Origin of the sequence: Curvibacter microcysteis, assembly GCF_028649455.1 — a bacterium.
GTDB classification, from domain to species: Bacteria; Pseudomonadota; Gammaproteobacteria; order Burkholderiales; family Burkholderiaceae_C; genus Curvibacter; species Curvibacter microcysteis.
The window spans coordinates 1,014,562-1,070,335 of record NZ_JAQSIO010000001.1 but is presented as its reverse complement, the minus strand read 5'-3'; the positions used below and the strand labels follow the sequence as shown (position 1 = coordinate 1,070,335).

50 protein-coding genes (2 of these 50 running past the window's edge) are annotated in these 55,774 nt (G+C 68.6%); 31 read left to right on the top strand and 19 right to left on the bottom strand.

Annotated features, from left to right (window positions below; genetic code table 11):
• The 3 genes in view from PSQ39_RS04815 to PSQ39_RS04805 are tightly spaced (at most 40 nt apart) and all read right to left on the bottom strand, a layout consistent with a single transcriptional unit that may run on beyond the window.
• Positions 1-2,763, bottom strand: partial view of an efflux RND transporter permease subunit gene (locus PSQ39_RS04815; RefSeq protein WP_273925535.1) — the 5' portion only. The gene continues 315 nt to the left of window position 1, outside the view; the window shows 2,763 of its 3,078 coding nt (coding positions 1-2,763); it begins with the start codon at positions 2,761-2,763; its stop codon lies beyond the left edge, outside the window.
• Positions 2,760-3,983, bottom strand: a complete 1,224-nt coding sequence (locus PSQ39_RS04810) for an efflux RND transporter periplasmic adaptor subunit (RefSeq protein WP_273925534.1) — start codon at positions 3,981-3,983, stop codon at positions 2,760-2,762. The genes PSQ39_RS04815 and PSQ39_RS04810 overlap by 4 nt, the downstream gene beginning before the upstream one ends.
• A 40-nt stretch (positions 3,984-4,023) precedes the next feature.
• Positions 4,024-5,292 carry a TolC family protein gene (locus PSQ39_RS04805; protein WP_273925533.1) on the bottom strand — a complete coding sequence of 423 codons (1,269 nt, stop codon included), beginning with the start codon at positions 5,290-5,292 and terminating at the stop codon, positions 4,024-4,026.
• 104 nt (positions 5,293-5,396) lie between these two features.
• Here PSQ39_RS04805 and PSQ39_RS04800 point away from each other — a divergent pair, with 104 nt between their 5' ends.
• The 3 genes from PSQ39_RS04800 (at position 5,397) to PSQ39_RS04790 (ending at position 8,174) form a co-directional block, all read left to right on the top strand.
• Entirely contained in the window at positions 5,397-6,089 is a 693-nt protein-coding gene (locus tag PSQ39_RS04800) for a response regulator transcription factor (RefSeq protein WP_273925532.1), read from the top strand.
• On the top strand, positions 6,079-7,524 hold the full coding sequence (locus tag PSQ39_RS04795) for a sensor histidine kinase (protein ID WP_273925531.1): 1,446 nt from the start codon (positions 6,079-6,081) through the stop codon (positions 7,522-7,524). Before PSQ39_RS04800 ends, PSQ39_RS04795 begins: the two co-directional genes overlap by 11 nt.
• A gap of 71 nt (positions 7,525-7,595) precedes the next feature.
• The gene (locus PSQ39_RS04790) at positions 7,596-8,174 is read left to right on the top strand and encodes a hemerythrin domain-containing protein (protein WP_273925530.1); all 579 of its coding nucleotides are present in this window, start codon (positions 7,596-7,598) and stop codon (positions 8,172-8,174) included.
• A 32-nt stretch (positions 8,175-8,206) separates the two neighbouring features.
• On the opposite strand, the gene PSQ39_RS04785 is transcribed toward PSQ39_RS04790, so the two are convergent.
• The 7 genes from PSQ39_RS04785 to PSQ39_RS04755 all read right to left on the bottom strand — a co-directional run bounded on the left by PSQ39_RS04785 (position 8,207) and on the right by PSQ39_RS04755 (position 17,574).
• Complete coding sequence (locus PSQ39_RS04785) at positions 8,207-9,574, bottom strand: TolC family protein (protein ID WP_273925529.1); 1,368 nt, start codon at positions 9,572-9,574, stop codon at positions 8,207-8,209.
• Entirely contained in the window at positions 9,571-9,912 is a 342-nt protein-coding gene (locus PSQ39_RS04780) for a DUF3240 family protein (RefSeq protein ID WP_273925528.1), read from the bottom strand. Before PSQ39_RS04780 ends, PSQ39_RS04785 begins: the two co-directional genes overlap by 4 nt.
• Positions 9,909-13,001, bottom strand: coding sequence for an efflux RND transporter permease subunit (locus PSQ39_RS04775; RefSeq protein ID WP_273925527.1), 3,093 nt, complete (start codon positions 12,999-13,001; stop codon positions 9,909-9,911). Before PSQ39_RS04775 ends, PSQ39_RS04780 begins: the two co-directional genes overlap by 4 nt.
• A complete protein-coding gene (locus PSQ39_RS04770) occupies positions 13,001-14,164 on the bottom strand; it encodes an efflux RND transporter periplasmic adaptor subunit (protein ID WP_273925526.1) in 1,164 nt (387 codons plus the stop codon). Before PSQ39_RS04770 ends, PSQ39_RS04775 begins: the two co-directional genes overlap by 1 nt.
• A 50-nt stretch (positions 14,165-14,214) precedes the next feature.
• Positions 14,215-15,666, bottom strand: coding sequence for a sensor histidine kinase (locus tag PSQ39_RS04765; protein ID WP_273925525.1), 1,452 nt, complete (start codon positions 15,664-15,666; stop codon positions 14,215-14,217).
• The gene (locus tag PSQ39_RS04760) at positions 15,663-16,334 is read right to left on the bottom strand and encodes a response regulator (RefSeq protein WP_273925524.1); all 672 of its coding nucleotides are present in this window, start codon (positions 16,332-16,334) and stop codon (positions 15,663-15,665) included. The genes PSQ39_RS04765 and PSQ39_RS04760 overlap by 4 nt, the downstream gene beginning before the upstream one ends.
• 142 nt (positions 16,335-16,476) lie before the next feature.
• Complete coding sequence (locus PSQ39_RS04755) at positions 16,477-17,574, bottom strand: alkene reductase (RefSeq protein ID WP_273925523.1); 1,098 nt, start codon at positions 17,572-17,574, stop codon at positions 16,477-16,479.
• Positions 17,575-17,814: 240 nt separating this feature from the next.
• Here PSQ39_RS04755 and PSQ39_RS04750 point away from each other — a divergent pair, with 240 nt between their 5' ends.
• The 4 genes from PSQ39_RS04750 to PSQ39_RS04735 all read left to right on the top strand — a co-directional run bounded on the left by PSQ39_RS04750 (position 17,815) and on the right by PSQ39_RS04735 (position 25,164).
• Positions 17,815-19,101 (top strand): YbfB/YjiJ family MFS transporter, encoded by a 1,287-nt coding sequence (locus PSQ39_RS04750; RefSeq protein WP_273925522.1) that lies wholly within the window; start codon positions 17,815-17,817, stop codon positions 19,099-19,101.
• 132 nt (positions 19,102-19,233) lie between these two features.
• Complete coding sequence (locus PSQ39_RS04745; protein WP_273925521.1) at positions 19,234-20,394, top strand: HD-GYP domain-containing protein; 1,161 nt, start codon at positions 19,234-19,236, stop codon at positions 20,392-20,394.
• Complete coding sequence (locus PSQ39_RS04740) at positions 20,391-21,320, top strand: transporter substrate-binding domain-containing protein (protein ID WP_273925520.1); 930 nt, start codon at positions 20,391-20,393, stop codon at positions 21,318-21,320. Before PSQ39_RS04745 ends, PSQ39_RS04740 begins: the two co-directional genes overlap by 4 nt.
• Before the next feature lie 4 nt (positions 21,321-21,324).
• On the top strand, positions 21,325-25,164 hold the full coding sequence (locus PSQ39_RS04735; protein ID WP_273925519.1) for a PAS domain-containing hybrid sensor histidine kinase/response regulator: 3,840 nt from the start codon (positions 21,325-21,327) through the stop codon (positions 25,162-25,164).
• Here PSQ39_RS04735 and PSQ39_RS04730 read toward each other — a convergent pair.
• The gene (locus PSQ39_RS04730) at positions 25,100-25,360 is read right to left on the bottom strand and encodes a YkgJ family cysteine cluster protein (protein WP_273925518.1); all 261 of its coding nucleotides are present in this window, start codon (positions 25,358-25,360) and stop codon (positions 25,100-25,102) included. The two genes, PSQ39_RS04735 and PSQ39_RS04730, sit on opposite strands and share 65 nt — an antisense overlap.
• Positions 25,361-25,668: 308 nt before the next feature.
• Between PSQ39_RS04730 and mnmG the strand changes: the two genes are divergently transcribed.
• From mnmG to PSQ39_RS04675, 11 genes are all read left to right on the top strand, one after another.
• Positions 25,669-27,675, top strand: a complete 2,007-nt coding sequence (mnmG, locus tag PSQ39_RS04725; protein WP_273925517.1) for a tRNA uridine-5-carboxymethylaminomethyl(34) synthesis enzyme MnmG — start codon at positions 25,669-25,671, stop codon at positions 27,673-27,675.
• Positions 27,672-28,325 carry a 16S rRNA (guanine(527)-N(7))-methyltransferase RsmG gene (rsmG, locus tag PSQ39_RS04720; protein ID WP_273925516.1) on the top strand — a complete coding sequence of 218 codons (654 nt, stop codon included), beginning with the start codon at positions 27,672-27,674 and terminating at the stop codon, positions 28,323-28,325. The genes mnmG and rsmG overlap by 4 nt, the downstream gene beginning before the upstream one ends.
• A 134-nt stretch (positions 28,326-28,459) precedes the next feature.
• Positions 28,460-29,074, top strand: a complete 615-nt coding sequence (locus tag PSQ39_RS04715) for a LysE family translocator (protein WP_273925515.1) — start codon at positions 28,460-28,462, stop codon at positions 29,072-29,074.
• A 23-nt stretch (positions 29,075-29,097) separates the two neighbouring features.
• Positions 29,098-29,868, top strand: coding sequence for a ParA family protein (locus PSQ39_RS04710; protein ID WP_273925514.1), 771 nt, complete (start codon positions 29,098-29,100; stop codon positions 29,866-29,868).
• A gap of 37 nt (positions 29,869-29,905) precedes the next feature.
• Entirely contained in the window at positions 29,906-30,445 is a 540-nt protein-coding gene (locus PSQ39_RS04705; RefSeq protein WP_273925513.1) for an RBBP9/YdeN family alpha/beta hydrolase, read from the top strand.
• A 52-nt stretch (positions 30,446-30,497) separates the two neighbouring features.
• On the top strand, positions 30,498-31,433 hold the full coding sequence (locus PSQ39_RS04700; protein ID WP_273925512.1) for a ParB/RepB/Spo0J family partition protein: 936 nt from the start codon (positions 30,498-30,500) through the stop codon (positions 31,431-31,433).
• Between the two features lie 199 nt (positions 31,434-31,632).
• Positions 31,633-32,349, top strand: a complete 717-nt coding sequence (locus PSQ39_RS04695; protein WP_273925638.1) for a class I SAM-dependent methyltransferase — start codon at positions 31,633-31,635, stop codon at positions 32,347-32,349.
• Positions 32,350-32,496: 147 nt separating this feature from the next.
• Entirely contained in the window at positions 32,497-33,606 is a 1,110-nt protein-coding gene (locus PSQ39_RS04690) for an alginate lyase family protein (protein ID WP_273925511.1), read from the top strand.
• 245 nt (positions 33,607-33,851) lie between these two features.
• Positions 33,852-34,151 carry a hypothetical protein gene (locus tag PSQ39_RS04685; RefSeq protein ID WP_273925510.1) on the top strand — a complete coding sequence of 100 codons (300 nt, stop codon included), beginning with the start codon at positions 33,852-33,854 and terminating at the stop codon, positions 34,149-34,151.
• 62 nt (positions 34,152-34,213) lie between these two features.
• Positions 34,214-34,513 carry a hypothetical protein gene (locus tag PSQ39_RS04680; protein ID WP_273925509.1) on the top strand — a complete coding sequence of 100 codons (300 nt, stop codon included), beginning with the start codon at positions 34,214-34,216 and terminating at the stop codon, positions 34,511-34,513.
• Positions 34,514-34,623: 110 nt separating this feature from the next.
• Entirely contained in the window at positions 34,624-34,887 is a 264-nt protein-coding gene (locus PSQ39_RS04675; RefSeq protein ID WP_273925508.1) for a hypothetical protein, read from the top strand.
• A gap of 125 nt (positions 34,888-35,012) precedes the next feature.
• On the opposite strand, the gene PSQ39_RS04670 is transcribed toward PSQ39_RS04675, so the two are convergent.
• Positions 35,013-36,437, bottom strand: a complete 1,425-nt coding sequence (locus PSQ39_RS04670; RefSeq protein WP_273925507.1) for an FAD-binding oxidoreductase — start codon at positions 36,435-36,437, stop codon at positions 35,013-35,015.
• Positions 36,438-36,673: 236 nt separating this feature from the next.
• Here PSQ39_RS04670 and PSQ39_RS04665 point away from each other — a divergent pair, with 236 nt between their 5' ends.
• Both PSQ39_RS04665 and PSQ39_RS04660 read left to right on the top strand, forming a co-directional pair.
• Positions 36,674-37,243, top strand: coding sequence for a cob(I)yrinic acid a,c-diamide adenosyltransferase (locus tag PSQ39_RS04665; RefSeq protein ID WP_273925506.1), 570 nt, complete (start codon positions 36,674-36,676; stop codon positions 37,241-37,243).
• A 15-nt stretch (positions 37,244-37,258) separates the two neighbouring features.
• Positions 37,259-38,173 (top strand): LysR family transcriptional regulator, encoded by a 915-nt coding sequence (locus PSQ39_RS04660; RefSeq protein WP_273925637.1) that lies wholly within the window; start codon positions 37,259-37,261, stop codon positions 38,171-38,173.
• Positions 38,174-38,205: 32 nt separating this feature from the next.
• Here the strand turns inward: PSQ39_RS04660 and PSQ39_RS04655 are convergent, their stop codons facing one another.
• Complete coding sequence (locus tag PSQ39_RS04655; RefSeq protein ID WP_273925505.1) at positions 38,206-39,423, bottom strand: D-amino acid dehydrogenase; 1,218 nt, start codon at positions 39,421-39,423, stop codon at positions 38,206-38,208.
• Positions 39,424-39,778: 355 nt separating this feature from the next.
• Between PSQ39_RS04655 and PSQ39_RS04650 the strand changes: the two genes are divergently transcribed.
• Together PSQ39_RS04650 and PSQ39_RS04645 are read left to right on the top strand one after the other, a co-directional pair.
• Complete coding sequence (locus PSQ39_RS04650) at positions 39,779-40,663, top strand: amino acid ABC transporter substrate-binding protein (protein WP_273925504.1); 885 nt, start codon at positions 39,779-39,781, stop codon at positions 40,661-40,663.
• 146 nt (positions 40,664-40,809) lie between these two features.
• Complete coding sequence (locus PSQ39_RS04645) at positions 40,810-41,562, top strand: aspartate/glutamate racemase family protein (RefSeq protein ID WP_273925503.1); 753 nt, start codon at positions 40,810-40,812, stop codon at positions 41,560-41,562.
• On the opposite strand, the gene PSQ39_RS04640 is transcribed toward PSQ39_RS04645, so the two are convergent.
• On the bottom strand, positions 41,550-42,494 hold the full coding sequence (locus tag PSQ39_RS04640; protein WP_273925502.1) for a CysB family HTH-type transcriptional regulator: 945 nt from the start codon (positions 42,492-42,494) through the stop codon (positions 41,550-41,552). The two genes, PSQ39_RS04645 and PSQ39_RS04640, sit on opposite strands and share 13 nt — an antisense overlap.
• Positions 42,495-42,683: 189 nt before the next feature.
• On the opposite strand from PSQ39_RS04640, the gene PSQ39_RS04635 reads away from it, so the two are divergent.
• The gene (locus PSQ39_RS04635) at positions 42,684-43,841 is read left to right on the top strand and encodes an ABC transporter substrate-binding protein (protein ID WP_273925501.1); all 1,158 of its coding nucleotides are present in this window, start codon (positions 42,684-42,686) and stop codon (positions 43,839-43,841) included.
• A 21-nt stretch (positions 43,842-43,862) separates the two neighbouring features.
• On the opposite strand, the gene PSQ39_RS04630 is transcribed toward PSQ39_RS04635, so the two are convergent.
• Positions 43,863-44,408 carry a superoxide dismutase family protein gene (locus tag PSQ39_RS04630; RefSeq protein ID WP_409241984.1) on the bottom strand — a complete coding sequence of 182 codons (546 nt, stop codon included), beginning with the start codon at positions 44,406-44,408 and terminating at the stop codon, positions 43,863-43,865.
• A 125-nt stretch (positions 44,409-44,533) separates the two neighbouring features.
• Positions 44,534-45,823 (bottom strand): solute carrier family 23 protein, encoded by a 1,290-nt coding sequence (locus PSQ39_RS04625; protein ID WP_273925500.1) that lies wholly within the window; start codon positions 45,821-45,823, stop codon positions 44,534-44,536.
• Between the two features lie 205 nt (positions 45,824-46,028).
• On the opposite strand from PSQ39_RS04625, the gene PSQ39_RS04620 reads away from it, so the two are divergent.
• Together PSQ39_RS04620 and PSQ39_RS04615 are read left to right on the top strand one after the other, a co-directional pair.
• A complete protein-coding gene (locus PSQ39_RS04620; RefSeq protein WP_273925499.1) occupies positions 46,029-46,895 on the top strand; it encodes an HDOD domain-containing protein in 867 nt (288 codons plus the stop codon).
• 113 nt (positions 46,896-47,008) lie between these two features.
• Positions 47,009-49,171, top strand: coding sequence for an acetoacetate--CoA ligase (locus tag PSQ39_RS04615; protein WP_273925498.1), 2,163 nt, complete (start codon positions 47,009-47,011; stop codon positions 49,169-49,171).
• Between the two features lie 31 nt (positions 49,172-49,202).
• On the opposite strand, the gene PSQ39_RS04610 is transcribed toward PSQ39_RS04615, so the two are convergent.
• On the bottom strand, positions 49,203-50,102 hold the full coding sequence (locus PSQ39_RS04610) for a DMT family transporter (RefSeq protein ID WP_273925497.1): 900 nt from the start codon (positions 50,100-50,102) through the stop codon (positions 49,203-49,205).
• A gap of 165 nt (positions 50,103-50,267) precedes the next feature.
• Between PSQ39_RS04610 and minC the strand changes: the two genes are divergently transcribed.
• From minC to minE, 3 genes are read left to right on the top strand one after another with little or no spacing between them, the layout of a single operon-like run.
• Positions 50,268-51,017 carry a septum site-determining protein MinC gene (gene minC, locus PSQ39_RS04605; protein ID WP_273925496.1) on the top strand — a complete coding sequence of 250 codons (750 nt, stop codon included), beginning with the start codon at positions 50,268-50,270 and terminating at the stop codon, positions 51,015-51,017.
• Positions 51,018-51,055: 38 nt separating this feature from the next.
• Entirely contained in the window at positions 51,056-51,871 is an 816-nt protein-coding gene (minD, locus tag PSQ39_RS04600; protein ID WP_273925495.1) for a septum site-determining protein MinD, read from the top strand.
• A 3-nt stretch (positions 51,872-51,874) separates the two neighbouring features.
• Entirely contained in the window at positions 51,875-52,138 is a 264-nt protein-coding gene (gene minE / locus PSQ39_RS04595) for a cell division topological specificity factor MinE (protein ID WP_273925494.1), read from the top strand.
• A 27-nt stretch (positions 52,139-52,165) separates the two neighbouring features.
• On the opposite strand, the gene PSQ39_RS04590 is transcribed toward minE, so the two are convergent.
• On the bottom strand, positions 52,166-52,687 hold the full coding sequence (locus PSQ39_RS04590) for a flavin reductase family protein (RefSeq protein ID WP_273925493.1): 522 nt from the start codon (positions 52,685-52,687) through the stop codon (positions 52,166-52,168).
• Positions 52,688-52,852: 165 nt separating this feature from the next.
• Here PSQ39_RS04590 and PSQ39_RS04585 point away from each other — a divergent pair, with 165 nt between their 5' ends.
• Positions 52,853-53,629 carry an alpha/beta fold hydrolase gene (locus PSQ39_RS04585; RefSeq protein ID WP_273925492.1) on the top strand — a complete coding sequence of 259 codons (777 nt, stop codon included), beginning with the start codon at positions 52,853-52,855 and terminating at the stop codon, positions 53,627-53,629.
• Positions 53,629-54,558 (top strand): M14 family zinc carboxypeptidase, encoded by a 930-nt coding sequence (locus PSQ39_RS04580; RefSeq protein WP_273925491.1) that lies wholly within the window; start codon positions 53,629-53,631, stop codon positions 54,556-54,558. The genes PSQ39_RS04585 and PSQ39_RS04580 overlap by 1 nt, the downstream gene beginning before the upstream one ends.
• A gap of 12 nt (positions 54,559-54,570) precedes the next feature.
• Here the strand turns inward: PSQ39_RS04580 and PSQ39_RS04575 are convergent, their stop codons facing one another.
• On the bottom strand, positions 54,571-55,416 hold the full coding sequence (locus PSQ39_RS04575; protein ID WP_273925490.1) for a phosphatase PAP2 family protein: 846 nt from the start codon (positions 55,414-55,416) through the stop codon (positions 54,571-54,573).
• Between the two features lie 104 nt (positions 55,417-55,520).
• On the opposite strand from PSQ39_RS04575, the gene PSQ39_RS04570 reads away from it, so the two are divergent.
• On the top strand, positions 55,521-55,774 hold the beginning of the coding sequence (locus PSQ39_RS04570; RefSeq protein WP_273925489.1) for a YdcF family protein. It continues 514 nt past the right edge of the window; 254 of the gene's 768 nt are visible here — the first part of the coding sequence; it begins with the start codon at positions 55,521-55,523; the stop codon falls past the right edge of the window.

Below are 55,774 nucleotides of genomic sequence, written 5' to 3'. Positions count from 1 at the left end.
GCTGAGCGCGATGAAGCCGATGGCCGCCGACACCGACAGCGGAATGGCGAACAGCCACAGCGCCACAAAGCCGCCGACCAGGGCCAGGGGCACGTTGAGCAGGATCAGCGAGGCCATCTTGAAGGACTTGAAGGCGTCGAACAGCAGCACAAAGATCAGCAGCAGCGAGATCGGCACCACCACGGACAGGCGCTTCATGGCGCGTTCCTGGTTCTCGAACTCGCCCGACCAGTTCACCACATAGCCGTCGGGGATCTTCACGTTGTTTTGCACGCGGGCCTTCATGTCGGCCACCACCGAACCCATGTCGCGGTCCTTGATGAAGATGCCGATGGCCGTGGTGCGCCGACCCGCCTCGCGGGCGATGTTCATGGCGCCGCTGGTTTCGGTGATGTGGGTCACTGCACCCAGCTGCACATAACCACCGTCCGGGGTGGAGATGGGCGTGCGCTCCAGGTTGGCAATCAGGCGTTCTTCGGGCGGCAGGCGCACCGCGACGGCGAACTTGCGCTCGCCTTCCCACAGGCTGGTGGCGGCCTTGCCGGCCAGGGCGGCTTCGATCACGTCCTGGATGTCGCTCACGTTGAGGCCGTAGCGCGCGGCGCGGTCGCGGTCGATGTCGATCAGCAACTGCGGCACCTGGCCGTCGCGGTCGATTTCAGCGCGCGACACCCCTTGCACCTGCTTGACCTCGCGGGCGATGGCTTCGGTGATCTGCTTCATTTCGGCCAGGTCGTCGCCCGCCAGCTTGATCACGATCTGCCCCTTGATCTGCGAGATCGACTCCAGCACGTTGTCGCGGATGGGCTGCGAAAAGGCCGGGTCGATGCTGGGGATGGCCGACAGGGCGCGGTCCATCTCGTCGACGATCTTGTCGCGCGTCATGCCAGGGCGCCATTCGTGCTCAGGCTTCACGTCGACAAAGATCTCCGCCATGCTGATGGTCTTGGGGTCGGTGCCGTCTTCGGGCTGGCCGGCCTTGGACACGGTGGTGCGCACCTCGGGCACCGACAGCAAGGCCTTGCGCGCCATGCGCAGGATGCGGGCCGCTTCGTCGGTGGACACATTGGGCGAGAGCGCGAAGTTGACCCAGGTCGTGCCTTCATTCAACTCCGGCAAAAACTCCGAGCCCAGGCGCGAGGCCACCACGCCCGACAGGGCGAAGGCGGCCACGGCGATGGCGGCCACCTTGCGGCGGTGGTTCAGGGCCCAGGTCAGCACGGGTTCATACACCTGCTTGGCGCTGCGCACCACGCGGTTGTCGTCGTGCGGCAGCTTGCGGCGCAGCATCCAGTAGGCCAGCAGCGGCACCAGGGTCAGCGAGAAGATCAGCGAACCCACCAGCGCGGTCGTCACCGACAGGGCCATGGGCTGGAAGATGCGGCCTTCGTGGCGTTGCAGCGCAAAGATGGGGATGTGCGCGGCAATGATGATCAGCATCGAGAACAGGGTCGGGCGGCCCACTTCATTGGCCGCATCGATGATGGTCTGCTTGCGCTCGGCCTCGGGCATGTCCTCGCGGTTCTCGGACAGGCGGTGCAGGATGTTCTCGATCACGATCACCGCGCCGTCCACGATGATGCCGAAGTCCATCGCGCCCAGGCTCAGCAGGTTGGCCGGCACGCCCATGATCTTCAGGCCCATGAAGGTGGCCAGCAAGGCCAGCGGAATCACCACCACCACGGCCAGGCTGGCGCGCAGGTTGGACAGGAAGATGTAGAGCACCAGCGACACCAGCAGGGCGCCTTCGACCAGGTTGCGGAACACCGTGGTCAGGGTCTTGTCCATCAGCCAGGTGCGGTCGTAGAAGGGCTCGATCTTCACGCCTGCGGGCAGGATGTGGTCGTTGAGTTCAGCGATCTTGTCCTTCACGCCCTTGAGCACGACGCTGGGGTTCTCGCCTTTGCGCATGATCACGATGCCGGTGACGATGTCGTCGTCCTCGTCCTGGCCCACCACGCCCAGGCGCGGCACAGCGCCGATCTTGATTTGGGCAATGTCACGGATCAGGATGGGCGTGCCATTGCGCGCCGCCACCACGATGCGGCCAATGTCCTCCGGCGACTTGAGCAAGCCCAGGCCGCGGATGGTGTACTGCTGTGCGCCTTGGGCCACATAGCTGCCGCCGGCGTTGGAGTTGCCTCGGCCCAGGGCGTCGAGCAGGTTCTGGAAGTTGAGCTTGTAGGCGCGCAGCTTGTCCAGGTCGGGCTGGACTTCGTACTGCTTGATGGCGCCGCCCATGGCCACCACATCGGCCACGCCAGGCACTTGGCGCAGGCCACGTTCGACCACCCAGTCTTCCAGCGAACGCAGCTCGGTGGTGTTCTTGCCGTCGCCACGCAGGCGGTAGCGCATGATTTCGCCGACCGGTGTGGCGTTGGGGGCGATCTCGGCCTCCACGCCGGCGGGCAGGTCCACGCCGCGCAGGCGCTCGCTGACTTGCTGGCGCACCAGGTTGACGTCGGCTTTGTCGTCGTAGGTGACGACCATGAAGCTCAGGCCGAACTGGGTGTGCGAAAACACCCGGATCGAATTGGGCAGGCCCGACAAGGCCACTTCGATGGGCAGGGTGACCTGCTTTTCAACTTCTTCGGCCGCCCGCCCGGGGTACAGGGTGATGACGGTGACCTGGGTGTCGGTGACGTCGGGAAAGGCTTCGACCGACAGGTTCTTGAAGGCAAACACCCCGGCCATGGCAAACAGCAGGGTGCCCAGCACGATGAACAGGGGCTGGTGCAGCGCGTATTGAATCAGGCGTTTCATGGGGCGTCCGCCTTCTTGTTGCCGGCCTTGTTGGCTGCGTCGCTGGCACGGCCCATGGAGTCTTCCTGGGCCACGTGGAACTGGCGGGCCAGCAGCAGGGCGTTTTCAGCCACCACCTGCTCGCCAGCTTGCAGGCCCTGGCTGATCACCACCTCTTTGGGGCCTTCGTAGGCCAGGGTGATGTCGCGCGGCTCGAACACGCCAGGTTGGGTTTGCACAAACACCGCGTGGCGGGTCCCGCGCAGGGTGACGGCGGTGGCGGGCACCACCACGCCCTTGGGGAAGCTTTGGCGGATGCGGGCCGTGGCCAGCATCTCGGCCTTCAGGCGGCGGTCGCTGTTGTTGACCAGGCCGCGCACCTTGATGGTCCGTGTGCCGGGGTCGATGAAATCGGACGCGGCCAGCACCTTGCCGGTGAACACCACGCCCGGGTAGGCCGCGACCTCCAGTTCGAAGGGGGCCCCCGTGCGCAGCAAGCCGGTGTCGATTTCACGCGCATCGATCTGCACCCACAGCGAGCCGGGGTCGCTGAGCACGAACAGCGGCGGTACGCCGGGGCCGGATTGGTCTGGGCGCAGTTCCTGGCCGGGGTTCAGGTTGCGTTCCACCACCACGCCTTGGATGCCACTGCTCAGGGCCAGCTGCTGGTTGACTTGGCCCGCCCCGCCGTACAGGGCGGTGCGGGCCTGGGCACGCGCCACCTCGGCTTGTGCGCGGGCGGCGTCGGCTTCGGATTGCTCCAGGTCTTTGCGGGCAATGATGCCGGCCCCAAACAGCTCGCGTTGGCGCTGCACGGCTTGCTGCATCAGGCGGGCGTCGACCTGGGCGCGGGCCGTGTCGGCCTGGGCCTGACCAAAGTCGGGCGAGGCCAGGCGCGCCAGCGGCGTGCCCACTTTGACGGGCTGACCGACGTCGGCGCTGATGGCGGTGACGCGGCCGGCAAAAGCCGGGTAGATGCGCTGGGTGCGTTCTTCGTTCCAGACCAGGCGCGAGGGCAGCTCGATGGGGATGTCACGCGCGGGCTGGGCCGCCTGCGTTACCAGCAGCGCCAGTTGCGGGTGGCCGCTGGGAAAGCGCAGTTGCTGGCCTTGCACGATGGGTTGCGCGGCTTGCGGCGCAGCGATGGGGGCTTGGCTTTCGCCACACCCCGCCAGCACCAGCACCGTGAGGGCGCACAGGCTGATTTGGGCGGAGCGTTGGAGTGTGAACAGGGAGCGCATGGAAAGGTCCGGGGTAAGTGAACGCATCAACGGAGGCGGATCAAGGAGCGGCCAGCAAGGTGTCGGCCTGGGTGCGCAGCAGCCAGCTGCCGCGGGCGCGGGCGTAATCGGCGCGGGCGTTGATGGCTTCGATCAGGGTGGCGCGCAGGGTGCGGCGCGCGTCCAGCAGGTCCACCAGGGGGATGGCGCCTTTGCTGTGGGCCAGCTCGGCGCCTTCGGCCACGCGGCGCGCGCGCGGCAGGATGTCGCTGTCATAGCGCTGGGCCCGGCCTTCGGCGGTGAGCAGGGCTTGTTGCAGGCCTTGCAGCTCCAGCTGGGCGGCCAGGCGGGTGCGGTCCAGCGCGTTGCGGGCCTGGTTCAGGTTGGCCAGGGCACGGGCGATTTCACCTTGGTAGCTGTAGTTGGCTTGCAGCGGCATTTGCAGGCGCAACTCCAGCAAGCGGGTGGAGGTGCCGGGGTAGTGGTCCATGGAGGCGCCCCAGGTGATGTCGCTGCGCGTCAGCGCCTGGGCGTTGTCCACCGCGGCCTGGGCTGACTGCACCCGCGCCAGCGCGGCCCGCACGTCGGCGCGGGCCTCGACCACCGCGCCCAGGTCGATTTGGGTGCTGACGGAGCCTGCGGCGGGCCAGTCGGTCGCGGCGCGCGGGGCTCCCGACAGGCCCAGCACCTGGTTCAGGGCGGCTGCGGCGCGTTGCCGGTCCAGCTCGGCCAGTTGCACATCGCTTTGGGCACGCTGGGCTTCGATCTCGATGCGGGCCGCGTCCTGGGCCGCCAGGTCACCGGCTTGCACACGGCGGGCCGCCGTGCTGGCCAACTGGCTCATGCTTTGGCCAATGGCGCCGATTTCACTGAGGCGCTCTTGCGCCGCCAGCAGGTCGTAAAAGCCATTCAGGCCGGCCTGCAGTTGCTGCAGCTGCATGTCCTCGACATCGGACTGGGCGGCGTCGGCAGCGCGCTGGGCGGACAGGGTGCGCAGCTCGCGCTTGTTGCCGCGTTCCCAGGTCCAGTCCAGGCCCAGGCTTTTGTCGACGCGTTTGCGGTTGACCCAGCTGCCACCGCCCAGACCGTTTTGCAGGTCCATCTGGCTGGCCTTGGCGGTCAACACAGGCAGGGGGGCGTGGTCGGCGCTTTGCACATCGGCCTTGGCGGCGGCCGCCACGTCACGGGCCAGGCGCACGTCCAGGTTGTTGCGGGCGCTTTGCAGCACCTGGCCCAGCCGCCAAGGGCTGTCACCGGGGGGGCTGCTTTGCGCAAAGGTGGTGCTGGTGCAGGCCATCAAGGCCACCAGACATAGCTGTCGTATGCTCATGGCTCGTTTATGCCTGGGGCTCACTGACCACGACCTGACCAGAGTGCGGAGGGGGTGGGGCAGCAGCATCAGGGTTTTCCTCAGAGGTAAGGGGCATCAGGCTCGTGCGAATTCTCGTGATCGAAGATGACAACGTGCTGCGCGACGTCATGGTTCGCAGCCTGACGGAAGCCGGCCACCGCGTGGACCCGGCCGCCAACCTGCGCCAGGCCGACCATTTCTGGCGCGTGCAGCCCTTCGATGCCGTGCTGCTGGACCTGAACCTGCCCACGGGCGAGCCCGGCGGCGGCATGGGCAGCGGCCTGAGCCTGCTGCGCGCCGCGCGCAGCCGGGGTGACCAGGTGCCCGTGCTGGTGTTGACCGCGCGCGACCGCACCGAAGAACGCATCGCCGGCCTGGACGCCGGCGCCGACGACTACCTGGGCAAGCCTTTTGACCTGGCCGAGGTCGAGGCCCGCCTGCGCGCGTTGGTGCGGCGCAGCCTGGGCACGCAAGACGTGTCGGTCGTGGGCGCGCTCATGTTGGACCGCAAGGCCCGCCGCCTGAGCCTGCGCGGCGAGCCCTTTGACCTGCCTGCGCGCGAATTCGAGGTGCTGTGGGAACTGATGACCCCGCCTGGGCGCGTGGTCAGCAAGCGTGCGCTGGCCGACAAGCTGTCGGGCTTTGACGAGGCCCTGGGCGACAACGCCCTGGAGGCCTTCATCTCGCGCCTGCGCAAAAAGCTCAGTGGCAGCGGTGCGGGCATCCGCACCTTGCGCGGATTGGGCTACTTGCTGGAAGCCGGCGATGCCCCATGAGCTGAGTGCCGAGCAGGCGGCCTACCCCTCGCTGCGCTCGCGCCTGCTGCGCCATGTGCTGCTGCCCTTGGGCCTGACCTGGCTGGCGGGCTCGGTGGTGGCCATCTCGGTGGCCAGCCATTTCACCCAGGCGGCCTACGACCGCTCCCTGCTCGACGACGCCTACTCCGTGGCCAACAACGTGCGCGCCAACGACGCAGGCCTGGAGCTGATGCTGTCCACGCGCGAGGTGCGCGCCGTGCTGTTCGACCAGGTGGAAAACATCTACTTCGCGGTGCGCCGGCCCGATGGCAGCCTGCTGGCCGGCCACGCCGGTCTGCACATGCCCGACGAGGACGTCAGCCCCGACGCCCCGCCGTTTCGCTTTGCCAACATCAGCTACCAAGGCAAGCCCTTGCGCGCCGTGCGCCTGCAGCGCAACGACCCCTTGGCCTTTGAAGTGGTGATGGCCCAGACCACGCAAAGCCGCAGTGCCCTGTTGCGCAGCCTGCTGTTGTATTCGGTGATCCCCGAGGTGCTCTTGCTGGTGGTGCTGGCCGCTTGGTTGAGCCGGGCCATCCGGCGCGACCTGCAGCCGCTGACGCGCTTGCAGCAAGCCATGGAACAGCGCGACGCCCAGGACCTGACCCCGCTGCCCGTGGTGGCCAACACCCGCGATGTGCACCGCCTGGCCGCCGCCCTCAATGGCCTGCTGGTGCGGGTGGCGCGCGGCGTGCAGGCGCAGCGCGAATTTGCCGGCAATGTGGCGCATGAACTGCGCACCCCGCTGGCGGGCATCCGCGCCCTGGCCGAGTACGGCCTGGCGCAAAAAGAGCCCGAGGCCTGGCGCGCGCAGCTGCTGCGCATTGTGGGCAGCGAGGCGCGGGCCAGCCACCTGGTGGACCAGTTGCTGGCCTTGGCCCTGGCCGACGAGGCGCGCACCCAGATGCAGGCCGTGCCAGTGGCGCTGGACGCGCTGGTGCGCGACACCGTGCTGCGCGTGTTGCCGCGCGCCGATGCGGCGGGGGTGGACCTGGGCGCGCAAGGCCTGGACGAGCCCGTCACCGTGCTGGCCCAGGCCACCTTGCTCGAAGGCATCTTGAACAACCTGATGGACAACGCCTTGCGCTACGGACTGCCGCCAGGCGAGCAGGCGCGCAGCATCACGGTGGAGCTGCGGCGCGAGCCCGAGGGGGTGCAGCTGTGGGTGATCGACAACGGCCCCGGCATTGCGCCGCTCGAGCGAGAACGCATCCTGCAACGCTGGGTGCGTGGCGAAGACCGCGAGTGGATGGGCGAGGGCGCGGGCCTGGGCATGGCCATCGTGTCGCGCTACGCGCAGTTGCTGGGTGCGCGTTTCGAGCTGGGCAGCGGCCCCGCTGGCGTGGGCTTGAAGGCGGGCATTGTGTTGCCGGCCGACCGCGTGGTGCTGGCGCCGGGCCCCACCGTGACTTGATCTGCGTCAGGGACGGCGCGGGCCAGCCATGGCACCCTGCGGGTTTCCATTTCAAACTCCGGGGCAGCCACATGGCACAGGAATGCATCAAGGTCATCCAGGAAGAACACACCGCGTTGGCGGCCATGCTGCGTTCCATGCTGATGATGCTGGACCGGGGGCCAGGCGATGAGCCCGAGGGCTTTTTCGATGTCATGCGCGCGATGCTGTTCTACATCGACGAGTTCCCTGAAAAACAGCACCACCCCAAGGAATCCGACCTGCTGTTCCCGCGCGTGGCCCGGCATTCGCCCCATGTGATGACGGTGGTCGAGCAACTGGAGCGCGAGCACATGAAGGGCGAAGCCGCGGTGCGCGAGCTGCAGCACCTGCTGCTGGCCTGGGAACTGATGGGCGAGGGGCGGCGCGCCCGCTTCGAGGAAGAGCTACGCCGTTACGTCGGCTTCTACCTGGACCACATGCGCCTGGAAGAGTCGGTGATCATTCCCGAGGCCCGCAAGGTGCTCAACGCCGATGACTGGAAGGCCCTGGACGAGGCCTTCCTGAGCCACGTCGACCCGCTGGCCAACCCGCAGCGGCGTGACCCGGCCTTTGACCGCCTGTTCACGCGCATCGTGATGCGCGCTCCCAGCCCGGTGGGCCTGGGCTGAGGCGCGGGCCCACGGGCCCGGCGCCGTTCACATCACTGTTCCTTGTCGTGGCTGGGCGGCGTCCACATTTGGTGCGCGTCCAGCAGCAGGCGGCTTTGGCTTTCCAACACGTCCAGCCGGGCGGCGTCGGCGCTGAGTTGCGCTTCCAGCGCCAGCCGGCGCGATTGCAAGGCCTCGCCCAGTGGCAATTCACCCAGGCTGTAGGCCCGTGCGGCCAAGGCGGCGGCCTGGGCCATGCGTTGGCCGGCCGTGTCCAGCGAGCGCCAGGCGACTTCGCCCTCGCTGGCCAGCCAGGCGATGCGCCAAGCCTCGCTGCTCACGCGCTGGCGCACCTCGGCGGCCTTGTCGCGCGCCACCTGGGCCTGGGCCAGGGCGATCTGCTCGTCGGCCTGGCGCGCCGCCCCGCCCAGCGGCAGGGACAGGTAGATGCCGAACACCTGCTCGGCGCCGCCGCGTTCTCGCGCGGCGCGCACGCCCACGGAGGGGTCGGCCTGCTTGTCCAGACCGGCGCGGCGGGCTTGCAGTTCGGCTTGTTGGACCTGGGCCTCGGCCAGTTCCAGTTCGTGGTTGTCGGCCAGCACGCGTTCCACCCAGGCCGCCGCCCCCTCGGGCAGGGCGCTGGGGGCGGGCAGGTTGGCAGGGGCCAGCGACTGCACGCTGGCTTGCAAGGCCGGGTAGCGGCGCAGCAAGTCGGCTTGCAGGCTGCGCTCGCGCGCGGCGGCTTGCTGCCAGGCGGCCTGGGCGCGGCTGGATTCAGCTTCGGCCTGCAGGCCTTCGAGGCGGGCGGCTTCACCGGCCTGGATGCGGCGCTGCACCACCTTCAATTGCTGCTCGGCCAACTGGGCTTGTTCGGCCAGGGTGCGGCTGCTGCGGGCTTCGCGCAGCCAGTCGAACCAGGCTTTGAGCAGGCTGCGTGCGGACTCGTGCCAGGTGTCTTCAAAGGCCAGGGTGCTGACCTCGATCTCGGCGCGGCCCATGGCCTGGTCAGTGATCTGTTTGCCGGGCAGGCGCAGGCCCCGCTCCAGCGCCAGTTCGCCTTCGGTGAAGCGCGGGCCCAGGCTTTCTCGGCGTTGTTGCAAGCCGCTTTTGACGGTCCATTCGTGCGGACCGGCGGCCAGGCGCGCCTGCCGGCCCTGGGCCACACCGACGCCGGCGTGGGCGGCTTGCACTTGGGGTTGGCGCAGCAGCATGGCGCGCACGGGCGCGTCGGGCGGCAGCACCTGGTGCAGGCTGGCCACCCAGGGCTGGGCCTCGGGGTTCAGGCGGGCCAGTGGGTTGGTGTGGGGCGGGTGTTCGCCAGCGGCCAGCGCACCGGCCGCGTGGCTGGGCAGTGTGCAGGCCAGCAGGCCGGCCAGGACCAGGGCGTGGAGGCGGGCTTGAAAAGCAGCGGTGGGTGTCATGCGAGGCTTCCGTGGGCCAGCACCGGGGTGCTCCACCAATGCACATCGGGGTGGCGCAGGGTGTCGCGCAAGGCCTGCACCACGGCGGGCACATCGGCGGGCGGCAGTGGCCACTGCACCAGGCAGCGTTTGGCGCGGCCCTGCACCTGTTCCATGGCGCTGACCAAGGCCACGCCCGGGCCCAGTAGCTGGCCCTGCCAGACCGTGAATGGGCCTGGCGTGGGCCCCAGGGCTGGCAGGGTTTGCAGGGCGTCGAGCAGGGACTCTTCCAGTGCTGGCGGCAGTGACAGGGTCAGCAGGCACAGCGCTGCGGTGGGGGCGGTGAACTCAGTCGTCATGCGAGGGGGTGGCGCGCAGGCCGGTGAAAGTGGCGGTACAGCAGCGGCAGCAGGAACAAGGTCAGCACGGTGGCGCTGAGCAAGCCCCCCATGACCACGGTGGCCAGTGGGCGCTGGATTTCGGAACCCGGCCCGGTGGCCAGCAGCAGCGGCACCAGGCCCAGGGCGGTGATGCTGGCCGTCATGAGCACAGGGCGCAGGCGGCGCAGGCAGCCTTGGCGCACCACCTCGTCCAGGGGCAGGCCGCGCTCGGCAAGCTGGTTGAAGCAGGTGACCAGCACCAGGCCGTTGAGCACGGCGATGCCCATCAGCGCGATGAAGCCCACCGAGGCGGGCACCGACAAGTAGGTGCCGGTGGCCCCCAGGGCGAACAGCCCGCCGATCAGCGCGAACGGGATGTTGACGAACACCAGCAGCGCCTGGCGCCATTGGCCCAGGGTGGCGAACAGCACCAGCAGGATCAGCGCCAGCGCCACCGGCACCACCACGCTCAGGCGGGCGGCAGCGCGCTGTTGGTTTTCGAACTGCCCGCCCCAGGCCAGCAGGTAGCCGGGCGGCAGCTTGACCTCGCGGGCCACGGCGGCCTTGGCCTCGTCGACAAAGCCCACCAGGTCGCGGTCGCGCACATTGGCGCGCACCACCGACATGCGCATGGATTTTTCGCGCTCGATCTTCACCGGGCCGTCCACCATCTGCAGTTCGGCCACATGGCTCAGCGGCACCGAGGCGCCGTCGGGCAGGGGCAGGCGCAGCTGGGCAAATTGCTCAGGGGCCAGGCGCAGGCTGTCGCTGCCGCGGATCATCAGCGGCACGCGGCGGATGCCTTGCACCACGGTGCCGCTGCGCTGGCCTTCGAGCAGGGCGCGCAGGTCGTTTTGCACCTGCTCCACCGTGAGCCCCAGGCGGCCGATGGCGGCGCGCTTGAGCGAGATGCTGAGGTACTGCACGCCTTCGTTTTGGGCGGTGATCACGTCTTCGTTGCCGGGCACGGTCTGCACCACCTGCACGATCTGCTGGGCCAGCTGCGCCAGGGTCTGCGGGTCGGGGCCGAAGACCTTGATGGCCAGGTCGCCGCGCACGCCCGAGAGCATCTCCGAGGTGCGCATCTCGATCGGCTGGGTGAAGCCGATGTTGATGCCTGGCAGGTCTTGCACCGCCTCGCGGATCTTGTCGATCAGCGCCTCCTTGTGGGGCACGCCCCAGGTCTCGCGTGGCTTGAGCACCAGGAAGGTGTCGGTGTCATTGAGGCCCATCGGGTCCAGGCCCAGCTCGTCAGTGCCGACGCGCGCGATGATGCTGTCCACTTCGGGCACGGCTTGCAGGATGCGGCGTTGCAGCGCCAGGTCGGTGGCGACGGAGGCCTCCAGCGACACCGAGGGCAGCTTTTCAACCTGCAGCAGCACATCGCCCTCGTCCAGCGAGGGCATGAAGGACTTGCCCAGCAGGGGGAAGATGGCCAGCGCCGCCACCAGCGCCAGCAGCGAGCCCACGACCACGGTGCGCGTGTGGCCCAGGGCCCAGTCCAGCAGTGGGCTGTAGCGCGCCTCCAGCCAGCGCACCAGCCAGGGCGCCCGGTGCGCGTGGCCGGGCGCGGGCGGGCGCAACAGCCAGGAGGCCAGGGCCGGGATCACGGTGAGCGAGAGCAGCAGCGAAGCGCCCAGCGCAAACACGATGGTCAGTGCCACCGGGCTGAACAGCTTGCCCTCCAGGCCTTGCAGGGTGAGCAGGGGCAGGAAGACGATCATGATGATGGCCACGCCCGCGCCCACTGGCGTCGCCACCTCGGCCGTGGCCCGGTACACATGGTGCTGGTTGGGCAGGGCCAGGGCGGGGCCGCTCAGGCTGGCCTGGCGGGCTTCGATGTTCTCCACCACCACCACCGCCGCGTCGACCAGCATGCCGATGGCAATGGCCAGGCCGCCCAGCGACATCAGGTTGGCCGACAAGCCCCACTGCTGCATCAGCACAAAAGTGCCCAGGGCCGACAGCGGCAGGATCAGCGCCACCACCAGGGCGGCCCGTAAATTGCCCAGGAACAGCAGCAGCAAGACCAGCACCAGCACGGTGGCCTCGGCCAGGGCCTTGGCGACGGTGCCGATGGCGCGACCGACCAGTTCACCGCGGTCGTAAAAAGGCACGATGCGCATGCCCGGGGGCAGGCTGGCCCCCAGTGCGTCCAGGGTGCTGCGCACCTCGCGCACCAGTTGGCGGGCGTTGGCGCCGCGCAGGCCCAGCACCAGGCCTTCGACGGTTTCGCCCTCGCCGTTGCGGGTGACGGCGCCGTAGCGCGCCAGTTCACCCAGGCGCACCAGGGCCACGTCGCCCACGCGCACCGACTGACCGCCGTGCTGGCTGACGCTGATGTCGCGCACATCGTCCAGGTGGCGGATGCTGCCGTCGCTGCGCACCAGCAGGGACTCCTCGCCGCTGACCAGGCGGCCCGCACCGTCGTTGCGGTTGTTGCCTTCCAGGGCGGCCTGCAACTGGCTGATGGGCAGCTGGCGTGCGCTCAGCGCGGCCAGGTCCGGCACCACCTCGAAGGTCTGCACCACGCCGCCCAGGGAGTTGACGTCGGCCACGCCGGGGATGCCGCGCAGGCGCGGGCGGATCAAGGTGTCGAGCACGATGCGGCGCTCGGCCAGGCTGGCCTCGCCTTCGACCGTGAACATGAACATCTCGCCCAGCGGTGTGGTGATGGGGGCCAGGCCACCGCCGAGGCCGGGCGGCAGGTCGGCCATGACGCCGTTCAGGCGTTCGCTGACCTGCTGGCGGGCCCAGTAGATGTCGGTGCCGTCGGCAAAGTCCAGCGTGATGTCGGCGATCGCGTACTTGCTGCTGGAGCGCAGCATGACCTGCTTGGGGATGCCCAGCAGCTCTTGCTCGATGGGCGCGACGATGCGCGATTCGACCTCGGCCGGCGTCATGCCCGGGGCTTTGAGGATGAGCTTGACCTGGGTGGTGGACACATCGGGGAAGGCGTCGATGGGCAGCTCGCGCCCGGCCAGCACGCCGGCGCCGATCAGCGCCAAGGTCAGCACCAGGGTGAACAGGCGCTGCGACAACGCCAGGGCGATCAGGCGGTTCAGCATCACGGGGCCTTCGCGGGCGAGGCCGGGGCCTTGGGTGGCGCGGCTTCTTCCTGGCCCAGGCCTTGCCACACCCCCTTGAGCGCGGCCGTGCCCTTGACCACCACCGCGTCGCCCGCGCGCAGGCCGCTGAGCACGGTGACGCGCGCGCCGCCCCCGGGCGCCAGGGTCACGGCCACCGGCTCATAGCCCTTGGCGCGCTGCACAAACACGTGGGGCTGGCCGCTGTGCTGCACCACGGCCTCGGCCGGGATGCTGAGCGCGCTCGCGCCCTTGGGCGCACCGGCCGCGGCACCGCGCAGTTGCACAAACTGGTTCAGGCGCAGGCAGTTTTCGCTGCCCGAGAAGTCAGCCCGCAAGAGCGCGGACTGGCTGCTGCTGCTGACCTGGGGCGTGATGGCGGCCAGGCGCGCGGGCGTCTTGCAGCCGTCCACTTGCAGGCTTTGGCCGACCAGCAGCCAAGGCAGTTGCTGTTGGCTGGCCTGCACCTCGATGCTGAGCCGGCCGGCCCGCGCCAGGCGGGCCACGGGCATGCCGGCTTCCAGGCGCTGGCCTGGGCTGGCGTCCAGGCCCAGCACGGTGCCGGCGGCGGGCGCCAGCAGGGTCAGGTGCGGGTCGAGCTGGCGCTGCTGCAGCTGGCGCGCCGACAGGCCGGCCAGTTGCAGGGCCTGGGTTTTTTCGTCCAGTGAGACCTGGGCCATGCGGGCCTGGCTGCGGGCTTCGCGCAGGCGCTGCTCGGCGATGATGCCTTCGGCAAACAGCTGCTCGTCGCGCTGCAGGCGCTCGCGCGCCAGCTGGGACTGGGCCTCGGCGTGCAGCCAGTCGCGTTGCCACTCGATGAGCTGGGGGCTGAGCAGGCGCGCCACCGGCGTGCCGGCGGCCACGCTCTGGCCAGGGTTGACCAGCACGGCCTGCACCACACCGGCCAGCGGGGTGCTGACCATGTCGCTGGCCTGGCTGGGCAGCACCACCGTGCCTTGCAGCACCAGGTTGCGCTGGGCCTCGTCGGCGCCGGCAGGGGTGGCGGCCTGGGTGCGCAGGCCGGCGGCTTCGGCTTGGGCGGCACTCAAAGCCAGCAGCTCGGCCGCGCGCAAGGGCTGGGCGGGCAGCAGGGCCAGCAGGCAGGCGCCGAGCAAGGCGCTGGCAGAAAGGGCTGGGAGGTTCATGGCGTGGTTGTTATTTGTTACAGGTAGCCTAAGGCCCCGACCTGAATGTTTCATGAATGGCTTGGTCGTGGGTCCGGCGGGGCCGGCGGCAGATCCAGGCGCACTTCCAGGCCCGGGCCGAGGCTGCCTGGCGACCCGGGGGCGGGCGAGCACAGCGTCACTTGGCCGCCCTGGCGCTCGACGATGGTGCTGACGATGGACAGGCCCAGGCCATAGCCGGGCTGAGGAGGGCGGCGCGCACCGGCCGCCGCCAGCGCGTCGGCGTTGGGTTGGCCTTGTTGGTGGCGGCGCAGCAGTTCGGCCTGGTGCTCGGGCGCGATGCCGGGGCCGTGGTCGCGCACGCTCAAGCGCGCGGGCAGGCCCACACGGAGCACGATCGGACCTTGCGGGGCATAGCGCACGGCGTTTTCCAGCAGGTTGCGCAGCACGATGGCCAGCGCGTCGGCGTCGCCCAGGGCGATGGCCTCGCCGTCCTCGGGCACTTCCAGTTGCAGCCGGTCCATCAGGGTGGGGTCGAGCCAGAACTCTTGCGCCACGGCAGCGGCCAGCGGGCTCAGGGGCACGGGCTCGCGCGCCAGCGCGGCGCCTGATTCGGCGCGCGACAGCTGCAGCAGCTTCTCGGTGCGCCGGCTCAGCTGGGCCAGGGCGTCCTGGGCTTTTTGCAGTTCCTGGCGCAGCACGGCGTCGGGTTGTTGGCCGATCAGGTCTTGCAGGCCTTGCAGGCGCAGCCGCGCGGTGGCCAGTGGGGTGCGCAGCTCGTGGGCGGCGTTGGCGGCCAGGGCGCGCTCGGTGTCCAGGGCGCCGGCCAGGCGCTGCAGCAGGTGGTTGCTGCGCTCGGTGATCTGCAGCAGTTCGGCGGGCAGGCCGGCACTGGACAGGGGGCTGAGGTTGCGGTCGCTGCGCTCGTGGATCTGGTCGGCCAGCGTCGCCACGCTGGCCAGCTCCCGGCGGGTGATGTGGCGGATCAGCAGCGCCAGCAGCGGCAGCAGGCCCAGCAGGGGCAGCATCAGCGACAGCACGATGTCGAGCTGGGTGTGGCGCCGGTGGGCCAGCGCGTCGGCCACATGGATGCGGGCCTGGCTGACGGGGTGGGTCAGGCTGAAGACGCGCCAGTCGCCTTGCTCTGAAAAGCCGTAGCGCACGCTGGGCGCCAGCACCTGGGCGGGGGCGTCACCGGAGCGCAGCAGCAGCACGCCATCGGGGCTGGTGATTTGGTAGATCAGGTGGTGTGGCTCCAGGTGCAGCGGGAAGTCCTGGCTGCGTTGGGGCGGCGCCTCGCCCAGCACCAGGCCGGCGCCGTGTTCGGCGAGTTCATGGTTGACCAGGTCGAGCAGGCGCCAGGCGCTTTCGGACAGGGCGCTGTCGTAGACGTCATTGACCTCGGTGCGCACATACCAGGTGGTGCCCAGGGCGGTGAGCAGCCACAGGGCGCTGACCCACAGCACCAGGGGGCGGCTGAGCCGGGTGACCAGGCTGGGCGCGCGGGGCGGGGCGGTGTTCATGTGGGGCTGCCCGCCAGGCGGTAGCCCAGGCCGCGCAGGGTCTGGATGCGTTCGCGCCCGATTTTTCGGCGCAGCTTGCTGATGAACACCTCCAGCGTGTTGCTGTCGGTCTCGTCGTCAAAGCCGTAGAGGGCGTCGAGCAGGCTGTCTCGGCTGTGGATGCGTTCCGGGCGGCTGGCCATGACGCGCAGCAAGGCCCACTCCTTGGCCGTGAGTTCAACCGCCAGGCCGTCCAGCAGCACGCGGTCGCGCGCCAGGTCGATGGTCAGGTTGCCCAGTTGCAGCACCGCGCCATGTTGGCCACCACCGCCGCGCCGGCGCTCGACGGCGCGCAGCCGGGCCAGCAGCTCGTCGGCATCAAAGGGTTTGACCAGGTAGTCGTCAGCGCCTGCGTCCAGGCCACGGATGCGGTCGGTGATTTGGTCGCGCGCGGTCAGGACGATGACGCTGCAGCCCGGGTGCTGGCGCTGCAGCAGGGGCAGCAGGCTCAGGCCGTCGCCGTCGGGCAGGTGCAGGTCCAGCAGCAGCGCGCCCCAGTGGGCGGCAGGCAGGGCGGCCCGTGCCTGGGCCAGGGTGGCGGCGGTGTCCACCACAAAGCCCTTGCCGCGCAGATAGGCGCTCAGGGCCTCGGCCAGGGGGGCATCGTCTTCGATCAGCAGCAGTCTCACACAACGCCTTTGGTTGGGGCCCTGGATCTGAACACCTGCAGCTGAATCAGACCTGAACCCGATGGTCTGAATTCTGCCTCAGGCGGCTGCTGAACAGGCGCGCTGCACCGCGCCCGGCCCGGGCGGGCCCGGGTTCAGCGCCTCACAGCGTGGGGTAGTCGGTGTAACCCGCTTCGCCGCCGCCGTAGTAGGTGGCGCGGTTGCCTTCGTTGTAGGGGCCGTTGCGGCGCAGGCGCTCCACCAGGTCGGGGTTGGCGATGAAGGGGCGGCCAAAGGCCACGATGTCGGCGCCCGCGGCCACGGCGGCGTCGGCCAGTTCACGGGTGTAGCTGTTGTTCACCATCCAGGCGGCCTGACCACCGGCGCTGCGGTAGGCGGTCTTGGCGGCGACGTAGTCGAAGGGGCGGTCGGCCAGCTCGCGCGGGCCGCCGGTGGCGCCTTCGATGACGTGCACATAGGCCAGGCCCAGCGGGGCCAGCTCGCGCAGCACGTACTCGAACAGGGGCTGCGGGTCGGCGTCGATGACGTCGTTGGCCGGGGTCACGGGCGAGAGGCGGATGCCGGTCTTGTCGCCACCGATTTCGGCCGTGATGGCGCGCGTGACTTCGAGCAGCAGGCGGGCGCGGTTCTCGATGGAGCCGCCGTAAGTGTCGGTGCGCTGGTTGCTGCCGGTCTTGAGGAACTGGTCGATCAGGTAGCCGTTGGCGGCGTGGATTTCCACGCCGTCAAAGCCAGCCTCGATGGCGGCGCGGGCGGCCAGGCGGTAGTCTTCGACGATGCCGGGCAGCTCACTGAGTTCAAGCGCGCGCGGGGTGGAGGTGTCGACAAAGCCGGGCACGCCGTCCTTGATCAGCACGGTCTTGGTGTTGGCGCGGAGGGCCGAGGGCGCGACGGGAGCCCCGTTGTGGGGTTGCAGGTCGGTGTGCGAGACGCGGCCCACGTGCCACAGCTGGACCACGATCTTGCCGCCGGCCGCGTGCACGGCCGAGGTGACTTTCTTCCAGCCTTCGATCTGCTCGGGTGCGTACAGGCCGGGCACGTCGGCATAGCCCTGGCCTTGGTGGCTGATGGCGGTGGCTTCGGTGATCAGCAGGCCGGCGCTGGCGCGCTGGGCGTAGTAGGTGGCGGTGATGGCCGCGGGCACGGCGCCTGGGGCGCGGTTGCGCGTCAGCGGGGCCATGGCGATGCGGTTGGCCAGGTGCAGGCTGCCGGCTTGGACGGGATCGAACAGAGTGGTCATGGGAAAAGGGTTCCTGAGAAACAGTGGTTGAGCAGATGGGGATGGGACGCTCAAACTCCAGGGCACAGCGTAGCCCGCCGTGAAAGAGCTCGCTTGTGCAAGATCATGCACAAGGTGCTAGGCAGGGGCCTGTCGCCTCGGCGCCGCCACCGGCGTGTCACCCGCGGTGAGCGGGCTGGCGCGGCAGGCCCTACAGTGGTGGCACAAGAACCGCCAACACGGCGGACGGAGACACTCCCCATGGCCTCATCCCCCGCGGTGCCCGGGGCGGCGCCAGCCGCTGCCGCTGTGCCCACCTCCGCACCCGCCCCCGACCCCGGCCTCGGCCCCACGGGCGACCCCTCCCTGCCTGCCACCGCGCTGGCTTTGGCCTTGTCGCTGGGGGCGGCGGTGTCGCTGGGCATCACGCGGTTTTCTTATGGGCTGTTGCTGCCCACCATGCGCGCCGACCTGGACTGGTCTTACGCGCTGGCGGGCGGCATGAACACCGCCAATGCCCTGGGTTATTTGCTCGGCGCCCTGGCCATGCCGGCGCTGTTGCGCCGCCATGGGCCCGCTCGGCTGCTGCTGGGCGGGGCGCTGCTGGCCAGCGGCTTCATGGCCTGGAGTGGCTGGGTCACCGAGGCGGGGCCCTTGCTGCTGCAGCGCCTGTTGGCGGGCGCGGCCAGCGCCCTGGTGTTTGTCGCGGGTGGCTTGCTGGCGGCCCGGCTGGGGGCTTTGCAGCCGCGCCGGGCGGGCTGGTTGCTCGGGCTTTATTACGGGGGCACGGGCTTTGGCATTGTGTTGTCGGCCTTCCTGGTGCCGGTGGTGTTGGACGCCGCTGCGGCGCAGGCCCATGCCTGGCGCTATGCCTGGTGGGCGCTGGCTTTGGCCAGTGTGTTGGCCAGCGGGGTGCTGGCCTGGCCGGCCCGTCGCCTGGCGCAACTGCTGCCACCCGCAGCGGCCTCGGCCCCCCGCCCGCCACGGCTGGACTGGCGGCCGCTGGCGCCGGCCTTGCTGGGCTACACCGCTTTTGGCGTGGGCTACATCGGCTACATGACTTTTGTGGTGGCGCTGCTGCGCGAGCAAGGCGTGGCGGCGCCGCGCATCACGCTGTTCTATGCCTTGCTGGGCTTGGCGGTGCTGGCGTCGTCCCGGCTGTGGGCGGGTTTGCTGGACCGGGCCCGGGGCGGTGGCGCGCTCGCCACTTTGAACGCCTTGCTGGGCGTGGCGGCCATCATCCCGGTGTGCACCGATTGGTGGCCGGCCTTGCTGGCCTCGGGGCTGTTGTTTGGCGGGGTGTTCTTGTCGGTGGTGGCGTCGACCACGGCCCTGGTGCGGCACAACCTGCCCGCGCCGCTGTGGGGGGCGGGCATCACGGCGTTCACGGTGGTGTTTGCGGCGGGGCAGATCCTGGGGCCCACGGCGGTGGGCTGGATCGCCGACGGGCCTGGCGGCTTGTTGCGCGGCCTGGTGTTTTCAGCCCTGGCCTTGTGGCTGGGGGCCGGCTTGGCCTGGCGCCAGCAGCCTTTGCCGCAGGGGTCTTGAGGGCTTGGAACGGGGCTTGATCAAGACGGTCGGTTTTTATCAATGTACGACTGTATTGGTGTGACCCTGCTTTTCAGAGTAGGCGCAGACACCCATAATGAATCGACAACTATCACACTCGGGGAGAAACTCATGAGCGAGCGCGACGAGGTCAGCGACCGCCCGGTGGTGCTCGTGGTGGACGACATGCCGGACAACCTGACCGTGCTGGGGGAGCTGCTGCAGGCCGACTACCGCGTGCGGGCGGCCAATTCAGGCCCGGCAGCCCTGCGCCTGGCGGCCAGCGAGCCCCAGCCTGACCTGATCCTGCTCGACGTCATGATGCCCGGCATGGATGGCCTGGAGGTTTTGCGCCAACTGCAGGCCGACCCCGCGCTGCGCCACATCCCCGTGCTGTTTGTCACCGCCATGGACGACACCGCCGACGAAGCCCACGGCCTGGCCCTGGGGGCGCTGGACTACATCACCAAGCCACTGCGCCCGGCCATCGTCAAGGCGCGGGTGAAGACCCAGCTGGAGCTCAAGCGCGCGCGCGACCTGTTGGCGCGCCAGAACGCCAGCCTGGAGGCCGAGGTGGCGCGCCGCATGGCGGAGAACCAGCGCATCCAGCACATCAGCATCCACGCGCTGGCCCGGCTGGCTGAAACGCGCGACCCCGAAACCGGCAACCACTTGCTGCGCACCCAGTCCTATGTGCGCCTGTTGGGGGAGCACCTGGCGCCGCACCCGCGGTTTGCGGCGGAGCTCAGTCCGCTGGCCATCGACAAGATCGCCAAGTCGGCGCCGCTGCACGACATCGGCAAGGTCGGCATCCCCGACCAGGTGCTGCTCAAGCCCGGCAAGCTCAACCCGGAGGAGTGGACGCTGATGAAGACCCACGCCTTGCTGGGCGCCACCGCCATCGAGCGCGCCGAGCAGGACCTGGCCGACGAGGGCGGACCACCGATCGACTTTCTGGCCTATGCCAAGCAGATCGCCCGCCACCACCACGAGCGCTGGGACGGCCAGGGCTACCCCGATGGCCTGGCGGGTGAAGACATCCCCGTGGCGGCGCGCCTGATGGCCCTGGCCGATGTGTTTGACGCGCTGATTTCGCGCCGGGTCTACAAGCCGCCGTTTTCTTTCGAGGCGGCGCGCGAGCTGATCCTGGCCGATTCCGGGCGCCAGTTCGACCCCGATGTGTGTGCCGCTTTCGAGGCCTGTTACCTGGAGTTCTGTGCCGTGGCCGAGCGCTACCTCGACACCGAGGAAGCCGTCACCGCCAAGTACACCAGCTTAGGAGGCGCTGCTTGAGTCGCGGGCCGGGCCTGGAGGCGTCCCGGCCCTTGGCGGCAACGGCGGGACCTGGGCGGCTGTGGGGCTGGGCTTTCTTGCTGGTGGTGGCCGCCCTCGCCATGCTGGGGGCCTGGCGGCTGTGGCACGACGGTTCGGTGCAGCGCGTGGAGGCGGCCGGGGTGCTGCGGGTGGGTTACGCGCTGGAGGCGCCCTATGCCGACCTGGGGCCCCGCGGCGAGGTCACGGGCGAGTCACCCGAGTCGGCCCGCCTGATTGCCGCAGCGGCAGGCTTGCCACCCATTGAGTGGGTGCACACCGAGGTTGACAAGCTGATCAGCGGCTTGCGTGCGCGCCGCTTCGATGTGGTGGCCTCGGGCTTGTTCATCACCCCGGAGCGCAGCCGGCAGGTGCTGTTCTCTGACCCCTCCTTGTGCGTGCGCCCGGGCTGGTTGGTGCGCCGCGACAACCCCTTGCGCCTGGGGGGGCGCTACGAGGACATGCTCGACCAGCATGGCTTTCGCATTGCGGTGGTGCAGGGCTCGGTCGAGGCCAGTCGCCTGGCCAGCCGGGGCGAGTTGCTGGCCCTGCCCGATGCGAAGTCGGGCCAGCTGGCGGTCTTGCAAGGGCTGGCGCCCGCGCTGGCTTTGTCTTGGCCCACCGTGCGTCTCCTGGCGGCTGAGCCTTCGGGCCGCTTGTTGGCCTTGCCAGCTCATGGCGATGGGCCCGCGCCCCTGGCCGCCGCCCTGAGCAGCCCCGGCCCTTGTGCCCCCGATGCCGATCGGGTGGCGTTTGCCTTCCACCCCGAGGACCGTGCGTTGCAAGCGCGTTGGAATCAGGCCCAGGCGGCCTGGTTGGGCCAAGCCGCGCATGTGCAGCTCTTGAACCGCTTCGGCCTGGGCGCCGAAGACCTGCCTCACCCCTCTTCAGCGATCCGCAGCGATTGAGACCATGAACTCTGCCCCCCGGACCCCTCTTCTGACGCGTTACCGGGTGCCTCGGCGGCTGGTGGTGTTGGTCATGACCTCGATCCTGGTGTGCGCTACCATGGGCGGTCTGCACGCTTACCAGCAACACCGCCTGGCCTTGGCGCACCAGCGTTTGCAGGCCCTGTCCCAAGCGCACGATGACCTGGTGCAAGGCTTTTTGCACCTGACCCTGGCCGGCGGCCCGGACACGCCCTGGCAGGCCAGCCGGGGCGAGGTCTTGTTGGGTCAGGCCTTGCGCGAGTACGAGCAGGTCCTGCAAAAGCTGCCCGAGCCTGCCCCGGTTGAGTTGGGTTTGCCATCCGAGTTGGTGCAGGTGCGGGGGCTGCTGGCACAGCGCGTGGCGGGGCGGCCCGCCGCGCAAGACCTGCCCCTGCGCCTGGCCCTGCACCGCTTGCAGGACGAGGCCGAGCGCCTGGAGCGCTGGTTGGAGCAGCGCACCGATCAACTGTCCCGGCGCCTGAACCAGGCCTTTTACATGGCGCTGGGGGCCTCTTTGCTGCTGTGGCTGGCGATCAGCCAGGCCATGCTGCGCTCGGACCGGGTGCGTGCAGCGGTGCTGCGGCGCTTGACTGAAAGCGAGTTGCGGCACCGCACCATCGTGTCGGCGCTCAGCGAGGGGGTGCTGGTGTTTTCCGTGACACGCCAGATCGTGGCTTGCAACCCGTCGGCCGAGCGCATCCTGGGTCACCGCGTGGAGGAGATGGTGACCTGGCCCCTGGAGCTCTGGGACGTGGTGGACGAGGCCGAGCAGACCTTGACCCTGGAGGCCTTGCCCCTGAGCCGCGTGCTGCTCACCCAGACCCCGGTGCACAACGTCTTGCTGGGTTGTGCCCGCAGCGATGGGGAACGCCTGTGGCTCAACGTGAATGCCGAGCCCCTGCACGACCCGGTCAGCGGGGCGCTGGACGGGGTGCTGTTGTCCTTCACCGATGTCTCTGAGGCGCGCCGAACCGCCGCCGAGCTGGCCCAGCACCGAGACCGCCTGGAAAGCCTGGTGGAGGCCCGCACGCGCGACCTGCACCAGGCCGTGGAGGCGCGCCTGGCCAGCGAAACACGGGCCCAGGTGGTGACCGACAACCAGCCCGAGCTGGTGGCCTATTGGGACCGCGAACTGCGCTTGCGGTTTGCCAACCGCGCTTACCTGAACTGGTTTGGTCGACGCGCCGAGGAGGTGTTGGGCAAGACCGTCAGCGAAGTCCTGGGTGAAGACTTTTTTCAGCGCCAGAAGCCGCAAATTGAGCGCATCTTGGCGGGAGAAGCGCAAACCGGCGACTATGAAATGCCCGGTGGGGAGAACCGTTCAGCCCATTTCTTGGTCACCCGTTTGCCCGACCGGCGCGGCGACGAGGTGCTGGGCTATTACTTCTTTGCCACCAATATCTCCCCCCTCAAAGAGGCCGAGGCACGCCAGCAGGCGCTCAACCAAAGCCTGCGCGAGACCGAGCAGTTCTTGCGCTTGGTGGCTGACAACATCCCCGGCCGGGTGGCCTACTGGAGCGCTGATCTGCGCTGCAAGTTCGTCAACAAGGGTTTTTGTGATTGGTTTGGCCTGGACCGAGACGTGGTCACAGGCCAGGGCCTGGACGAGATTTTTGGCCCTGAGCGCCGCCAGCGCCTGGGCGAGCCGGTGGCGCGCGCCTTGGCGGGAGAGCCTCAGCATTTTGAGCGGGCCGAGACCAGTGCGAGCGGCCGCTTTGCCATCACGCAACTGCACTACACCCCGGATTGGCGCGATGGCGTGGTGCAGGGCTTTTTCGTCCTGGCCACCGACATCACCGAGCTCAAGCAAACCGGCCAGCGCCTGCATGAGCTCAACGAGGAACTGGCCCAGGCGCGCGACCGGGCCGAGGGCGCAGCGCGCGCCAAGGGCGCCTTCCTGGCCAACATGAGCCACGAGATCCGCACCCCGATGAACGCCATCATCGGCCTGACTTACCTGATGCAGCGCGACCTGAACGACCCGGTGGCGCGCGAGCGCCTGGGCAAGGTGGACGATGCGGCGCGCCACCTGCTGGGCATCATCAGCGACATCCTGGACCTGTCCAAGATCGAGGCGGGCAAGCTGTCCCTGGAAGCCATGGACTTTGCGCTGGACACCTTGCTGTCACGCACCTGCTCCCTGGTGCTGGACCGTGCGCGCGAAAAAGGCCTGGAGCTGGTGTTGGACACCGAGGGCTTGCCGCGCATGGCGCGGGGCGACCCGACCCGGCTGTCGCAGGCCCTGCTCAATTTGCTCAGCAATGCGGTCAAGTTCACCGAGCGCGGGTCGGTGCTGTTGCGGGCGCGATGCAGGTCCGTGCCTGCGGCGGCAGGCGAGGCCGCCGGCCTGCAGCTGCGCTTTGATGTGATCGACACCGGAATTGGCATCGCGCCCGATCGCCTGGACCACATGTTCAGTGCCTTTGAACAGGCCGATTCGTCCACCACCCGCCGCTTTGGGGGCACCGGCCTGGGCCTGGCCATCACGCGCCACCTGGTGCAGCTGATGGGGGGCGAGGTGGGGGTGGTCAGCACGCCGGGGCAGGGCAGCAGCTTTTGGATCACGGTGCAGTTGCAGGCCGCGACGGTGGAGCCTGAGCCGCTGTCCTTGCAGGGCCTGGTCGGCCTGCGGGCGCTGCTGGTGGATGACCTGCGCGAGGCCCGAGAGGCCTTGACCGACATGCTGCGCCAGCTGGGCCTGCGTGCCGATGCCGCCGACTCCGGCCAGGCGGCCTTGGCCTTGACCGGCCAGGCCGAGGCTGCGGGCGACCCCTACCAGGTGGTGTTGCTGGACTGGCTGATGCCGGGCATGGACGGCTTGCAGACCATCCGCGCCTTGCGCGCCCAGCATGGCCTGAGCGCCCCGGCCTGCCTGTTGGTCAGTGCGGCCCCTGACCGCCAGGTGCGCGAGGAGGCCCAGTCCCTGGGTGTGCCCCTGGTGTTGGAGAAGCCGGTGTCCAGCTCCACCTTGCTGGACAACCTGCTGTTGCTGGTCAGCCCGGTGCGCGACAGCTTGCGCGCCTTGCCTCAGCAGTGGGCGGGCCAGGAGCGCCAGCCGCGCTTTGCTCCGGCCCGGGTGCTGCTGGTGGAGGACAACGCCGTCAACCTCGAGGTGGCCAGCGAGCTGTTGAGCTCGGCCGGCTTGCAGGTGGTGTGCGCCGACTCCGGCCTGAGCGCGGTGCAGCAGCTCGAGGCTGGCTTGCCCGCCTTGCCCGACCTGGTGCTGATGGATTTGCAGATGCCCGGCATGGATGGCTTGCAGGCCACCCGCATCCTGCGCGCCATGCCGGCCTGCCGGCAGTTGCCCATCGTGGCCATGACCGCCAACGCGTTTGCCGAGGTGCGTGCGTCCTGCCTGGAGGCGGGCATGGACGACTTTGTGGCCAAACCCGTGGACCCGCCCACCCTGTACCGCGTGCTGGGTCGCTGGCTGGCGCTGGAGGCTGGGGGAGAGGCGCCGGACCCGGCGTCCGACCTCGTCGCTGCCGGTGACCCGCAGGGCCCGGGGCTGGTGCCTGAGCTGACGCCGGCTTTGCTGGACCAGCTGGAGCAGGCCTTGCGCGAGGGGGCGTTCGATGCGGCGTCCTTGTTTCGGGAGCATGCGCCGTCTTTGGCCCAAGCCTTTGGCGAGGCGGCGGCCCGCATGGACCTGATGCTGCGACGCTACGACCACGAGCAGGCCTTGAGCCTCTTGCAAAGCCTGCGCGCTTCGGCCCGGGCGCGTGGCGGTTTGGGGTTGACGGAGGGTACTTCCCAGCTCAGCGATCCGGCTGGGTCAGCTGCTCCAGACGCTGCAGGTAGTGCAGTGCCTGGGCCTGATTGAGGCCGCACATCTCGGCCGAGGGTTGAAGTTGGGCGCAGACAGCAGGGCGCTCAGGGTGGCCAAAGATCAGGCAGCGCTTGTCCGGGCCCAGCTGGATGCAAGGTGTGTTGGCGGGCTTGCCCTGCGGCATGCCGGGGATGGCGCTGCTGATGGAGGGGGCGGTGCAGCAGGCCCCGCAGCCAGGTCGGCAATCCATCTCAAGCCTCCGGAGGGTGTGGGTGTTTCACGTGAAACACGGGGCTGGTGGCGTGCGGTCTCTGACCAGCTTGGGGCGGGCGTTGGCGAGGCGCAGGTGCGCAGGGCAGGGCGGAAATCGTCATGGCCGCCATTGTGAGGCCGACACGCTGCAGCCCTGGCGGGCCGCACTGGGGGCGGGGTTTTGGCGGGTGATTCGCGCTGGCGGGGCAGCCCCGGTAAAATCCAGGCTTTCGGGCCTCCGGCCCTCCGCTGCAAGCCTTTGCAGTGGCCTCGTCTGTCTTGGGCTTCACGAGCCCCGCACCCACCATGTTGTACCCACAAGAATTCGATGTCATCGTCGTCGGCGGAGGCCATGCCGGCACCGAGGCGGCCCTGGCCGCTGCCCGCATGGGCTGCAAAACCCTGCTGCTCTCGCACAACATCGAGACCCTGGGGCAGATGAGTTGCAACCCCTCGATTGGTGGCATTGGCAAAGGCCACCTGGTCAAGGAAGTGGACGCCCTGGGTGGCGCCATGGGCTTGGCCACGGATGAGGGCGGTATTCAGTTTCGCATCCTCAACAGCTCCAAGGGCCCGGCTGTGCGCGCCACCCGTGCCCAGGCCGACCGCATTCTGTACAAAGCGGCGATCCGCCAACGCCTGGAGAACCAGCCCAATCTGTGGCTGTTCCAGCAGGCGGTGGACGACCTGATGGTCGAAGGCAAGCGCGTGGTGGGCGCGGTGACCCAGGTGGGCATCCGCTTCCGCGCTCGCACGGTGGTGCTGACGGCAGGCACCTTCCTGGATGGCAAGATCCACGTCGGTCTGAACAACTACGCCGCTGGCCGCGCGGGTGATCCGCCGGCGGTCACGCTGTCGGCGCGCCTCAAGGAGTTGAAGCTGCCGCAAGGCCGCCTGAAAACCGGCACCCCGCCGCGCATCGACGGCCGCAGCATCGACTTCAGCAAATGCACCGAACAGCCCGGCGATGGTGTGCCGGGTGGCCTGCCAGGCCCGGTGCCGGTGTTCAGCTTCATGGGCAAGGCGTCCATGCACCCGCAGCAAATGCCGTGCTGGATCACCCACACCAATGCGCGCACGCACGACATCATCCGCAGCGGCTTTGACCGCAGCCCCATGTTCACGGGCAAGATCGAAGGCATTGGCCCGCGCTACTGCCCCAGCGTGGAAGACAAGATCAACCGCTTTGCCGACAAGGACAGCCACCAGATCTTCCTGGAGCCTGAAGGTCTGACCACCCACGAGTACTACCCCAACGGCATCAGCACCAGCCTGCCGTTTGACATCCAGTACGACCTGGTGCGCAGCATGGTGGGGCTGGAGAACGCCCACATCCTGCGCCCGGGCTATGCCATCGAGTACGACTACTTCGATCCGCGCTCGCTCAAGAGCAGCTTCGAGACGCGCCAGATCGAGGGCCTGTTCTTTGCGGGCCAGATCAATGGCACCACGGGCTACGAAGAAGCCGCTGCCCAAGGCCTGTTCGCCGGCATCAATGCCGCTTTGCAATGCCGGGGCGAAGCCGCCTGGCTGCCGCGCCGCGACGAGGCCTACCTGGGTGTGCTGGTGGACGACCTGATCACCAAGGGCGTGACCGAGCCCTACCGCATGTTCACCAGTCGCGCCGAGTTCCGTTTGCAACTGCGTGAGGACAACGCCGACATGCGCCTGACCGAAGCCGGTCGCCGCATGGGCCTGGTCGACGACGAGCGCTGGGCCGCCTTCAGCCGCAAGCAGGAGGCTGTTTCACGTGAAACAGAGCGCCTGCGCGGCACCTGGGTGAACCCGCGCAACCTGCCGGCCGCTGAGTCCGAGCGCGTGCTGGGCAAGTCCATCGAGCATGAATACAACCTGGCCGACCTGTTGCGCCGCCCGGATGTGAGCTACACCGCCCTGATGTCGCTGGACGGTGGCAAGTACCTGCCTGTGGCCAGCGAGGCCGCGCCCACGGCGGTGTTGCCCGAGGTGCTGGGCGATTTGTACGAACCCGTGGTGGAGCAAATCGAGATTGCCGCCAAGTACTCGGGCTACATCGACCGCCAGCGCGACGAGGTTCAGCGCGCCGCCCATTACGAGAACCTGCGCCTGCCACCCGAGCTGGATTACGGTCAGGTCACGGCCTTGTCGTTTGAAGTGCGGCAAAAACTGAGCAAGCACCGGCCCGAGACCCTGGGTCTGGCCTCGCGCATTTCGGGCGTGACGCCGGCGGCCATCTCCTTGTTGATGATCCACCTGAAGAAGGGGGGCTTCAAAGGCTTCACGGCCGACGCCGTGGCCACTGCCGTCACCCCGGAGACGGCGGTGAACGCATGAGCGCCCGTCCGCACGAAGCCGCGCTGCGCGCTGGCCTGAACACCCTGGGCCTGACGCTGAGCGATGGCCAGGTCGGCCACCTGCTGGACTACATGGCCTTGATCCAGAAGTGGAACAAGGTTTACAACCTGACCTCGGTGCGTGATCCGGCCGAGATGCTCAACCTCCATCTGCTCGACAGCCTGGCGGCCGTGCCGCCGCTGCAGCGCCACTTGGCCAGCCTCGGTGGGGCAGGGCGCCGCCTGCTGGACGTGGGCTCGGGCGGCGGTTTGCCCGGCGTGGTGTTTGCCATTTGCTGCCCCGAGTTGGCCGTCAGCTGCGTGGACACGGTGGCCAAGAAGGCCGCTTTTGTGCAGCAGGTGGCGGTGGAGCTGAAGCTGCCCAACCTGCGTGGCGTACACGCTCGGGTAGAAAACCTCACCGGTCCGTTTGATGTGGTCAGCTGCCGAGCCTTTGCCTCGTTGCCCGACTTTGTCACTTGGTCGCGCGCGGCGATGGGCGAGGGCAGTGTCTGGCTGGCCATGAAGGCCAAACACCCCGCCGAAGAGCTGGCAGCCTTGCCCGCCGATGTGGCGGTGTTTCACGTGGAACAACTGCAGGTGCCCACGCTCGAGGTGGAGCGCTGCATCATCTGGATGAAGCCCGCCTGAGGCCCTGCGTCGCGTCTGCCCAGAGCGGTGTTCCATCGCTCTCAAACAAGCCAGCGGGGGCTCCGACCCTTTCGCTGGCTTGCTTGCTTTGGGGCCTCGCGTAAACTCGGCCGCTCACTTTGCGGAGAAAAACCATGTTCGGCATTGCAGATTACGGCGCTTTTGTGGCCGCCATCGTCTTGTTTCTGGCCATTCCTGGGCCCGGTAATTTGGCGCTGATCACCTCCACCAGCAAGGGCGGTGTGGGGGGTGGCCTGGCGGCCACGCTGGGGGTGATCGCGGGTGACCAGGTGCTGATGTGGCTGGCCGTGGCCGGTGTCGCGGCCTTGCTGGCCGCTTGGCCGCCCGCCTTCCAGGCGGTGCAGTGGCTGGGTGCCGGCTACCTGGCCTGGCTGGGCTTTCGCATGCTCCGCGCCCAACCCGGTGACGCGCCCGTGCTCAACATCCGCCCGCGCCAGTACTTTCAGCAAGCCGCTGCCATCACCTTGCTCAACCCCAAGGCGATTGTGTTTTACATGGCCTTTTTCCCGCTGTTTGTGGACCCGGCCCAGCACCAAGGGCTGCTGACCTTTGGCGTGATGGCCGCCACCATTGCCGCACTGACGTTCGCCTATGGCCTGATCGTGGTGCTGCTGACCCATTACCTGGCTGAGCGTCTGCGTGCCAACCCCCTTATCACCCGCGTGCTGGAAAAGCTGGCGGGGGTGTTCCTGATCGGATTCGGCGTCAAGCTGGTCCTGTCCAAATAATTCGAAGAAACAAGTAGCTCCTCATGGCCAAGATATTTTGTGTTGCCAATCAAAAGGGTGGGGTGGGCAAGACCACCACCACGGTGAACCTGTGCGCGGGCCTGGCCAAGATCGGCCAGCGCGTGCTGATGGTTGACCTGGACCCGCAGGGCAACGCCACCATGGGCTCGGGCATCGACAAGCGCCAGCTCGCCATGTCGGTCTATGACGTGCTGATTGAGTCCGCCTCCGTGGCCGAGGCCAAGGTGCACTCCGAGCCCTGCGGCTACGACGTGCTGGGCGCCAACCGCGAGCTGGCCGGTGCCGAGGTCGAGCTGGTGCAGCTGGAGCGCCGTGAAAAGCGCCTCAAGACCGCGCTGGCCGCCGTCGACGCCGACTACGATTTTGTGCTGATCGACTGCCCGCCCTCGCTGTCCATGCTGACCCTCAATGGCCTGTGCGCGGCCAACGGCGTGATCGTGCCCATGCAGTGCGAGTACTTTGCCCTCGAAGGCCTGACCGACCTGGTCAACACCATCAAGCAGGTGCACGCCAACCTCAACAAAGACCTGCAAATCATCGGCCTGCTGCGCGTCATGTTCGACCCCCGCATCACCTTGCAGCAGCAGGTCAGCGAGCAGCTCAAGGCCCACTTTGGCGACAAGGTGTTCCGCAGCGTGATCCCGCGCAATGTGCGCCTGGCCGAAGCGCCCAGCTACGGCCTGCCCGGCGTGGTGTTCGACCCGCAGGCCAAGGGCAGCCAAGCCTTTGTCGAGTTTGCCCAGGAGATGGTGGAACGCATCCGCACGATGTGAGCCGCTGTCTGGATCTGACCTCTCCCGAGCCCCCTTCATGAACCCCACCGACATCCTGATCCTGCCCGGCTGGCAAAACAGTGGCCCTGGCCATTGGCAAACCGTCTGGGAAGAACGCCTGGGCTACCACCGTGTGCAACAGCACGACTGGCAGCGCCCGCTGCGCGGCGACTGGAACATCCAGCTCGAAGAAGCGGTGCTGGCCCGCCCCGGCCCCGTGCTGCTGGTGGCGCACAGCCTGGGCTGTGTGCTGGTGGCCGCCTGGGCCGCCCATTCGCGCAACACCCAGCGCGTGGCCGGCGCCTTGCTGGTGGCTCCGCCCGATCTGGAGCGCGAGGACCTGCAGCCCTTGCTGCCCAGCTGGACGCCCATCGAGCGCCGCCCACTGCCTTTCCCCAGCACCCTGGTGGCCAGCAGCAACGACCCCTATGCGGCCGAGTCCCACGCCCAGGCCCTGGCCCGGGCCTGGGGCAGCCAATACGTGCCGGCCGGCCCCGGCGGCCATTTGAACGCCGAGTCCAAGCTGGGCGACTGGCCCGCCGGCCAGGCCCTGCTGCGCGCGCTGATGCCCGCCTGAGCGGCGCCCGCCGCCGCCCGCCCACTGAAACGAGATTGAAAGACGAGCAACCATGGTGACCAAAAAACCCAAGGGCCTAGGCCGCGGACTGGAGGCCCTGCTGGGCCCCAAGGTGGACGAGCCCAGCACCGACGGCGCACCGCCAGCCGCCAACAGCGGCGTGCCCGCCACCTTGCTGCTGGACCAGTTGGTGCCTGGCATCTACCAGCCCCGCACCCGCATGGACGAAGGCGCGCTGTACGAGCTGGCCGAAAGCATCAAGGCCCAGGGCATCATGCAGCCCATCCTGGTGCGCCGCCTGCAGGCGGGCCCCAACGACGGCAAGTACGAAATCATTGCCGGTGAGCGCCGCTTCCGCGCCTCGCGTCTGGCCGGCCTGGACAGCGTGCCGGTGCTGATCCGCGACGTGCCCGATGAGTCCGCTGCGGCCATGGCGCTGATCGAGAACATCCAGCGCGAAGACCTCAACCCGCTCGAAGAAGCCCAGGGCCTGCAGCGCCTGGTCAAGGAGTTCGGCCTGACCCATGAGCTGGCCGCTCAGGCGGTGGGCCGCTCGCGCAGCGCCGCCTCCAACCTGCTGCGCCTGCTCAACCTGGCCGACCCGGTGCAGACCATGCTGATGGCCGGCGACCTGGACATGGGCCATGCGCGCTCCCTCCTGTCCCTGGACCGCGCCACCCAGATCACCGCCGCCAACCAGATCGTGGCCAAGAAGCTGTCGGTGCGTGAGGCCGAAGGCCTGGTCAAGAAGATCAGCGCCGACTTCAGCCTGACCTCCCCCAAGGTCAGCGCCAAGGACAAAGAAAAGTCGCGCGACTTGAAGCGCGTCGAAGAAGAGCTGTCCGACCTGCTGACCGCGGCGGTCGAGGTGCGGGTCAAGAAGCGCGTCAAGCGCCACGGCCAGGTCGAGCAGATGGGGGAGTTGGCGATCCAGTTTGGCTCGCTTGACGAGCTCAATGGCCTGATCGAGCGCTTGCGCGCGCTCTGAGCCCGGCATGGCCCGCCAGCGCCCCCCCGCCTCCCGCCGTGCGCCCCGCAGTGCCGCCCGCGAGGCGGTGGAGCGGGCGGCGGCCCGCACCCCCGCGCGCGCCACCGCTGCGACCGCGTCCAACCCGGATTTCAGCCCGCCTGAGGCGCTTTCAGCCCCGGCAGCCACCTCTCCCTTGCCTGCTGCGCCGCGCGCCCGCCTGAGCCTGCCCTGGCCCTTGCCAGCCCTGCTGGTCTGGGCGGCGGCCTGGGCCGTGTTCATCACCCTGGCGCGGGCTGGCTGGGGCGTGGCCCTGGCCTTGCTGGCCGGCGCGGGCCTGGGGGTCTTGGGCAGCGTGCTGGGCCACAGCTGGTGGCGGCGCTTCATGTTGGCCCTGGGCTTCCCGCTGTCGCTGCTGGCCTCGGGCCTGGTCAGCCTGCCGGCCTGGCTGTGGCTGCTGCCGCTGGGCTTCGTGCTGCTGGTCTACCCCATCAACGCCTGGCGCGATGCGCCGATCTTCCCGACCCCGCTGGCGGCCTTGGGCGGCCTGTCGAAGGTGATCGCGCTGCCGGCCGGGGCCCGCGTGCTGGACGCCGGTTGTGGCCTGGGCGCCGGCCTGCGAGCGCTGCGCCTGGCCTGGCCCGAGGCCGAGCTGCATGGCCTGGAGTGGAGCTGGCCGCTGCGCTGGGCTTGCGCGCTGCGCTGCCCTTGGGCCCGGGTGCACCGCGGGGACATCTGGCGTGCGTCCTGGGCCGACTACCAGGTCGTCTACCTGTTCCAGCGGCCCGAAAGCATGGCCCGCGCCCTGGCCAAGGCGCAGGCCGAGATGGTGCCGGGCAGCTGGCTGGTCAGCCTGGAGTTTGAAGTGGCCGGCCAAGCTTGCCAGCACCGCTTGCAAGCCCCGGACGGGCGCCCGGTCTGGGTCTACGCCCTCTGAGGCTGGGGGGGGCTGGGCGGGCCGGGCGCCACCGCCGGCGCGCCCGGCCGGTCTATCATCCCGACACCGCCCGCCGCTGGCGCGTCGCCCAGGCTTGTGTGCCTTGGGCTTGGCGGACTTGCCCCTTGTTGCCCCTGGAGGAGTGCCATGAAACCCGTTCTGCACGCCTGCTGGCCCCTGTTGCTGAGCGTGGGCGCCTGGGTGCCCGGGCCCGCGCTGGGGGCGGGGTCGGTGCTGCCCGTCCAGGCCGTGTCTGGGGCGCAGCGCGCCGTGCCCGCCCAGCTGGGGCCGGCCACGTTCTGGCCCAGCGAGCGTCAGTGGCAAGCCTTGCGCGAGCAGGTTCCCCAGCAGCCTGAGCTGGAGGCCTTTGTGCAGTCCCAATACCGCCTGGTGGCCCAGCACTGGGAGCACGCCCTCCCAGCGCCCACCCGCCTGGCCCCCGAGCCCGCCCCCGCGCCCCTGGGGCTGGACTTGCTGCAGGCCTTGGGCTTCTTGTTCCAGCTGACGGGCGACCCCGCGTATGCCCAGCGCGCCAGTCAGGTCCTGCAGGCCTGGGTGGCGCGCTTGCCGCCCTCGGGCGAGGCCCTGGAGGCCAGCCGCCTGGAGCCTGCGCTGTGGGCTTATCGCCTGCTGCGGCCGGCCCTGGCGGCACCTGAGCGGACCCGCATTGACGCCTGGTGGCATGCCTGGGCCCAGGCGCTGTGGGCGGCGCGCGACCTCAGCCAGCGCAGCGCCCAGGACCGGCACAACAGCCACCGCCTCAAAACCGTGGGCCTGATCGGCTATGCCCTGGGCGACGGGGCCTGGGTGGAGCGGGTGCGCCTGGGGTTGCAGCAACAACTGATGGACAACTTGCTGCCCAGCGGCGAGACCCTGGACCACCAGGCCCAGCCGCAGCTGGCCGTCCAGGTGGACGATCTGCGCGCCTTGCTCACCCTGGCCCTGGCCTTGCGGGAGAGTGGGCCCGACCTGTACCGCTGGACCAGCCCCAACGGCGCGTCCATGGCGCACAGCGTGGCCTGGACCCTGGCGCGTGCCCCCCAAGCCGGTCGGGGCCGTGGCAGCGCCTCTGCGGCGCGGACCTCCGAGGGCGCCCCGCCTGCGCCTGCCGCGTGGCAGGCCTGGTTGGCCCTGGTGCAGGCCTGGCAGCCCGGCATGGTGCCGCCAGAGGCCTTCCAGGACGCGGCGGCCCGCGAGGCCAGCGTGGCCTTGCGCCGCTGGCTCAACAGCGTGGCTGGTCAGCGCATTCAGCCCTGAACCCCGGCCTTCGATGCCCCCCGACACCCTTCTGGGTGTTTAGTTCCGCCTTTCAAGGCCTTGATTGTTGCTATTTCAGAAATTCCTATTTGCTTATCTGGTGGTTTTATTGATCCGGGTAAACACCTACAGTTACACCATCGATGAGCCGGAAGACAAATAGGACGACTCACCGAGCCAGGACAAGCCAGGCACAAGAGCCCTGAACTGACTGGAAGTGTTTCAACCTTGAAAGGAAATTCATCATGACCCGCAACATCATCTCCGCCGCCCTGATCGCCGCCGCCGCTTTCGCCGCCGCCCCCAGCTTTGCTGCCGGCGAAGCCGACTACAACGACCAATTCGCCGCCACCGTGTCGCAACGCAGCCGCGCTGAAGTGACCGCTGAAGCCAACAAGGCGGCCCGTGACGCCGCTGTGTCGGTGGACGCCAAGTCCCGCGTGCTGCCGGAAGTGAAGTCGGCTCTGACCCGCACCGAAGTGCGTCAAGCCGCTGCCACCGCCAACCGCGCTGGCCAACTGCACACCGGCGAACTGAGCTTCTGAGCCCCGCTCAGCTCACCCCTGAATCACCCCCCCATACCGCTGAACACGAAGGAAAAGACATCATGAACCGCAACATCATCTCCGCCGCCCTGATCGCCGCCGCCGCTTTTGCCGCCGCCCCCAGCTTTGCTGCCGGCGAAGCCGACTACAACGCTCAATTCCCCGCCGCCGTGTCGCAACGCAGCCGCGCTGAAGTGACCGCTGAAGCCAACAAGGCGGCCCGTGACGCCGCTGTGTCGGTGGACTCCAAGTCCCGCGTGCTGCCGGAAGTGAAGTCGGCTTTGACCCGCACCGAAGTGCGCCAAGCCGCTGTCACCGCCAACCGCGCTGGCCAACTGCACACCGGCGAACTGAGCTTCTGAGTCTGGCGCGCCTGAACGCCCAAGCCGCTGGGGGGCACTCCCCCAGCCTGGGCAGCGCCAGGACCCCACCCTCGCCCCCGCACACCGCTGAACAACAAGGAAACAAGACCATGAACCGCAACATCATCTCCGCCGCCCTGATCGCCGCTGCCGCCTTCGCCGCCGCCCCCAGCTTCGCCGCCGGCGAAGCCGACTACAACGCCCAGTTCCCCGCTGCCGTGTCGCAACGCACCCGCGCTGAAGTCGTGGCTGAGGCCAGCAAGGCCGCCCGCGACGCCGCCGTGTCGGTGGACTCCAAGTCCCGCGTGCAAGCTGAAGTCAAGTCCTCGCTGACCCGCGCTGAAGTGCGCCAAGCTGCCGCCGCTGCCAAGTAAGCCGGTGGGTGAGCGCCAGCGGCCCGGGCCCTGAGCCCCGGCCGCCTGTGAACGACCCAAAGCAAAACCCCGCACCAGCCTGAGGCCGGTGCGGGGTTTTGTTTTGGGCTATCAAGTCTTGGCTTTTACAGCGCGAAGATCTTGCCTGGGTTCAAGATGTTCTTGGGGTCGAGCGCGCGCTTGATGGTGCGCATCATGTCGACCGCGCCGGCGCCGGTCTCATCGACCAGAAAGCCCATCTTGTGCAGGCCCACGCCGTGCTCGCCCGTGCAGGTGCCTTCAAGTTCGAGGGCGCGCGTGACCAGCTTGTGGTTCAGGGCCTCGGCGGTTTCACGCTCTTTGGGGTCTTCGGGGTTGATCAGGTAGCCGAAGTGGAAGTTGCCGTCGCCGACGTGGCCCACCAGGAAGTAGGGGATGCCGCTGGCGTCGGTCTCGGCCACCGAGTCCAGCAGGCAGTCGGCCAGTCGGCTGATGGGCACGCAGGTGTCGGTGGAGATGGCCTTGCAGCCCGGGCGCGACTGCACGGCGGCGAAGTAGGCGTTGTGCCGTGCGGTCCACAGGCGGGTGCGCTCTTCGGGGGTGCTGGCCCACTCAAAAGCGTTACCGCCGAATTCGCTGGCGATCTCCTGCACGGTTTCGGCCTGTTCCTTGACGCTGGTCGGCGAGCCGTGGAATTCCATCAGCAGCAGGGGCTCTTCGCGCAGGCCCAGCTTGGCGTAGGCGTTGACCATGCGCACCGTGTTGTGGTCGATCAGCTCGACGCGTGCAATCGGCACGCCCAGTTGGATGGTCTGGATGGTGGTGCGCACCGCTGCTTCGATGCTGGGGAAGGAGCAGATCGCTGCCGACACCGCTTCGGGCAGCGGGTACAGGCGCACGGTGATTTCGGTGATCACGCCCAGCGTGCCTTCGCTGCCCACCATCAGGCGGGTCAGGTCGTAGCCGGCGCTGCTCTTTTTGGCGCGGGTGCCGGTGCGGATGACATCGCCGCTGGCGGTCACCACTTCGAGCGCCAGCACGTTCTCGCGCATGGTGCCGTAGCGCACGGCGTTGGTGCCGCTGGCGCGGGTGGCGGTCATGCCGCCAATCGAGGCGTCCGCGCCCGGGTCGATGGGGAAGAACAGGCCGGTGGACTTGATCTCTTCATTGAGCTGCTTGCGCGTGATGCCCGGCTGCACGGTGACCGTCAGGTCCTCGGCATTGATGCTCAGCACCTGGTTCATGCGGCTGACGTCGAGGCTGATGCCGCCCTGCACGGCCAGCAGGTGGCCTTCGAGCGAGGAGCCGGCGCCAAACGGGATCACGGGCGTCTCGTACTGGCTGGCCAGGCGCAGCACGTCGGCCACGTCGGCGGTCGTTTCGGCAAACACCACGGCGGCGGGCGGCGGCACCTCGAAGGACGATTCGTCGCGCCCGTGCTGCTCGCGCACGGCCTGGGCCGTGCTGCACTGCTCACCAAATCGGGCCTTGAGGGCCTCGATCAGGGCGGCCGGCACCTCGCGCTGGTTGATCTCGGGCAGCAGGTGCTGGGTGGCGGTCGGGGCGTTCATGGTGTCTCCAGTTCGGCAGTGGGGGGCCCGGGCGCCGGTGCGCGCTCTTGTTCGGGCCAAATTGTGCGGGCCAAAAATAGCATTTTAGGAGCGGCCCTGACCCCATGCACTGTGGGTATTACGATTCGGGCGCCCAGGCCCGCCCTCGCGCACAATGCGGGCGGGCTGCGCCGGCACGGCGCGGCCGTGGCAACCCCTTTTTTCGACCTCTGTTTTTCACTCTCAAGGAGCCCCGCATGGCCAAGCGCCTCACCCAGATTGCCACCCGCACCGGCGACAACGGCAGCACCGGCCTGGGCGACAACCGCCGGGTGTCCAAGAACAGCTTGCGCGTGCACGCCATGGGCGATGTGGACGAGCTCAATTCCCACCTGGGCCTGCTGCTGTGCGAGACCCTGCCCGACGCGGTGCGCGAGCTGCTGACCGACATCCAGCACCAGCTCTTCAACTTGGGCGGCGAGCTGTCCATCCCGGGTTTTGAACTGCTCAAGGGCGAGGCCGTGCTGCAACTGGACGACGCGCTGGCGCATTTCAACGCCAGCCTGCCGCGCCTGGAAGAATTCATCTTGCCTGCTGGCCGCCGCAGCGCTGCCCAGGCCCATGTCTGCCGCACCGTGGCACGCCGGGCCGAGCGCGCCGTGGTGGCCCTTGGCAACGAAGAGGCGCTGAACGACGCGCCGCGCCAGTACCTCAATCGCCTGTCGGACCTGATGTTCGTGCTGGCCCGGGTGCTCAACCGCGTCGATGGCGGCGATGACGTCTATTGGAAGAGTGAGCGCCTGGCGCGCCAGCACGCCGCCGACTGACCGGCCCCGTCCATGATGCGACTGCGCCACATCGAGGTCTTCAACGCCATCATGCTGACTGGCAGCGTGAGCGCGGCGGCGCGCCTGATCAACGTCACCCAGCCCGCCGTCAGCCGCACCCTGCAGCACGCCGAAATCCAGCTGGGTTTTGCCTTGTTCCAGCGTGCCAAGGGCCGGCTCACGCCGACCACCGAAGCGCTGACCCTGTTCCCCCACATCGAGCGGCTGTTTGCCCAGCTCGACGAGGTGCAGCGCCTGGCCACCAGCCTGCGCGGCGGCCATGTGGCGGGCGAGCTGCGCATCGTCACCGTGCTGGCGCTGAGCTACGAGGTGCTGCCCCGCGCACTGGCGCGCTTCAAGAAAAAACACCCCGACATCGTGGTCAGCGTCGAGGCGCTGCACTCGCCGCAAATCGTCTCCACGCTGATGCTGCAAGAGGCCGATGTGGGCTTTGTCTTCAGCGCCTTGGCCCACCCCTCGCTGACGAGTGAGCACCTGGCCGACAGCGCCATGGTCTGCGTGGTGCCCAAGGGCTTGTTGCCGGCGCGCCAACTGAAAGCCGGCCGCCTGAGCCTGAGCGACCTGGCCAGTGTGCCGGTGATCAACCTCGACGCGCGCGACCCTGTGGGCACGCGCCTGAGCCAGGCCTGCCGCGAGGCCGGTGTGGGCTTGAACTCTTACGTCACCGTGCAGACCTACCACGCCGCCTTGGCCATGGCCCACCACGGCCTGGGGGTGGCCTTGGTCGACGGCTGCACCGCCGTGTCGGCCGACCGCAGCAAGGTCGATGTGCTGGCGCTGGAGCCGCGCATTGCCGTGCCGGTGCAGGCCTTGCGCCTGGCCGACAAACCGGGCTCGGTGCTGGTGCGCGCCATCACCCAGGCGATCCAGCGCGAGATCCAGCAGGTGGTGGCTGGCGTGCCGGCTTGAGGCCCTTCGCGCCTGAGCACGTGAACACGTGCTCAGGCGCGCAAGGCGCTGACCAGGGCCGCGGCCGTGCCAAAAGCCAGTGTGAAACCCAAGGCCCCGTGGCCGGTGTTGAGCCACAGGTTGCCTGGGCCGCCACGCACCCGCCCGGTGATCGGCAAGCCGCTGGGCGTGGCCGGGCGCAGGCCGCTCCAGGGCTGCACCTCGCCGTCGGTGCGGCAGGCCGGGAAGACCTCGGCCGTGGCGCGGCGCAGGGTCTCGATGCGGCTGGGCGGGATGGCGCGGCCATAACCGGTCAGCTCGACCATGCCCGCCACGCGCAGGCGTTGGCCGATGCGGGCGAACACCACTTTGCGCGCGCTGTCGGTCACGCTGACCTGGGGCGCCTGGGTGGGCTGCGCGCTCACGTCCAGGGTCAGGCTGTAGCCCTTCAGGGGGTAGACCGGCGGGCGCAGGCCCAGGGGCTGGCACAGGCGCAGGGTGTCGCTGCCCAGGGCCAGCACAAAGTGGTCGGCCCGCAGTGGGCCGCGCGCGCTGTGCGCGGCCTGCACCTGGCCACCGCTGAGCACCAGCCGTTCGATGGGGGTGTTGTAGAGCAAGGTGGCGCCGCGCTGGGTCAGGGCCCGGGCCAAGGCCTGGCAGACCTTGAGGCAATCGGCCGCGCTCTCGCTGGGGGTGTAGACCGCGCCGGCAAACTGCTGTTGGTAGGCGGCCAGCGCGGGCTCGATGGCCACGCTCTCGGCAGCGCTGACCAGGCGCTGGGCGGGCCCGCCCAAGCGGGCTTGCAGGTCGATCTGCGCCTGGGCCGCGTCCAGGCCGGCGGCGCTGGGCAACAGCACCAGCTTGCCCGGGCTGTGGTGGTCCACGTCGGGGCGCAGGTCGGTCAGCATCTGCTCAAAGCCCTGGCGGCTGCGCGCGGCCAAGCCCAGCAGCCAGGCCGTGCTGTGCTCGGAGCGCGAGCGCCGGCACGCGGCCAGGAACTGCAGGCCCCAGCGCCATTGGTGCGGATCGGCCTGCAGGCGGAACTGCAGCGGCGAGTCAGCCGCCAGCAGCAGCTTGGGCAACTGGCCCCAGATCGCCGGGTCGGCCAGCGGCTGCACATAGGCGTAGCTGAGCTGGGCGCCGTTGCCCCCGCTGGCGCCCTGGCCGGGCGTGGCAGCCTGGTCCACCACCGTCACCTGGTGGCCTTCAAGTTGCAAGGAATAGGCGGCGGCCAGCCCGGCGATGCCGGCGCCCAGGACGCAGATGTGCATGGTCAGAGCTCTCCCGAAAAGCCCGACTGTAGGGCGGGCCGTGCGCGCGCGCTCATGCCAATCGGCCCCTGGGCCATGACCCTGGGTTATGGGGACCAGTGGCGCTGGGTGCCAAGGGCCCGACCTGGTTTCGGGGTGGACGGTGCCGCGCTGCGGGTAGATCCGCATGGTGGATCCAGACCATAACCTTTTGTAATGAGGTTGCCGCGAAAAGGAATTACCGCGCGCGCCATCGGCCTGCCTACACTGGCCCGGCGATGTGCACTCCCTTCGAGGCCGCGCCCAGCCCGCCCTGCGGTGCATGGCTTGCCCACCCCACCACCCCCTAGCCACTGAGAGGCCTTGTTCCATGAAGATGAAACTGCTCCCCCTGCTGATTTGCGCCGCCGTCACCGCCACCGGCAGCGCCGGTGTTCTGGCCAACACCCTTGAAAAGGTGGCGGCCTCGGGCAAGATCACCTTGGCCTACCGCGAGTCCTCGGTGCCCTTCAGCTACCTGGATGGTCCGGCCAAGCCCATTGGCTTCTCGGTCGACGTGGCCAATGCAGTGGCGGATGCGGTGCGCAAGCAGCTCAAAAAGCCCGACATCCAGGTGGAGTGGCAGGCCGTGACGTCGCAGAACCGCATGCCCCTGGTCATGAATGGCACGGTGGACCTGGAGTGCGGCTCCACCACCAACAACTCGGCGCGCGGCAAGGACGTGGCTTTTGCCATCAACCACTTCTACACCGGCACCCGCTTGCTGGTGAAAAAGAGCTCTGGCATCAAGGACTACGCCGACCTGGCGGGCAAGAACGTGTCCACCACCACCGGCACCACCAATTTGCAGGTGCTGCGCAAGTACAGCACCGAGAAGAACCTGAACTTCAACCTGCAGTTCGGCAAGGACCACGCGGACTCCTTCCTGCTGGTGGAATCCGACCGTGCCCTGGCCTTTGGCATGGACGACATCCTGCTCTATGGCCTGAAAGCCAACGCCAAGAACCCCGCCGACTTCGAGGTGGTGGGCGAGTCCCTGCAGGTCGAGCCCTATGCCTGCATGTTGCGCAAGGACGACCCCGCCTTCAAGCAACTGGTGGATGGCGTCATCGGCGGCATGATGAAGAGCGGCGAGTTCGAGAAGCTCTACACCAAGTGGTTCCTGCAGCCCATCCCGCCCAAGAACCTGCCCCTGGGCCTGCCCATGAGCCCGCAGCTCAAGGACAACTTGAAGGCCCTGAGCGACAAGCCAGCGACATGAGACCCCCACGCTCCCCCACTGCGTGTGGGTCGCTGCCCCCCAAGGGGGCCCCGGCCGCCTTGGGAGCGGCCCGGCGGCGTCCGGAGGAGAGGTCCCCATGGTCGGGGTGTGTATTCAATCAATCTGTGGACTGAGAAGCTGTGGTGATGGCAACGCAGGTGGTGGGCATTCTGGGCGGCATGGGGCCGGCGGCGGGGGCGGATTTTGTGCGCCTCTTTGTCGAGGCCTGTGCCCGTCAGCTGCAGGCTCAGGGCCAGCGCGTGCAAGACCAGGCCTTTCCCGAGCACTGGCTGGCCCAGGTGCCGGTGCCGGACCGCAGCGGCGCCTTGCTCTCCACCGAGTCAGGCGCGCACCAGCCGCTGGAACCCATGCTGCAGGCCCTGGGGCGCTTGGCCGCCCTGGGAGTGCAAAGCGTGGCCATGGCCTGCAACACCGCGCACGCCTGGCATGGGCGGCTGCAGGCGCGCTTTCCGCAGCTCGAGTTGCTGCACGTGGCCGAAGAGGTGGCGCGGGCGCTGCGCGCAGAAGGGGTGTCGCAAGCCATTTTGCTGGCCACCACGGGCACCTACCAAACCCGCCTGTATGACGAAGCGCTGGCGCGCGCAGGCATTGCGCTGATCACGCCCGATGCCGCGGGGCGCGAGCGGCTCATGGAGGGCATTTACCAGGGCGTCAAACGCGGCGATCTGGTGCTGGCCCAGCGCTGTTTTGCCGAGGTCGCCCAGGACTTGCTGGCGCGGCATGGCGCGCAGCCTCTGATCATGGGGTGCACTGAAATTCCACTCGCTTTGCCGGGTGCCCCAGGCCTGGCCGGACAGCGCTTGCTGGACCCGGCGAAGTACCTGGCGCAAGCCCTGGCGCAGCGCGCTTACCGTCAGGGGCCCCCTCAGATGTCGTAGTCCGAGGCCTGGCCGTCATCGGCCAGCGCTTTCTCAACGATGGCGCGGTTCAGCGTCGGCGCGAACGACTCGATGAAGGCATACACATAGCCACGCAGGTAGCTGCCCCGGCGCACGGCCAGGCGGGTCAGGTTGATGCCAAACAGGTGGCCCGCATCGATGGCGCGCAGGCCCGTGTCGCGCTCGGCTTCGTAGGCAATCGAGGCCACGATGCCCACGCCCATGCCCAGCTCCACATAGGTCTTGATCACGTCCGCGTCCATCGCGGTCAGCACGATGTTGGGCGCCTGTTGGCGCTGGCCGAAGGCCTCGTCAATGTGGCTGCGGCCGGTGAAGCCGTTGTCATACGTGATCAGCGGCCATTGGGCCAGGCGCTCCAGCGTCAGGGGGGCGTCCAGCAGGGGGTGGCCGGGCTGCACGATGACCGAGTGCGTCCAACGGTAGCAGGGCAGGGCCAGCAGCGCGTCGTACTGGGCCAGGGCCTCGGTTGCAATGCCCACGTCGGCCTCACCCGACAGCAGCATCTCGGCCACCTGGCGCGGCGAGCCCTGGTGCAGATTGAGCTTCACATTGGGGAACTGATGGCGGAACTCCTGCACTGCCGCCGGCAGCGCATAGCGCGCTTGCGAGTGGGTGGCGGCAATCGACAGCAAGCCGTTTTGCTGGGCCACAAATTCCTGGCCCGCTTTGCGCAGGTTGGCGCTGTCCAGCAGCATGCGCTCGATGATGGGCAGCACATGCTGGCCGGGGTCGGTCAGGCCGGTCAGGCGCTTGCCGGCGCGCACAAAGAGTTCAATGCCCAGTTCTTCTTCCAGTTCGCGGATCTGGCGGCTCACGCCGGGTTGGGAGGTGTGCAGCGAATTGGCGACTTCGGTCAGGTTGAAGCCGCAGCGCACGGTTTCGCGCACCGATCGAAGTTGCTGAAAGTTCATTTTTTGGGAGGTTTCAGGGGTTCTTAATGAGTAAAAGTAATTATTTGTTGATTCGTTATTTCCACCAAAGACTGAATAGTGGAATGCATATGACGGAATTCGGTCCGGGGTGCCCGGGCCATCCCCAATGGTCGGCCACCCGACAGGGCCTCAAACTGGGGCTTTTGCGCTGTTGAAAAGGCTGGTCCCATGCAAGGTCGTCGTCACTTTCTCCGTCAGGCGCCGCGTTGGGCGGCTTGGGCGGCCGCACCCGCGCTGGTGGGCTCTGTGCAGGCCGAGGACGGGGTGTCGGCCAAGGCCATCACGATTGGGTCCACGGCGGCGCTCAGTGGCCCGTTGGCGGCCCTGGGCCTGGACCTGAAGCTGGGCATCGAGGCGGCCATGGCCCAGCTCAATGCGCGCGGCGGTGTGGCCGGGCGCAGCCTGCAGTTGCAGATGCAGGACGACGGCTACGTGCCAGCGCGCTCGGTTGAGAACGTGCGCAAGATGGTCGGCGAGGGCTCGGTGCTGGCTTTGCTGTCCTGCATGGGCACGCCCAACAACACGGCCCTGCTGCCCTTGCTGGAAGAGCAGAACCTGCCCTATGTGGCGCCGCTGACCGGGGCCTCGTCCCTGCGCCGCCCGGGCAACCGCCACATCTTCCATGTGCGCGCCAGCTACACCGACGAAACCCAGCGCCTCATCCAGCGCCTGGGCAGCATGGGCATGAACAAGCTCGCCATCGTCTACCTGGACAACGGTTTTGGCCGCGAGGTGCTGGCCGATGCGCTCAAAGCCCTGTCCGCGCAGGGCATGGAGGCGCTGGCCCAGGTGGCCCTGGACACCGGTGGCAAGAATTTGCCCGAGGTGATCAGCCAGTTGTTGGCGGCGCGGCCAGGGGCGGTGTTCATGGCCACGGCGGGCGCCGTGTCCCAGTCGCTGGTGGCGGGGCTGCGCAAGCAGTCGCCCTCGCTGCCGCTGGCGGGCTTGAGCGTGGCCTTGAGCAACGACAGCGTGAAGGCCCTGGGCCCGCTGGGCAGCGGCGTGGCCCTGACCATGGTGTTTCCCGACCCCAACCGGGCCAAGACCCCGGTGGTGCGCGAGTACCAGGCGGCCATGCGCGCCCTGGGGCAAAGCGAGTTCTCACAAGGCAGCTTCGAGGGCTACATCAACACCCGCGTGCTGGCTGAAGGCCTGGAGCGCAGCGGCAAGGACTTGAGCCGGGTCCGCCTGCGCAGCGCCCTGGCCACGCTGCGCGGCCTGGACCTGGGCGGCTTTGTGGTGGATTACGGCAGCAGCGCGCCCTATGTGGGCTCGCACTTTGTCGACTTGGGCATCCTGGGCGCCAGCGGCCGGTTTGTCGGCTGACGGCGCGCCCAGGGGACGGTCTCAACCCTTTTGGATCACGGCGCAGGCCACGCGCGGGCCCGAGTTGCCGGTGGGCTGGGTGCGGTAGTCGTCGGGGTCGCGGTGCACGATCAGGCCCTTGCCCACGATGCTGGCCGGCCCGTCTTGCAGGCTCAGGCTGCTGCTGGTGAAGTCGATCCGTGCCACGCCCTGGGCATTGGCCACCAGGGCGGGCAGGTCGCCGCTGTGGTGGGCGCCCGTGCCGTGCTGGCCGTGGGCTGCGCCGCTGGGGTTGAAGTGGCCGCCCGTGCTCATGCCGTCGCCGCTGCTGCAGTCGCCTTTTTCATGGATGTGAAAGCCGTGCTCGGCGTTGGGCTTGAGGCCGCGCACCTCGCCACTGACTTGGACCTGGGCGCCGGTCTGCACAAAGCGCAGTTGGCCGCTGACGCTGTTGCCTTGGGTGGGTTTGAGCTCGGCCTGGGCCGAGGGGCCGCTGGGGCCCGTGGCGCAGGCGCTGAGGCCAGCCAGCAAGAAGGCGCAAGCGCTGAACATGGCAGCGCCTTGGGCGCGGGGCTTGAGAGATGACATGGGGGATCCTCCTGGGGTGTGACGCGCTGCGAAGCGTAGCGCATGCGGTCGACAGACGGAAGTCATTCGCCCCCAGAAGGTGATTCGGACCCCGCACGGCGGCGGGGTCCCTTGAGCGTGCAGGCTCAGTCGGCGCGGCGCGCCAGCAGGGCGTGCAGCAAGATGGCGCCAAAGGTGGCGGTCCCGATGCCGCCCAGGCCGAAGCTGCCGAACTTCAGCGTGAAGTCGCCCGTGCCCAGGATCAAGGTCACGGCGGCCACGATCAGGTTCTTGTTGTCGGCAAAGTTCACCTGGTTGTCGACCCAGATCTTGGCGCCGGCCACGGCGATCAGGCCAAACACCACGATCGACACCCCACCCATCACCGGCAACGGGATGGCCTGGATGACGGCGCCGAACTTCGGGCTGAAGCCCAGCACCACGGCCAGCAGCGCGGCGCAGGCGAACACGGCGGTGGAGTAGATTTTGGTCGCAGCCATCACGCCGATGTTCTCGGCGTAGGTGGTCACACCCGTGCCGCCGGCCGCGCCCGAGACCATGGTCGCCACGCCGTCACCAATGAAGGCGCGGCCCATGTAGGCGTCCAGGTTCTTGCCGGTCATGGCCGTCACCGCCTTGATGTGGCCCAGGTTCTCGGCCACCAGGATGATGGCGACCGGCGCGATCAGCAGCATGGCGGGGCCGTCGAACACCGGGCTTTGCAGGTTGGGCAGGCCCAGCCAGGCGGCGTTGATCACGCCCGACAAGTCCACGGGTTTGCCCAGGCCCAGGCCATTGGTCAGCACCGCGTAGGCCAGGGTGGCCACGATCAGGCCCACCAGGATCAGCAAGCGTTGCAGCATGCCGCGCGTGAGCACGGCCACCAAGCCGACGCAGACAAAGGTCAGGGCCTGCATCCAGCTGTCAAAGTTGCTGGCCGCCATGTTCTTGACCGGCACACTGGCCAGGTTCAGGCCAATCACCGCCACCACCGCACCGGTCACCACCGGGGGCATGAAGCGCTCGATCCAGCGCGTGCCCACGGCCTGCACCAGCACACCCATCAAGGTGTAGATGGCGCCACAGGCGATGATGCCGCCCAGGGCCACGGCCATGTTGGCGTTCGGGCCCTTGCCCGCGTAACCCGAGGCTGCGATCACCACGCCAATGAAGGCAAAGCTCGAGCCCAGGTAGCTGGGCACCTTGCCGCCGGTGATCAGGAAGAAGATCAGCGTGCCCACGCCGCTCATGAGGATGGCCACATTGGGGTCAAAGCCCATCAGGATGGGCGCCAGCACGGTGGCGCCGAACATGGCGATCACGTGCTGCACCCCCATCAACGCGGTCTGGCCCCAAGGCAGGCGCTCGTCCGGGCCGATCACCCCGCCTTGCTGCAGCACCTCGGCGCCCCGCAGCCGCCAATCGAAAAGTCCCATGGTGAAATCCTGTCTGAATGGTTAGAAATGCGGCGATGCTAGCAGGGCCTTGGGGGCGCAGCGGGTGGGTTCAGCGGACTTTGGCAAGTGATGCGAACGTGTTATGAATCAAGACTCTTTCGCTTTCAGGCGCGGCGAAAGTAACTATTTGCAACGACAATGGCGACGCCTTGCAGGCCTTTTCTTTGCCGCGACCCAGACACCTGTGACCTCTTCTTCGATCGACCAAGACATTGACACCGCCCGCCGCCAGCCGGCGGTGCGCGACATCCTCATCCCGCCGTGCCCTGAGCTGCTGGTGCGCCTGCAGGCCGCGGTGGCGCAGCCGGAGCCCGATGTGGGCGCTCTGGAGCAGATCGCCTCGGCCGACGTGGCGATGGCTGCGGCCGTGATGCGCGCGGCCAACAGCCCTTTGCATGGCCTGGCCCAGCCGGTGCGCACCGTGGGCCTGGCGCTGACGGTCCTGGGTGTGCGCCCGGCGGTGCAGTTGCTGACCGGCTTTTTGGTGGCCAATGCGCTGCCCGTGCGCTCGGCCTTGCTGGATCATTTTTGGGAAAGCTCGCAGCGCCGCGCCATCGCCTGTGAGCACATCGGCCGCCAGCTCTACAGCTTGGACCCAGGCCTGGGCTACAGCTTCGGCCTGTTCTGCCATGTGGGCCTGCCGGTCATGATGAAGGCCGTGCGTGGCTACGCGGGCACCATGACCGAGGCGCTGGCGCGCAAGGACCGCACCTTCACCAAGACCGAGAACGTCAACCACCGCACCGACCACGCCGTGGTCGGCGCCATCGTGGCGCGCACTTGGCACCTGCCGCCCGAGGTGGCCCAGGCCATCTGGCTGCACCACGACTTCGCCTGCCTTGGCGACGACCGCTTTGACGACACCGTGCGCCACCTGGTCGCCATGGGCCTGCTGGCCGAGTACCTGGTGGGCCACCACGAGCTGCTGCAGCCCTCGCGCGAATGGCTGCAGCACGGCCAGGCCTGCCTGGAGCACCTGCACATCAGCGAGGACGAGCTCAACCACTGGATCGACGAGCTGCACCCCGCCTTCGAAGCCGTCCACCTCTGAATCGGGGCCTCGGCTGTCAAACCTGTGACAGCCTGGCGCCCGGAGTGCGGGACATCCCCGCTGTGCAAGTCCGCCTGCACTGCTAGCCTTGCCTGCAAGGAGGCTTTCAGTCCATGAGTACCGCCACACGGGCCCCATTCCGGCCCCAGATGACCCTTTACCGCGAATGGCTGCAGCGCGAGCGCGGCCTGAGCTTTGCGTCCTACGACGCGCTGTGGCGCTGGTCCGTCACCGACCTGGACGCCTTCTGGCAAAGCATCTGGGACTACTTTGAGCTGCAGTCGCCGACCCCTCACACCGCGGTGCTGGCGCGCAACGCCATGCCGGGTGCGGTGTGGTTTCCGGGCGCCCAGGTCAACTACGTGCAGCAGGTGTTCCGCCATGTGCAGCCGGCCCACGCCGCGGGGTTTTCGGCCTGGATCAGCCGCAACGAAAAAGGCGAGCAGCGCGAACTCAGCTGGCCCGAACTGCGCCGTCAGGTCGCCGCCCTGGCCCTGCACCTGCGTGCCCAGGGCGTGCAGCGCGGTGACCGCGTGGCGGCCTACCTGCCCAACATCCCCGAAGCCACCATCGCCTTCCTGGCCTGCGCCAGCCTCGGCGCCGTGTGGAGCCTGTGCGCGCCCGACATGGGCACGCACGCGGTGCTGGACCGCTTCAAGCAGATCGAACCCAAGGTGCTGATCGCCTGCGACGGCGTCAGCTACGGCGGTCGCGACCACGACCGCCTGGCCGTGGTGGCCGAGCTGCGCGCCGCCCTGCCCACCGTGCAGCACCTGGTGCTGCAGGGCAACCTGGACCCGGCCGCGACCCTGCCCGACGCCACGCCACTGAGCGCTGCGCTGGCCCGCGATGACGCCGCCACCGCGGCTTTTGAGCCCGAGTGGCTGCCTTTTGACCACCCGCTGTGGATTGTTTATTCCAGCGGCACCACCGGCCTGCCCAAGCCCATCGTGCACGGCCATGGCGGCACCGTGGTGGTGGCGCTGGCGCTCAAGACCTTGCACAACGACATTGGCTGCAGCTATGAGGCCAACTCCTGGGGCGAGCGCTACCACTGGTACAGCTCCACCGGCTGGGTGATGTGGAACGCCCAGGTCAGCGGCCTGCTCAGCGGCACCACCTGCGTCACCTACGACGGCAACCCTGGCGGCAGCCGCGACAAGCCCGACTGGGCCACGCTGTGGCGCTTTGCGGCCGACACCGGCGTCACCTTCTTCGGTGCTGGTGCCGCCTTCTTTGCCAACTGCATGAAGGCCGGCATCGACCTGCCCTCGGTGGGCGACCTGCGCGCCGTGCGCGCCCTGGGCACCACCGGCTCGCCGCTGTCCGAGGATGTGCAGCGCTGGGGCACCGCGCAGTTTCGCGCGGTCCACGGTTTGAGCCCCGAGGACACCCGCTCGCCGCCGGGCCGCCCCAAGGCGGGCGGGGCCCCCCTGGGGGGCAGCGAAGCACACGAAGTGGCGAGCGTGGGGGCTGACATCTGGTGGTGCAACATCTCCGGGGGGACGGATTTCGCTGGGGCTTTCATCGGCGGCAACCGCGAACTGCCCCAGGTGCCGGGCCAGATGCAGTGCCGCATGCTGGGCAGCGCGGTCGAGGCCTGGAACGAGCAGGGCCAGCCCGTGCTCGGCGAGGTGGGCGAACTGGTCTGCAGCCAACCCATCCCGTCCATGCCCTTGTTCTTCTGGGGCGACGAGGGCGGGCGGCGCTACCTGTCGAGCTACTTCGACATGTACCCTGCTGGCCATGGCCGCCAGCCCGGGGGCGGCGATGCCGGGCCCGAGGCCGGGGGTGTGTGGCGCCATGGCGACTGGCTGCGCATCGGGCCCGATGGTGGCTGTGTGATCTATGGCCGCTCCGACGCCACCATCAACCGCCACGGCCTGCGCATGGGCACCAGTGAGCTGTACAGCGCGGTCGAGGCCTTGCCCGAGGTGCTGGACTCGATGGTGGTCGACCTCGAGTACCTGGGCCGCGACAGCTACATGCCCTTGTTCGTGGTGCTGCGCGAAGGCCACACGCTGGACGCCGCCATGCGCCAACGCCTCAACGAGGCGGTCAAGGTGGCCTTGTCACCGCGCTTTGTGCCGGATGAGATCTTCCAGGTGGCCGAAATCCCGCGCACCCTCACCGGCAAGAAGCAGGAGCTGCCGATCAAGAAGCTGATGCTGGGTCAGCCGATCGAGAAAGTGGTCAACCGCGACGCCATGGCCAACCCGGCGTGCCTGGACTGGTATGTGGCGCTGGCCGCGCAGCGCCTGGCCCCTGCGGCCTGAGCGCCTGCGCGCCCTGGGGCGCCGGGCCTGGTCAGGCCCGGCGGTTGACCAGCACGATGCCGCCGCCCACCAGGGCCAGGGCGCCCAGCAGGCCCGGCGTCAGCGGCTCGTGCAGCCAGGCCGCGCCGATGAGCAGCGCGAACACGGGCGTCAAGAACACAAAGGCCGACATGCGCGTGGCCGGGTAGTGGCTCAGCAGCCACATCCAGCACAGGTAGCTGGCAAAGGCGCCAATGCCCGCTTGCACCGCCAGCGAGCCCAGCGCGAAGGGGCTGAGGCTGGCGCTCCACACCTCGCCCAGCGCCAGCGACAACAGCGGCAGCGCCAGCACCGACATCCCCACTTGGTAGAACAGTTGTTTTTCGGGCGCCACCCGGCCCAGCGGCGTGCTGCGCAGCAGCACCGTGGTCAGGCCCCACATCAGGCCGCCCCCCAGGCCCATCAGGTCGCCCAGCCATTGGCGGGGCAGGGCGTCGGCGTGGCCCAGGCCTTCGGCCAGCGCGGCCAGCACGCCGACAAAAGCCAGCACCAGACCCACCCACTGGCCGCGCTGCAGGCGCTCCGAGGGCAAGAAGCGCGGCAGCACCAGGGCGACCCAGAACGGCGAGGTGTAGATGAACACCGTCAGGCGCGAGGCCGTGGTGAATTGCAGGCCCTGGTAGATGCAGGCAAATTCGCCCGCGAACAGCAGGCCGGCCAGCAGGCCGTAGCGCAGCGAGCCGTCGCGCTGAAAAAGGGGCACGCTGCGCCAGCGGCACCAGCCCCAGATCAGCCCCGCCGCGAGCGTGAAACGCAGCCAGGCCTGGTACACCGGCGGCACCTCGGCCACGGTGGCCTTGACCAGCACCTGCTGGAAGCCCCAGAACAAACAGCAGGCCAGGAGCAGGCCCACGGCCAGTCCATCGAGGTGGGTTTTGCGCGCAACAGTCATCGCCGGATCATAGGCGGCGGGGCAGGGGAGGGCCGTCGCTCGGGTGTCCCGGCCGGGCGGCGAGCCGCCCACGGTGCCAGCGGTGGCGCACTGGGGGTCGTTGGTGCGCCGGGGGCGGCGGCCAGCACTGTAAACTTGTGTTATTTCGCGACCAGCAAGCAACCCATGACCGGTGTGACCTCGGGCCCAGCCCGTGCCCCCTTTGACTTCAAAAGCGCCACCCTGCCTTTGGTGGCTTTGTTGCTCAAGACCACAGACCAGGCCACGCTGGAAGCGGACCTGGCGCGCCGCATGGCCGACGCGCCTGACTTTTTCTCCAACGATCCGCTGGTCATCGACCTCAGCGCCGTGCGCGACCAAGAGGGCCTGCCCGACTTTGCCGCCCTGATCGCCTTGCTGCGCCGCTACCGCGTGCTGCCCATCGCGGTGCGCGGCGGCCAGCCGGCGCAAATGGCGGCGGCGGTCGCCGCCGGCCTGATCGAGGTGCCTGACCTGGTCATCCCCCAGCGCAGCGAGGCCCCCCAGGTCGAGGTGCGCGAGGTGATCCGCGAGGTCGAAGTGCCTGTCCAGGTACCGGTGGCGGCGCCCAACACGGTGATCATCGACAAGCCCTTGCGCTCAGGCCAGCAGGTCTATGCGCGCGGCGGCGACATCGTGGTGCTGGCCCTGGTCAGCAATGGTGCCGAGGTCATTGCCGACGGCAATGTGCATGTCTATGCGCCCCTGCGCGGCAAGGCCGTGGCCGGCGCGCGGGGCAACACCGAGGCGCGCATTTTCAGCACCTGCCTCGAGGCCGAACTCATCTCCATCGCGGGCATTTACCGCACCACCGAGGTGGCCCTGCCACCGGAAGTCGCCGGCAAGGCCGCGCAGATTCGCCTAGTCGGTGAAAAGCTGGTGATGGAAGCGCTCTGAACAACAAACTCAATACAAGACTGAAGGATTCGCAACACATGGCCAAGATCGTCGTCGTGACTTCCGGCAAGGGTGGCGTGGGCAAGACCACCACCAGCGCCAGCTTTGCATCCGGCCTGGCCCTGCGTGGGCACAAGACCGCCGTGATCGACTTTGACGTCGGCCTGCGCAACCTCGACCTGATCATGGGTTGCGAGCGCCGCGTGGTGTACGACCTGATCAACGTGATCCACAACGAGGCCAAGCTCACCCAGGCCCTGATCAAGGACAAGCAGTGCGACAACCTGTTCGTGCTGGCCGCCTCGCAAACGCGCGACAAGGACGCCCTCACGCAAGACGGCGTGGAGCGTGTGCTCAAAGAGCTGGTCGAGATGGGTTTCGAGTACATCGTCTGCGACTCGCCGGCGGGCATTGAAACCGGCGCCCTGATGGCCATGCACTTCGCTGACGAAGCGCTGCTGGTGACCAACCCCGAGGTGTCGTCGGTGCGCGACTCCGACCGCATCCTGGGCATGCTGGGTTCCAAGACCAAGCGCGCCATCGAAGGCAAGGAGCCCATCAAGGAGCACCTGCTGATCACCCGCTACAACCCGAACCGAGTCGAGGACGGTCAGATGCTGTCCATCGAAGACATCCAGGACATCCTGCGCATCCAGCTGATCGGGGTGATCCCCGAGTCCGAGGCCGTGCTGCAGGCGTCCAACCAAGGCACGCCCGCCATCCACGCCGAAGGCAGCGACGTGTCCGAAGCCTACAAGGACGTGGTGGCCCGTTTCCTGGGCGAAGACAAGCCCTTGCGTTTCACCGAAGCGGTCAAGCCTGGCTTCTTCAAGCGCATCTTCGGAGGGCGTTGAGCCATGTCATTCCTGTCTTTCCTGCTGGGCGAAAAGAAGAAGACCGCCAGTGTGGCCAAGGAGCGCCTGCAGATCATCCTGGCCCATGAGCGCAGCGGTCGCAGCGCCGCCAGCCCCGACTACCTGCCCGACCTGCAGCGCGAGCTGGTGGCGGTGATCTCCAAGTACGTGTCGATCAACGCCGACGACATCAAGGTGCACCTGGAGCGCCAGGACAACCTCGAAGTGCTCGAAGTCAAGATCGAGCTGCCCGACGCGGCGCGCTGAGCGCGCCCTGGCCGACCCGGCCCGCCGTCACAGCGGGTGTTCGGTGTAGAAACGGCCGCCGTGGTAGAGCAGGGGCGAGGCACCTTCCCGGTGCCCGCATTGCTCGACCTGGCCCACAAAGATGACGTGGTCGCCCTCTTCGTAGCGGCTGCGGTTGAAGCATTCAAAGGTGGCGGCCGCGCCCGCCAGCAAGGGGGCGCCGCCCACGCCTTCCGTGAACGCCACGCCGGCCCAGCGGTCCACGTTCTTGCTGGCAAAGCGCTCGGCCAAGGTTTTTTGGTCGGCTGCCAGCACGTTGATGGCGTAGTGCGAACCCGCGGCGAACACTGCCATCGACGCTGCGGCGCGCGCCAGGCTCCACAGCACCAGCGGCGGCTCCAGCGACACCGAGTTGAAGGAGCTGGCCGTCAGCCCCACCAGTTGGCCGTCGGCGCCCCGGGCCGTGATGATGGTCACGCCGGTGGCGAACATGCCCAAAGAGGTCCGAAACTCGCGCGAGGAAAACGCCGCAGGGCGGGCTTGGAGGGGGGCTGGGGCAGAGGCGGACACAGGTGAAGCCGGAAAAGTGAATCGGCTATTATGGGCCGCACGCCATAATCGCACTGTCCCCAGGGCTTAGCGCCGGGGACCGGTGTCTTGGGCACTGGTTTGCTCGCCTGCCATCTGGCCTTTTTTTGTGATGCCATCACTGGTTCCGCTTTTGTCCCTCGTCCCATGAACGCCCTCCCTGCCTTCACCACGCTGGGCGCTGGCCCGACCCTGTTGATGCTGCACGACAGCCTGGGCGGTCACCTGACCTTCGCGCCCCAGGTCGAGAGCTTTGCCAGCGCGGGCTACCGTGCCATGGCCTGGGACATGCCTGGCTACGGCCGCAGCGCCCCCATCGACCCCTACAACTTCAAAAGCCTGGCCAACAGCTGCATCGCCCTCATCGAAGGCCTGCGCAGCGGTCCCCTGGTGTTGATCGGCCACGGCATGGGCGGCATGGTGGCGCAGGAGGTGGTGGCGCGCCGGCCTGACCTGGTGCGACGCCTGGTGCTGTGTGCCACGCTGGCGCGCGGTTTCGAGGCCTCGGGCGGTACCGAGGGCGAGGCCGCCGCCGAACTCAGCGAAGGCCAGACCCTGGCCCAGTTGTCCGAACTGCACCTGCCCCGCCTGGTGGGCCCCGGTGCCCTGCCTGAAGGCGTGATGCTGGCGCAGCACGCCATGGCCCAGGTCAACCCCTCGGCCTACCGCCGCGCGGTGGCTGAGGCCGCGTTTTTCAACCGCCAGGACGATTTGATCCGCATCCACGTGCCCACCTTGCTGGTGGCCGGCGAGTTCGATCGCCTGGCCCCGCCCGAGCACATGAAGCGCATGGTCGACCGCATTGGCCCCAGCAGCACGCTGGCCGTGCTGCGCGGCATTGGCCACCTGCCGCAACTCGAAGCCCCGGATGACTTCGACAGCACGGTGCTCAATTTCCTGGCCTTACCGCACACCTTGCACTGATGTCGTCCTTGCTGTTGATGCCCTTGCCGCGTGTCGCAGGGCTGGTTTTGTGCGCCCTGGGGGCGGCTTCGGCGGCCTGGGCTGGCGCGCCGGTCAAGAACCACGCACCGCCGGTCGCCCACACGGCGGCGGCCGAGGCCTCGGCCAAGGGCCCCTGCAAGCAGTGGGTGCCGCGCTTGCCCGGTCTGTCGGCCACCCAGTGCGAGGCGGTCAAGCTGCAGCGCTCGGGCGCCCGCTCGGTGCAAGGGCGCGAGCTGTGGATGGGCGATGTGGGCCCGCGCCAGTCCGCTGTGAAAGTGCTGGTCGTGGGCGCCATCCATGGCGATGAGCTGTCCTCCAGCACCGTGGCCCTGCAGTGGATGGGCCTGGCCCAGGACGCGCCCAATGAGGCGCTCTGGCGCTTTATCCCGGTGTTGAACCCGGACGGTTTGTTCTCCCAGCCGGCACGCCGCGTCAACGCCCATGGCGTGGACCTGAACCGCAATTTCCCGACCCCGAACTGGGAGCGCGACGCGCCGCGCTATTGGTCCCAACGCACCCGCAAGGACCCGCGCCGCTGGCCGGGCCCCAAGGCCCTGTCCGAGCCGGAGAGCCGCTTTGTTCACGAGCAGCTGAGCGACTTTGCCCCGACCCTGATCGTCAGCATCCATGCACCGTATGGCGTGCTGGACTTCGACGGCCCGACCGAGGCCCCCAAGCGCCTGGGCCGCCTGGTGCTGGACCCGGTGGGCGTGTTCCCCGGTTCGCTGGGCTTTTACGGCGGGGTGCACAAGGGCGTGCCGGTGGTCACCATCGAGCTGCCCAATGCCCAGCGCGCGCCCCTGCCCGCCGAAACTCGGCAGATGTGGCTGGACCTGCACCGCTGGATGAACGAGCGCCTGGTGGCCAAGGTGGACGCTGGCACGGGCCGCGTCGCCACCGGCCACTGAGGCCGGCTGGGTTCACGCGCCGACCTGACCGGGGCGGCGACCGGGCTGCGCCTCCATCCACAGCAGGCACAGCAGCAGCCACACCGTGCCGCTGCACAGGCCGGCCAGCACGTCGCTGGCGTAGTGCACCTGCAATAACACGCGGCTGACCGGGCCACTGAGCACCAGCGTGGCGGCCAGGCTGAGGATCAGCCCGTGCCAACGCGCCGGGCAGACCTGGCACAGCAGCCAGGCCAGCAGGCCGTAGGTGACCCACATGCCCGAGGCGTGGCCACTGGGAAAGCTGTAGCCCGACTCCAGCACCACCCCGTGATCGTGCACCGGGCGCGGCCGCGCAAAGACCTGCTTCAGCGACCAATTCAACAAGGTGTTGCCCAGCACCCCCAGCAACCAGCCGGCCGCCCACCAGCGCTGGCCGCGCCACAGCAGGGCCAGCGCGACCCCCAGGGTCAGCACCGTCACCGGGGCCGGGTTGCCCAGCCAGCTCAGGGCCGCGAACGCCTGCAAGGTGGGGCGGCTGACGGAGCCGGCCAAGGCCTGGGCCAGCGCTTGGTCAAAGTCGTTCAAGGGCTGGCCCGGGCCCATCTGGTGGGCCAGCAGCGCAAACAGGGCCAGGGCCGGCAGGGCCCAGCGCAGGCGTCGCCAGGCCAGTTTGCCCAGCCCCGTGGGCGGGGTGGCTGGCGGGGTGTGTTGGCGCCAGGCGCGCCAAGCGGCCAGGCCCAGGAGGGTCAGCACCCAGCCGGCGGCCCAGACCAGCACGGCGTGGTCCGCCAAGGCTTGGGCCAGCGGGCTGGTGAGTGGGGGGGCCATGGCACCGACGCCCTGGCTCAGGGCGGGGGGGAGGGTTTCAACAGACATCTCAGGGGCTCAGGCGGCGCAAACCCGCCGCAAAAGCCGGAACAATACCCGGGTCGCGGCCCTCGGGGCGCATGAACAGTCATTTTTTTGGAACAAGGGGCGCCATGCTGGGCTTGATCATCAAGAAGGGAGTCTCGGCCATGCTGATGCCGCCCTTGAGTCTGTTGTTGCTGGCCTTGTTGGCCTGGGGCCTGTGGCGACGCCGACCGCGCCTGGCGCGCAGCCTGCTGGCCCTGGCCTGGCTGAGCCTGCTGGTGCTGAGTTTCCAGCCCGTGGCCGACGCCTTGCAGCAAAGCCTGGAGCAGGACCACGCCCTGAGCGCGGTCGAGCTGCAGCAGGCCCAGGCCATCGTGGTGCT

Coding starts and splice junctions, on each gene's coding strand:
- PSQ39_RS04770 (WP_273925526.1), bottom strand. CDS start 14,164: ATGAACCTCCCAGCCCTTTCTGCCAGCGCCTTGCTCGGCGCCTGCCTG.
- PSQ39_RS04700 (WP_273925512.1), top strand. CDS start 30,498: ATGGTGACCAAAAAACCCAAGGGCCTAGGCCGCGGACTGGAGGCCCTG.
- minD (WP_273925495.1), top strand. CDS start 51,056: ATGGCCAAGATCGTCGTCGTGACTTCCGGCAAGGGTGGCGTGGGCAAG.
- mnmG (WP_273925517.1), top strand. CDS start 25,669: ATGTTGTACCCACAAGAATTCGATGTCATCGTCGTCGGCGGAGGCCAT.
- PSQ39_RS04775 (WP_273925527.1), bottom strand. CDS start 13,001: ATGCTGAACCGCCTGATCGCCCTGGCGTTGTCGCAGCGCCTGTTCACC.
- PSQ39_RS04810 (WP_273925534.1), bottom strand. CDS start 3,983: ATGCGCTCCCTGTTCACACTCCAACGCTCCGCCCAAATCAGCCTGTGC.
- PSQ39_RS04670 (WP_273925507.1), bottom strand. CDS start 36,437: ATGAACGCCCCGACCGCCACCCAGCACCTGCTGCCCGAGATCAACCAG.
- PSQ39_RS04690 (WP_273925511.1), top strand. CDS start 32,497: ATGAAACCCGTTCTGCACGCCTGCTGGCCCCTGTTGCTGAGCGTGGGC.
- PSQ39_RS04790 (WP_273925530.1), top strand. CDS start 7,596: ATGGCACAGGAATGCATCAAGGTCATCCAGGAAGAACACACCGCGTTG.
- PSQ39_RS04585 (WP_273925492.1), top strand. CDS start 52,853: ATGAACGCCCTCCCTGCCTTCACCACGCTGGGCGCTGGCCCGACCCTG.
- PSQ39_RS04640 (WP_273925502.1), bottom strand. CDS start 42,494: ATGAACTTTCAGCAACTTCGATCGGTGCGCGAAACCGTGCGCTGCGGC.
- PSQ39_RS04755 (WP_273925523.1), bottom strand. CDS start 17,574: ATGACCACTCTGTTCGATCCCGTCCAAGCCGGCAGCCTGCACCTGGCC.
- PSQ39_RS04765 (WP_273925525.1), bottom strand. CDS start 15,666: ATGAACACCGCCCCGCCCCGCGCGCCCAGCCTGGTCACCCGGCTCAGC.
- PSQ39_RS04685 (WP_273925510.1), top strand. CDS start 33,852: ATGACCCGCAACATCATCTCCGCCGCCCTGATCGCCGCCGCCGCTTTC.
- PSQ39_RS04630 (WP_409241984.1), bottom strand. CDS start 44,408: ATGTCATCTCTCAAGCCCCGCGCCCAAGGCGCTGCCATGTTCAGCGCT.
- minC (WP_273925496.1), top strand. CDS start 50,268: ATGACCGGTGTGACCTCGGGCCCAGCCCGTGCCCCCTTTGACTTCAAA.
- PSQ39_RS04645 (WP_273925503.1), top strand. CDS start 40,810: ATGGCAACGCAGGTGGTGGGCATTCTGGGCGGCATGGGGCCGGCGGCG.
- PSQ39_RS04795 (WP_273925531.1), top strand. CDS start 6,079: ATGCCCCATGAGCTGAGTGCCGAGCAGGCGGCCTACCCCTCGCTGCGC.
- PSQ39_RS04665 (WP_273925506.1), top strand. CDS start 36,674: ATGGCCAAGCGCCTCACCCAGATTGCCACCCGCACCGGCGACAACGGC.
- rsmG (WP_273925516.1), top strand. CDS start 27,672: ATGAGCGCCCGTCCGCACGAAGCCGCGCTGCGCGCTGGCCTGAACACC.
- PSQ39_RS04660 (WP_273925637.1), top strand. CDS start 37,259: ATGCGACTGCGCCACATCGAGGTCTTCAACGCCATCATGCTGACTGGC.
- PSQ39_RS04710 (WP_273925514.1), top strand. CDS start 29,098: ATGGCCAAGATATTTTGTGTTGCCAATCAAAAGGGTGGGGTGGGCAAG.
- PSQ39_RS04610 (WP_273925497.1), bottom strand. CDS start 50,102: ATGACTGTTGCGCGCAAAACCCACCTCGATGGACTGGCCGTGGGCCTG.
- PSQ39_RS04730 (WP_273925518.1), bottom strand. CDS start 25,360: ATGGATTGCCGACCTGGCTGCGGGGCCTGCTGCACCGCCCCCTCCATC.
- PSQ39_RS04635 (WP_273925501.1), top strand. CDS start 42,684: ATGCAAGGTCGTCGTCACTTTCTCCGTCAGGCGCCGCGTTGGGCGGCT.
- PSQ39_RS04735 (WP_273925519.1), top strand. CDS start 21,325: ATGAACTCTGCCCCCCGGACCCCTCTTCTGACGCGTTACCGGGTGCCT.
- PSQ39_RS04780 (WP_273925528.1), bottom strand. CDS start 9,912: ATGACGACTGAGTTCACCGCCCCCACCGCAGCGCTGTGCCTGCTGACC.
- minE (WP_273925494.1), top strand. CDS start 51,875: ATGTCATTCCTGTCTTTCCTGCTGGGCGAAAAGAAGAAGACCGCCAGT.
- PSQ39_RS04650 (WP_273925504.1), top strand. CDS start 39,779: ATGAAACTGCTCCCCCTGCTGATTTGCGCCGCCGTCACCGCCACCGGC.
- PSQ39_RS04705 (WP_273925513.1), top strand. CDS start 29,906: ATGAACCCCACCGACATCCTGATCCTGCCCGGCTGGCAAAACAGTGGC.
- PSQ39_RS04675 (WP_273925508.1), top strand. CDS start 34,624: ATGAACCGCAACATCATCTCCGCCGCCCTGATCGCCGCTGCCGCCTTC.
- PSQ39_RS04750 (WP_273925522.1), top strand. CDS start 17,815: ATGGCCTCATCCCCCGCGGTGCCCGGGGCGGCGCCAGCCGCTGCCGCT.
- PSQ39_RS04615 (WP_273925498.1), top strand. CDS start 47,009: ATGAGTACCGCCACACGGGCCCCATTCCGGCCCCAGATGACCCTTTAC.
- PSQ39_RS04805 (WP_273925533.1), bottom strand. CDS start 5,292: ATGAGCATACGACAGCTATGTCTGGTGGCCTTGATGGCCTGCACCAGC.
- PSQ39_RS04745 (WP_273925521.1), top strand. CDS start 19,234: ATGAGCGAGCGCGACGAGGTCAGCGACCGCCCGGTGGTGCTCGTGGTG.
- PSQ39_RS04715 (WP_273925515.1), top strand. CDS start 28,460: ATGTTCGGCATTGCAGATTACGGCGCTTTTGTGGCCGCCATCGTCTTG.
- PSQ39_RS04655 (WP_273925505.1), bottom strand. CDS start 39,423: ATGCACATCTGCGTCCTGGGCGCCGGCATCGCCGGGCTGGCCGCCGCC.
- PSQ39_RS04580 (WP_273925491.1), top strand. CDS start 53,629: ATGTCGTCCTTGCTGTTGATGCCCTTGCCGCGTGTCGCAGGGCTGGTT.
- PSQ39_RS04785 (WP_273925529.1), bottom strand. CDS start 9,574: ATGACACCCACCGCTGCTTTTCAAGCCCGCCTCCACGCCCTGGTCCTG.
- PSQ39_RS04625 (WP_273925500.1), bottom strand. CDS start 45,823: ATGGGACTTTTCGATTGGCGGCTGCGGGGCGCCGAGGTGCTGCAGCAA.
- PSQ39_RS04575 (WP_273925490.1), bottom strand. CDS start 55,416: ATGTCTGTTGAAACCCTCCCCCCCGCCCTGAGCCAGGGCGTCGGTGCC.
- PSQ39_RS04680 (WP_273925509.1), top strand. CDS start 34,214: ATGAACCGCAACATCATCTCCGCCGCCCTGATCGCCGCCGCCGCTTTT.